The sequence below is a fragment of the Streptomyces sp. GESEQ-4 genome (assembly GCF_017948455.1).
Classification (GTDB): domain Bacteria; phylum Actinomycetota; class Actinomycetes; order Streptomycetales; family Streptomycetaceae; genus Streptomyces.
Genome location: NZ_JAFFSU010000002.1, coordinates 108,709 through 163,466 on the forward strand (window position 1 = coordinate 108,709; position 54,758 = coordinate 163,466).

57 protein-coding genes, 1 pseudogene and 1 riboswitch (2 of these 59 only partly in view) are annotated in these 54,758 nt (G+C 71.6%); of the genes and pseudogenes, 24 read left to right on the forward strand and 34 right to left on the reverse strand.

What is annotated here, in order from left to right:
- On the reverse strand, positions 1-799 hold the 5' portion of the coding sequence (locus tag KCH48_RS05890) for a formylglycine-generating enzyme family protein (protein ID WP_210571057.1). It extends 155 nt beyond the left edge of the window; only the first 799 of its 954 coding nucleotides appear in the window; it begins with the start codon at positions 797-799; the stop codon falls past the left edge of the window.
- A gap of 44 nt (positions 800-843) precedes the next feature.
- The gene (locus tag KCH48_RS05895; RefSeq protein ID WP_210571058.1) at positions 844-1,269 is read right to left on the reverse strand and encodes a CoA-binding protein; all 426 of its coding nucleotides are present in this window, start codon (positions 1,267-1,269) and stop codon (positions 844-846) included.
- Between the two features lie 149 nt (positions 1,270-1,418).
- Between KCH48_RS05895 and KCH48_RS05900 the strand changes: the two genes are divergently transcribed.
- The 3 genes from KCH48_RS05900 to KCH48_RS05910 all read left to right on the forward strand — a co-directional run bounded on the left by KCH48_RS05900 (position 1,419) and on the right by KCH48_RS05910 (position 3,380).
- The gene (locus tag KCH48_RS05900) at positions 1,419-2,135 is read left to right on the forward strand and encodes a hypothetical protein (RefSeq protein WP_210571059.1); all 717 of its coding nucleotides are present in this window, start codon (positions 1,419-1,421) and stop codon (positions 2,133-2,135) included.
- Entirely contained in the window at positions 2,132-2,671 is a 540-nt protein-coding gene (locus tag KCH48_RS05905; protein ID WP_210571060.1) for a histidine phosphatase family protein, read from the forward strand. The genes KCH48_RS05900 and KCH48_RS05905 overlap by 4 nt, the downstream gene beginning before the upstream one ends.
- Before the next feature lie 82 nt (positions 2,672-2,753).
- The gene (locus tag KCH48_RS05910) at positions 2,754-3,380 is read left to right on the forward strand and encodes a YigZ family protein (protein ID WP_210571061.1); all 627 of its coding nucleotides are present in this window, start codon (positions 2,754-2,756) and stop codon (positions 3,378-3,380) included.
- A gap of 63 nt (positions 3,381-3,443) precedes the next feature.
- On the opposite strand, the gene KCH48_RS43155 is transcribed toward KCH48_RS05910, so the two are convergent.
- From KCH48_RS43155 to KCH48_RS05925, 3 genes are all read right to left on the reverse strand, one after another.
- Positions 3,444-4,673, reverse strand: coding sequence for a vanadium-dependent haloperoxidase (locus KCH48_RS43155; protein ID WP_210571062.1), 1,230 nt, complete (start codon positions 4,671-4,673; stop codon positions 3,444-3,446).
- Between the two features lie 304 nt (positions 4,674-4,977).
- On the reverse strand, positions 4,978-6,270 hold the full coding sequence (locus KCH48_RS43160; protein WP_210571063.1) for a vanadium-dependent haloperoxidase: 1,293 nt from the start codon (positions 6,268-6,270) through the stop codon (positions 4,978-4,980).
- A gap of 119 nt (positions 6,271-6,389) precedes the next feature.
- Complete coding sequence (locus tag KCH48_RS05925; RefSeq protein ID WP_210571064.1) at positions 6,390-7,058, reverse strand: peptidase E; 669 nt, start codon at positions 7,056-7,058, stop codon at positions 6,390-6,392.
- 272 nt (positions 7,059-7,330) lie between these two features.
- Here KCH48_RS05925 and KCH48_RS05930 point away from each other — a divergent pair, with 272 nt between their 5' ends.
- Together KCH48_RS05930 and KCH48_RS05935 are read left to right on the forward strand one after the other, a co-directional pair.
- Positions 7,331-8,494 (forward strand): exonuclease SbcCD subunit D, encoded by a 1,164-nt coding sequence (locus KCH48_RS05930; protein ID WP_210571065.1) that lies wholly within the window; start codon positions 7,331-7,333, stop codon positions 8,492-8,494.
- The gene (locus tag KCH48_RS05935; protein WP_210571066.1) at positions 8,491-11,475 is read left to right on the forward strand and encodes an AAA family ATPase; all 2,985 of its coding nucleotides are present in this window, start codon (positions 8,491-8,493) and stop codon (positions 11,473-11,475) included. The genes KCH48_RS05930 and KCH48_RS05935 overlap by 4 nt, the downstream gene beginning before the upstream one ends.
- A 1-nt stretch (position 11,476) precedes the next feature.
- On the opposite strand, the gene KCH48_RS05940 is transcribed toward KCH48_RS05935, so the two are convergent.
- A complete protein-coding gene (locus tag KCH48_RS05940; RefSeq protein WP_210571067.1) occupies positions 11,477-11,923 on the reverse strand; it encodes an Lrp/AsnC family transcriptional regulator in 447 nt (148 codons plus the stop codon).
- 94 nt (positions 11,924-12,017) lie between these two features.
- On the opposite strand from KCH48_RS05940, the gene KCH48_RS05945 reads away from it, so the two are divergent.
- The 3 genes from KCH48_RS05945 (at position 12,018) to KCH48_RS05955 (ending at position 13,975) form a co-directional block, all read left to right on the forward strand.
- Positions 12,018-12,494 carry a rhodanese-like domain-containing protein gene (locus tag KCH48_RS05945; protein ID WP_210571068.1) on the forward strand — a complete coding sequence of 159 codons (477 nt, stop codon included), beginning with the start codon at positions 12,018-12,020 and terminating at the stop codon, positions 12,492-12,494.
- 46 nt (positions 12,495-12,540) lie between these two features.
- Entirely contained in the window at positions 12,541-13,056 is a 516-nt protein-coding gene (locus KCH48_RS05950) for an immunity 21 family protein (protein ID WP_210571069.1), read from the forward strand.
- 85 nt (positions 13,057-13,141) lie between these two features.
- Complete coding sequence (locus KCH48_RS05955) at positions 13,142-13,975, forward strand: SDR family oxidoreductase (RefSeq protein WP_210571070.1); 834 nt, start codon at positions 13,142-13,144, stop codon at positions 13,973-13,975.
- 15 nt (positions 13,976-13,990) lie between these two features.
- Here KCH48_RS05955 and KCH48_RS05960 read toward each other — a convergent pair whose 3' ends face one another.
- The gene (locus KCH48_RS05960; RefSeq protein ID WP_210571071.1) at positions 13,991-15,682 is read right to left on the reverse strand and encodes a DUF885 domain-containing protein; all 1,692 of its coding nucleotides are present in this window, start codon (positions 15,680-15,682) and stop codon (positions 13,991-13,993) included.
- Between the two features lie 32 nt (positions 15,683-15,714).
- Complete coding sequence (locus KCH48_RS05965; RefSeq protein WP_210571072.1) at positions 15,715-16,206, reverse strand: Lrp/AsnC family transcriptional regulator; 492 nt, start codon at positions 16,204-16,206, stop codon at positions 15,715-15,717.
- Positions 16,207-16,265: 59 nt separating this feature from the next.
- Between KCH48_RS05965 and KCH48_RS05970 the strand changes: the two genes are divergently transcribed.
- Positions 16,266-17,462, forward strand: a complete 1,197-nt coding sequence (locus KCH48_RS05970) for a PLP-dependent aspartate aminotransferase family protein (protein ID WP_210571073.1) — start codon at positions 16,266-16,268, stop codon at positions 17,460-17,462.
- 13 nt (positions 17,463-17,475) lie between these two features.
- Here KCH48_RS05970 and KCH48_RS05975 read toward each other — a convergent pair whose 3' ends face one another.
- From KCH48_RS05975 to KCH48_RS05985, 3 genes are all read right to left on the reverse strand, one after another.
- Positions 17,476-18,741, reverse strand: coding sequence for a GNAT family N-acetyltransferase (locus KCH48_RS05975; RefSeq protein WP_210571074.1), 1,266 nt, complete (start codon positions 18,739-18,741; stop codon positions 17,476-17,478).
- A gap of 146 nt (positions 18,742-18,887) precedes the next feature.
- Complete coding sequence (locus KCH48_RS05980) at positions 18,888-20,462, reverse strand: alkaline phosphatase (RefSeq protein WP_210571075.1); 1,575 nt, start codon at positions 20,460-20,462, stop codon at positions 18,888-18,890.
- Positions 20,463-20,603: 141 nt separating this feature from the next.
- The gene (locus KCH48_RS05985; RefSeq protein ID WP_210571076.1) at positions 20,604-22,085 is read right to left on the reverse strand and encodes a PLP-dependent aminotransferase family protein; all 1,482 of its coding nucleotides are present in this window, start codon (positions 22,083-22,085) and stop codon (positions 20,604-20,606) included.
- Positions 22,086-22,132: 47 nt separating this feature from the next.
- Here KCH48_RS05985 and KCH48_RS05990 point away from each other — a divergent pair.
- A pseudogene (locus KCH48_RS05990) lies at positions 22,133-22,921 on the forward strand (DMT family transporter); the annotation flags it as partial.
- Between the two features lie 117 nt (positions 22,922-23,038).
- On the opposite strand, the gene KCH48_RS05995 reads toward KCH48_RS05990, so the two are convergent.
- Entirely contained in the window at positions 23,039-23,869 is an 831-nt protein-coding gene (locus tag KCH48_RS05995) for an alpha/beta fold hydrolase (RefSeq protein ID WP_210571077.1), read from the reverse strand.
- Between the two features lie 142 nt (positions 23,870-24,011).
- Here KCH48_RS05995 and sigJ point away from each other — a divergent pair, with 142 nt between their 5' ends.
- Together sigJ and KCH48_RS06005 are read left to right on the forward strand one after the other, a co-directional pair.
- Positions 24,012-24,899 carry an RNA polymerase sigma factor SigJ gene (gene sigJ, locus KCH48_RS06000; RefSeq protein ID WP_210571078.1) on the forward strand — a complete coding sequence of 296 codons (888 nt, stop codon included), beginning with the start codon at positions 24,012-24,014 and terminating at the stop codon, positions 24,897-24,899.
- 120 nt (positions 24,900-25,019) lie between these two features.
- Positions 25,020-25,781: a GntR family transcriptional regulator gene (locus KCH48_RS06005; protein WP_210571079.1), complete on the forward strand. Its 762-nt coding sequence runs from the start codon at positions 25,020-25,022 to the stop codon at positions 25,779-25,781.
- Positions 25,782-25,854: 73 nt separating this feature from the next.
- Here KCH48_RS06005 and KCH48_RS06010 read toward each other — a convergent pair whose 3' ends face one another.
- From KCH48_RS06010 to KCH48_RS06020, 3 genes are all read right to left on the reverse strand, one after another.
- Entirely contained in the window at positions 25,855-27,012 is a 1,158-nt protein-coding gene (locus tag KCH48_RS06010; protein WP_210571080.1) for an ROK family transcriptional regulator, read from the reverse strand.
- Positions 27,013-27,201: 189 nt separating this feature from the next.
- Positions 27,202-27,864: a response regulator transcription factor gene (locus KCH48_RS06015; RefSeq protein ID WP_210571081.1), complete on the reverse strand. Its 663-nt coding sequence runs from the start codon at positions 27,862-27,864 to the stop codon at positions 27,202-27,204.
- Between the two features lie 14 nt (positions 27,865-27,878).
- Positions 27,879-29,048: a sensor histidine kinase gene (locus tag KCH48_RS06020; protein ID WP_210571082.1), complete on the reverse strand. Its 1,170-nt coding sequence runs from the start codon at positions 29,046-29,048 to the stop codon at positions 27,879-27,881.
- A gap of 108 nt (positions 29,049-29,156) precedes the next feature.
- On the opposite strand from KCH48_RS06020, the gene KCH48_RS06025 reads away from it, so the two are divergent.
- Genes KCH48_RS06025 through KCH48_RS06035 form a run of 3 tightly spaced genes read left to right on the forward strand, consistent with a single transcriptional unit; the run spans position 29,157 to position 31,273 of the window.
- The gene (locus tag KCH48_RS06025; protein ID WP_210571083.1) at positions 29,157-30,074 is read left to right on the forward strand and encodes an ATP-binding cassette domain-containing protein; all 918 of its coding nucleotides are present in this window, start codon (positions 29,157-29,159) and stop codon (positions 30,072-30,074) included.
- 1 nt (position 30,075) lies between these two features.
- Positions 30,076-30,801, forward strand: a complete 726-nt coding sequence (locus tag KCH48_RS06030; RefSeq protein ID WP_210571084.1) for an ABC transporter permease — start codon at positions 30,076-30,078, stop codon at positions 30,799-30,801.
- Between the two features lie 58 nt (positions 30,802-30,859).
- On the forward strand, positions 30,860-31,273 hold the full coding sequence (locus KCH48_RS06035) for a hypothetical protein (RefSeq protein WP_210571085.1): 414 nt from the start codon (positions 30,860-30,862) through the stop codon (positions 31,271-31,273).
- On the opposite strand, the gene mug is transcribed toward KCH48_RS06035, so the two are convergent.
- The 9 genes from mug to KCH48_RS06080 form a co-directional block, all read right to left on the reverse strand.
- Positions 31,251-31,823, reverse strand: a complete 573-nt coding sequence (mug, locus tag KCH48_RS06040; RefSeq protein WP_210571478.1) for a G/U mismatch-specific DNA glycosylase — start codon at positions 31,821-31,823, stop codon at positions 31,251-31,253. The two genes, KCH48_RS06035 and mug, sit on opposite strands and share 23 nt — an antisense overlap.
- On the reverse strand, positions 31,820-33,262 hold the full coding sequence (gene purB, locus KCH48_RS06045) for an adenylosuccinate lyase (RefSeq protein ID WP_210571086.1): 1,443 nt from the start codon (positions 33,260-33,262) through the stop codon (positions 31,820-31,822). Before purB ends, mug begins: the two co-directional genes overlap by 4 nt.
- A gap of 104 nt (positions 33,263-33,366) precedes the next feature.
- Positions 33,367-34,149, reverse strand: coding sequence for an SGNH/GDSL hydrolase family protein (locus KCH48_RS06050; protein WP_210571087.1), 783 nt, complete (start codon positions 34,147-34,149; stop codon positions 33,367-33,369).
- Positions 34,150-34,214: 65 nt separating this feature from the next.
- Positions 34,215-35,228: a hemolysin family protein gene (locus tag KCH48_RS06055; RefSeq protein ID WP_210571088.1), complete on the reverse strand. Its 1,014-nt coding sequence runs from the start codon at positions 35,226-35,228 to the stop codon at positions 34,215-34,217.
- On the reverse strand, positions 35,225-36,559 hold the full coding sequence (locus tag KCH48_RS06060; RefSeq protein WP_210571089.1) for a hemolysin family protein: 1,335 nt from the start codon (positions 36,557-36,559) through the stop codon (positions 35,225-35,227). Before KCH48_RS06060 ends, KCH48_RS06055 begins: the two co-directional genes overlap by 4 nt.
- Before the next feature lie 174 nt (positions 36,560-36,733).
- Positions 36,734-37,159, reverse strand: coding sequence for a GNAT family N-acetyltransferase (locus KCH48_RS06065; RefSeq protein ID WP_210571090.1), 426 nt, complete (start codon positions 37,157-37,159; stop codon positions 36,734-36,736).
- A 61-nt stretch (positions 37,160-37,220) separates the two neighbouring features.
- On the reverse strand, positions 37,221-38,084 hold the full coding sequence (locus KCH48_RS06070) for an LLM class F420-dependent oxidoreductase (RefSeq protein WP_210571091.1): 864 nt from the start codon (positions 38,082-38,084) through the stop codon (positions 37,221-37,223).
- A 46-nt stretch (positions 38,085-38,130) separates the two neighbouring features.
- Complete coding sequence (locus KCH48_RS06075) at positions 38,131-40,728, reverse strand: ABC transporter permease (RefSeq protein ID WP_210571092.1); 2,598 nt, start codon at positions 40,726-40,728, stop codon at positions 38,131-38,133.
- A gap of 4 nt (positions 40,729-40,732) precedes the next feature.
- The gene (locus KCH48_RS06080) at positions 40,733-41,557 is read right to left on the reverse strand and encodes an ABC transporter ATP-binding protein (RefSeq protein ID WP_210571093.1); all 825 of its coding nucleotides are present in this window, start codon (positions 41,555-41,557) and stop codon (positions 40,733-40,735) included.
- A 154-nt stretch (positions 41,558-41,711) separates the two neighbouring features.
- Here KCH48_RS06080 and KCH48_RS06085 point away from each other — a divergent pair, with 154 nt between their 5' ends.
- Entirely contained in the window at positions 41,712-41,975 is a 264-nt protein-coding gene (locus KCH48_RS06085; protein WP_210571094.1) for a toxin-antitoxin system HicB family antitoxin, read from the forward strand.
- A gap of 4 nt (positions 41,976-41,979) precedes the next feature.
- Entirely contained in the window at positions 41,980-42,354 is a 375-nt protein-coding gene (locus tag KCH48_RS06090; RefSeq protein ID WP_210571095.1) for a fic family toxin-antitoxin system, toxin component, read from the forward strand.
- Here KCH48_RS06090 and KCH48_RS06095 read toward each other — a convergent pair.
- The 4 genes from KCH48_RS06095 to bioB form a co-directional block, all read right to left on the reverse strand.
- Positions 42,349-43,038: a class I SAM-dependent methyltransferase gene (locus KCH48_RS06095; RefSeq protein WP_210571096.1), complete on the reverse strand. Its 690-nt coding sequence runs from the start codon at positions 43,036-43,038 to the stop codon at positions 42,349-42,351. The genes KCH48_RS06090 and KCH48_RS06095 overlap by 6 nt on opposite strands.
- A 99-nt stretch (positions 43,039-43,137) precedes the next feature.
- A complete protein-coding gene (gene bioD / locus KCH48_RS06100; protein ID WP_210571097.1) occupies positions 43,138-43,854 on the reverse strand; it encodes a dethiobiotin synthase in 717 nt (238 codons plus the stop codon).
- A 1-nt stretch (position 43,855) separates the two neighbouring features.
- Positions 43,856-45,145, reverse strand: coding sequence for an adenosylmethionine--8-amino-7-oxononanoate transaminase (locus tag KCH48_RS06105; protein WP_210571098.1), 1,290 nt, complete (start codon positions 45,143-45,145; stop codon positions 43,856-43,858).
- Positions 45,138-46,274, reverse strand: coding sequence for a biotin synthase BioB (gene bioB, locus KCH48_RS06110; RefSeq protein ID WP_210571099.1), 1,137 nt, complete (start codon positions 46,272-46,274; stop codon positions 45,138-45,140). The genes KCH48_RS06105 and bioB overlap by 8 nt, the downstream gene beginning before the upstream one ends.
- A 147-nt stretch (positions 46,275-46,421) precedes the next feature.
- Here bioB and KCH48_RS06115 point away from each other — a divergent pair, with 147 nt between their 5' ends.
- The gene (locus KCH48_RS06115) at positions 46,422-47,549 is read left to right on the forward strand and encodes an 8-amino-7-oxononanoate synthase (protein ID WP_210571100.1); all 1,128 of its coding nucleotides are present in this window, start codon (positions 46,422-46,424) and stop codon (positions 47,547-47,549) included.
- 62 nt (positions 47,550-47,611) lie between these two features.
- Here the strand turns inward: KCH48_RS06115 and KCH48_RS06120 are convergent, their stop codons facing one another.
- Both KCH48_RS06120 and KCH48_RS06125 read right to left on the reverse strand, forming a co-directional pair.
- Positions 47,612-47,836, reverse strand: coding sequence for a DUF397 domain-containing protein (locus tag KCH48_RS06120; RefSeq protein WP_210571101.1), 225 nt, complete (start codon positions 47,834-47,836; stop codon positions 47,612-47,614).
- Positions 47,837-47,845: 9 nt separating this feature from the next.
- Positions 47,846-48,715 (reverse strand): helix-turn-helix transcriptional regulator, encoded by an 870-nt coding sequence (locus KCH48_RS06125; RefSeq protein ID WP_210571102.1) that lies wholly within the window; start codon positions 48,713-48,715, stop codon positions 47,846-47,848.
- A gap of 213 nt (positions 48,716-48,928) precedes the next feature.
- Between KCH48_RS06125 and KCH48_RS06130 the strand changes: the two genes are divergently transcribed.
- Positions 48,929-49,390, forward strand: a complete 462-nt coding sequence (locus tag KCH48_RS06130) for an ATP-binding protein (RefSeq protein WP_210571103.1) — start codon at positions 48,929-48,931, stop codon at positions 49,388-49,390.
- Between the two features lie 66 nt (positions 49,391-49,456).
- Here KCH48_RS06130 and KCH48_RS06135 read toward each other — a convergent pair whose 3' ends face one another.
- The 3 genes from KCH48_RS06135 to KCH48_RS06145 form a co-directional block, all read right to left on the reverse strand.
- Positions 49,457-49,930, reverse strand: coding sequence for a C40 family peptidase (locus tag KCH48_RS06135; protein ID WP_210571104.1), 474 nt, complete (start codon positions 49,928-49,930; stop codon positions 49,457-49,459).
- 3 nt (positions 49,931-49,933) lie between these two features.
- Positions 49,934-50,145, reverse strand: a riboswitch (cyclic di-AMP (ydaO/yuaA leader).
- 303 nt (positions 50,146-50,448) lie between these two features.
- Positions 50,449-50,757, reverse strand: a complete 309-nt coding sequence (locus tag KCH48_RS06140; protein WP_210571105.1) for a hypothetical protein — start codon at positions 50,755-50,757, stop codon at positions 50,449-50,451.
- A 7-nt stretch (positions 50,758-50,764) separates the two neighbouring features.
- Complete coding sequence (locus tag KCH48_RS06145) at positions 50,765-51,400, reverse strand: ATP-dependent Clp protease proteolytic subunit (protein ID WP_210571106.1); 636 nt, start codon at positions 51,398-51,400, stop codon at positions 50,765-50,767.
- 88 nt (positions 51,401-51,488) lie between these two features.
- Here KCH48_RS06145 and KCH48_RS06150 point away from each other — a divergent pair, with 88 nt between their 5' ends.
- Positions 51,489-51,773 carry a type II toxin-antitoxin system Phd/YefM family antitoxin gene (locus KCH48_RS06150; RefSeq protein WP_210571107.1) on the forward strand — a complete coding sequence of 95 codons (285 nt, stop codon included), beginning with the start codon at positions 51,489-51,491 and terminating at the stop codon, positions 51,771-51,773.
- 65 nt (positions 51,774-51,838) lie between these two features.
- On the opposite strand, the gene KCH48_RS06155 is transcribed toward KCH48_RS06150, so the two are convergent.
- Positions 51,839-52,834, reverse strand: coding sequence for an ABC transporter permease (locus KCH48_RS06155; RefSeq protein ID WP_210571108.1), 996 nt, complete (start codon positions 52,832-52,834; stop codon positions 51,839-51,841).
- 125 nt (positions 52,835-52,959) lie between these two features.
- On the opposite strand from KCH48_RS06155, the gene KCH48_RS06160 reads away from it, so the two are divergent.
- The 4 genes from KCH48_RS06160 to KCH48_RS06175 all read left to right on the forward strand — a co-directional run.
- The gene (locus tag KCH48_RS06160; RefSeq protein WP_210571109.1) at positions 52,960-53,589 is read left to right on the forward strand and encodes a TetR/AcrR family transcriptional regulator; all 630 of its coding nucleotides are present in this window, start codon (positions 52,960-52,962) and stop codon (positions 53,587-53,589) included.
- A gap of 151 nt (positions 53,590-53,740) precedes the next feature.
- The gene (locus KCH48_RS06165) at positions 53,741-54,043 is read left to right on the forward strand and encodes an urease subunit gamma (protein ID WP_210571110.1); all 303 of its coding nucleotides are present in this window, start codon (positions 53,741-53,743) and stop codon (positions 54,041-54,043) included.
- 49 nt (positions 54,044-54,092) lie between these two features.
- On the forward strand, positions 54,093-54,404 hold the full coding sequence (locus KCH48_RS06170; RefSeq protein WP_210571111.1) for an urease subunit beta: 312 nt from the start codon (positions 54,093-54,095) through the stop codon (positions 54,402-54,404).
- Positions 54,397-54,758 carry the 5' portion of an urease subunit alpha gene (locus KCH48_RS06175; RefSeq protein WP_210571112.1) on the forward strand. Its footprint extends 1,360 nt past the window's final position, so 362 of the gene's 1,722 nt are visible here — the first part of the coding sequence; the start codon lies at positions 54,397-54,399; the stop codon falls past the right edge of the window. The genes KCH48_RS06170 and KCH48_RS06175 overlap by 8 nt, the downstream gene beginning before the upstream one ends.

A 54,758-nucleotide genomic window follows, 5' to 3' on the forward strand; every position in this document is an offset into this window, starting at 1 on the left:
GGCCGGTGGGGTTGGTGCGGTGCGCGGTCGTGTGGTCGGTGGCCCACCAGTCGGCGCACCACTCCCAGACGTTCCCGGAGACGTTGTGCAGGCCGAAGCCGTTGGGGTCGAAGGCGTCCACGGGCGCGGTGCCGCGGTAGCCGTCGTCGGCGGTGTTCTTCGTCGGGAAGGTGCCGCGCCAGATGTTGCAGCGGAACTCGCCGCCCGGGTTGAGCTCGTCGCCCCAGGGATAGCGCCGCTGCTCCAGTCCGCCGCGGGCCGCGTACTCCCACTCGGCTTCCGTGGGCAGCCGCTTGCCCGCCCAGGCCGCGTACGCCGCCGCGTCCTGCCACGACACATGCACCACCGGATGGTCGCCGCGGTCCTCCACCGTGCTGCCGGGCCCCTCCGGACGCTGCCAGGTCGCGCCCTCGATCCCGCACCACCAGGGCGCCTGCTCCGGACGCGGGGCACCACGGCGCAGGGCGCCGGGCAGGAAACCCGCGAAGACGTACGACCAGCCGAAGCGCTCGGCGTCGGTGGTGTGCCCGGTGTCGTCGACGAAGGCCGCGAACTGCTCGTTGGTCACCGCGCAGGCGTCGATACGGAACGCGTCCAGCCGCACCGCCCGCACCGGGCCCTCACCGTCGGCCGGGAACCCCTCGCTGTCCTCCGCGCCCATCAGGAACTCGCCGCCCGGCAGCGGCACCATGCCTTCCGCGGAGCCACCACTTGTCACCGTCGGCGGCGGCGCGGACAGCGCCACAGGCTGCGTCTGCCCGCGTCCCGACGGCGAGCAGCAGGGAGGAGACTCGTGCATCTGTGTTCCTCGCGGTGAAGTGCGCCTTGGTACGCGTCCGGACCCTAACCCAGCCGGGGTATCTCGATCGCCGGGCACCGGTCCATCACCATCTCCAGGCCTGCCGCCCGGGTGCGGTCGTACGCCGCCTCGTCGATGACGCCGAGCTGGAACCAGACCGCCTGGGCGCCCTTCGCGACCGCCTCGTCGGCGATGGCACCGGCGAGATCGCTGTTGACGAAGACGTCGACGACGTCGACCGGGAAGGGGATCGCTTCCAGGGACGGGTATCCCTGCTCCCCGTGGACCGTCTCGGCCTTCGGGTGGACGGGCACGATCCGCTTGCCGAAGCGCTGCAGTACGTCGGCGACGCCGTAGGCCGCGCGCCCCTGGTTGTTCGACAGGCCCACCACGGCCCAGGTGTCGCCGAGCTCGGTGAGGATCTTGCGGACCGTCGCTGCGTCGCCGTACACCGCTGGCCTCCTGGGCATTGAAGAAGAGCTGTCGTAGCGCACAACGGGTGAGGCGGCGCCGTGATTCCCGTTCCCGGCCGACTCACGCGCCCCCTTGATTGCCGCCATAGGGTCCGGATTTCGCGCCGGACCCTGCGCACGGCCCTCCGTCCGCCTACGCTCACCCCGTGCTGCGCATCACCGACGCCCGTACCGGCGACTTTGTCGCCGCCGCTCCCGTCCGGCGAGGGCTGACCCGTGTCGAGGCCCATCCGCCGGGCGTCGGCATGACGGGTCTGCGGGTGCTGCTCGCCGCGGATCTGCTCGTCCGTGCCCTGGAACTCGGCGGCACACCCGTCTGGGCGCTGCTGAGCTGCGAGCGGGAGCCCGCCGAACTGGTGGCGGGCGCTGCGGCACTCGGCATCCGGCCCTTCGAACACAGCCGGGACGCCGAGCCGGGCCTGGGCGAGGCACAGGTCATCCATGTGGTGACCGAGGGCGGCAGCGCGCCCGACGGCGTCCGGGTCGCCGTAGCCCCTGTCGAGTCGGAAGCTCCCGAAGGCGCCGACCCCGCCGCGCTGCGGCTGGCCCTGCTGTCCCGTCCGCGCGCCGCGTCGGTGCGGCTCGACGAGGCCGCCCTCGACGAGGCAGCCGAGACGCTCCGTCGTTGGCGGAGTGCCGTCGCCGCCTGGGCGCACCGGCCGTCGCGGCCGGTCCCCGACGAGGTGCGCGGACGGCTCCGTACCGCATGGGAGGACGATCTCGACGTTCCCGAGGTGCTGGCGACCCTGCGGTGGGCGGAGACCGAGCCCGGCCTCCCCGACGGCGCGCGCTTCGAGACGTACGCCTACGCCGACCGGCTCCTAGGTCTCGACCTCACCCGCGATCTGGGGGCCCCGGCATGAACGCCCGCTACGGGACCGGCCCCCTGCGCCGCCTGGTCATCCTGCGGCACGCCAAGTCCGCCTGGCCGGACGGCGTCCCCGACCACGACCGCCCGCTGGCTCCGCGAGGCCGCCGGGACGCGCCCGCCGCGGGCATCGCGCTCGCCGAGGCCGACTGTCTGCCGGACCTGGCGCTGTGCTCCACCGCCGTCCGCGCCCGGCAGACCTGGGAGCTGGCCTCCGACCAGTGGGGCACCCCGCCGCCGGTGAACCACGACCCGCGGCTGTACGGGGCCGACGTCCCCGACCTGTTGTCGGTCGTGCACGACGTGTCCGCCGAGGTCGAGACCCTGCTGCTGGTCGGGCACAACCCCGGCCTGGAGGAACTGGTCCTCGCGCTCGCCGGCGACAGTCTCGACGACGCGCTGGAGAGAGTCCGCGTGAAGTTCCCGACGTCGGCGATCGCCATCCTGGCCTGGTACGGCACGTCGTGGCGGGGTCTCGCTCCGGGCGGGGCCCTGCTGACGTCGATGATGGTGCCGCGAGGGAAGAAGTAACGGCAGGAAGTAGTAGCGGCAGGAAGTAGTAGCGTCGGAAGCAGCTGTCCACGCGCGCGTGCCCTGCGCATAGGCTGGCCCGATGCAGGACGAGTACCGCACAGTGGCCCGCACGGGCGTGCACGAGACCGAGGTCAACCGCTCCCGCTTCCTGTGCACCCTCGCCCCGGCCGCCACGGAGCAGGAGGCGCAGGACTTCGTCGCGGCCGTCCGCAAGGAGCACGCGGACGCCACCCACAACTGCTACGCGTACGTCATCGGCGCCGACGCCGCGATCCAGAAGGCGAGCGACGACGGCGAACCCGGTGGCACCGCGGGTGTCCCCATGCTCCAGATGCTGCTCCGTCGCGACATGCGGTACGTCGTCGCCGTCGTCACCCGCCACTACGGCGGCGTCAAGCTCGGCGCGGGCGGCCTCATCAGGGCGTACGGCGGTGCTGTGGGCGAGGCCCTGGACACCCTCGGCACGATCACCCGCAGGCGCTTCCGCCTCGCCACGGTGACCGTCGACCATCTACGTGCGGGCAAGGTCCAGAACGACCTGCGCGCCACCGGCCGCGAGGTGCGGGACGTGCGGTACGGAGAGGCCGTCACGATCGACATCGGGCTGCCGGACGCCGACGTGGAGGCGTTCCGGGCGTGGCTGGCCGACGCCACCGCGGGGACGGCCGGGTTCGAACTGGGCGGAGAGGCGTACGGGGACGCCTGACGCGAGCGTCGCCGACGCCGACGTCGGCTATCGGCCCGTGTGCCTTCTGCTGTGGGGGAGGTGTCACCGGCCGGCGGGCTGGAAGTAGTGCCACAGCGCCCAGCGGGAGACCGCGCGACCCAGGTGGTTGCCGTCGGTCGTCGCCTTGCGGAAGTGGATGCCCAGCCAGACCCGGGCGTTCTTCGTCTCCTGATTCAGCGCGTCCGCGGTGGCGTAGTGCCGGGTCGTGCCGGTGACGGCGGAGTCCACCGTCAGGTCGATGTGCCGGGCCCCGAACAGGTGGCTGAGGCCGGCCGTGGTGGCGCCGGTGAGGCAGGCGTGTCCGCTCGGGTAGTCCGGGTAGGGCGGGTTCGGGACCAGCGGACTCCACGCCGGGTCGGGTGTGGTGGCCGGGTTGGAGTCGGTGTCGGCGAGCTGGATCGCGGTGCTCGGACGCCAGTAGGCGTGGTCGTACTTGCCGCGCCAGCAGGCGATGGCCGCGTCCGCGGCGGTCGCGTTGAGGACGGCGAACATCCGCGCGCTGTCGGCGATATTCAGATGGCGACGGGTGGCCTGGTCACGGAACGCGGTCTGGAACTGGCGGGGCAGGTTGTCGTTCCAGAACCGGGCGGTCTCGGTCTGTGCCGGCGTACGACTGCCGCTGGACGCCACGCCGACTGCCTTCACCTCGTTGAAGTCCCGGGTGTAGGCGGTGCTGTTCAGTGCGTCAGGGCCGGCCAGGGGTATCTGGGTCGGGGACTTGAGCAGCAGCGGCCGGACGAACCCCAGCCAGGGAAAGGCCATCGGCGCGAACGCGGGCGGCGTCGGCCGCCACACCCCCGGCGCGGGAGTCACGTCCAGCGTCACGTCGGCGCCGCGGCCATCCTCTGTACGCAGCCGCACCATGGCGGCAGCGGCCGCCTTACCCGCCCGGATGCCGTGCGTCTTGCCGGCACCCTCGCGGACCTTCGCGAGCGACGCGGCGTAATCGGAGCCCAACGCCTGCGCGGACGCCGGGAAGTAGTGGCTGAGCACCTGGTACGCCGCCGTCGCCGCGGCGGCCTGCGAGGAGGCGTGCGGGCGGGGGCGCGGTTGCTTGGCGTATGGCGCGTACCGGCCGTCGATGGCCGCTACCGCGTCGTACACGGCGGTCGAGACGAAACCCAGGTACAACTGCGCCACCGGCGGGGGCTGTTGCCCCTCGGTGAAGATCGTTCGTACGGCAATGGCGTTCCAGTCCGTGATCACCGCCGGGTCCGGGGTGGTGCGCGGGGATGCCTGCGCGGTGCTCATCAGCCCCGTTGAGGCTGCCACCGCCATTGCCGTGGTGAACCCGGCGGCCAACCGCAAGAACGTCCTGACAGGCACGATTCCCCCAACCGGAGCCGGTCGGCGGGACCAGGAGGCGGAGTCCGCCCGCGCCGCCGTCGGCCCGGTCCCGCCAATCTCCTCGCACCGCCGACCCTCGTCAAGGTCCCTGACGCTCCGGTGGCGGAGCAAGGAGCGACCTGGCACGGGTTCGCGTGCCACGCTCCCTGCTGCGCCAACTGTCAGCAAACATCTTTGAGTTGCCTGTCAGAAGCCGCCCGCCTGCCCTTTGTCGAGAGGGACGGCCGCGTCAGCGCCGCTGGAAGGCGTGGTTCAGGACGTCGCGGGTGACCGCCAGCCCGACCCGGTGCCCGTGCTCGGAGGCGAAGCGGTAATGCACGCCTGCCCAGACGCGCGCCTGAAGGAGTTCGGCTGTCGCCGCCCGAAGGCTGTCGTAGTGCCGGGTCGTGCCGGAGGCGGGGCTGTACGCGGCGAACGTGAGGTCGTCACGGCCGAAGAACGAACCCAGGGCCGTCATGACCGCCGTGGTGAAGCAGGCGTGGCCCGACGGGTACTCCGGCGACGGGGCGGTGACCCGCAGCGGCGTCCAGTCCGGGTCGGGATCGGTGGCCGGGTTGCCGTCGGTACCGGCGAGCGGAATGGCCGTCACGGGGCGCCAGAAGTTCCAGTGCGCCTTGGCCTTGTAGCAGGCGATCAGGGTGTCGGTGGAGGCCACGTACACCATGGCGAGCAGCCGGGCCGTCCGGAGGGGGCTGAGGTGGTGCGTGCCGGCGAGTTGGCGGGTGATCGACCATTCGACCATCTGTGGGTCGTCCCACCAGATCGCCGCCTCGGTCTGGTCCTCGGTGCGGACGGTGCTGGCGGCCGCGCCGAGGCTCTTGACCTCGTTCAGGGCGCGGGCCCAGGCGGCGCCGGTCAGGGCCGGCGGGGGCTTGACCCGGTAGGCGCCGGCGTCGGGGACGACGAACGGCTTCAGGTTCGGCACCCAGGCGCCGACGCCGACGTAGCCGGGCGGGGTGGGCCGGTATTCGCCCGGCTCGGTGCCGACCGTCCACGGCGCGGTGGGATCGAAGCCGTCGTCACGGCGGCTCTCGGTCATCGCCGCGGCGGCGGCCCTGCCGACGGCCACCCCGCCGTCCTCGGCGCGGCCGTCGGGGATCGCGGCCAGCGCCTCGTCGTACCGCGCGTTCAGCGACTCGGCCTGCCCGGGGAAGAGCCACAGCAACGTGTCGTGGGCAGCCGCGGCGACCGCCGCGGCGGTGGAGTCCCCGGGGCGGCTGCGGGGCGCGCTGACCAGGGGCTCGTACGGACGGCCGGCGACGGCGTTGACCGCGTCGTACACGGCGCCCTGCACGATGGCGAAGCTGCGGTTGCCGGCGGTGGGCGACTGCTTGGCGGTGTCGTAGATGGCGGTCTGGGCGTGGATGTTCCAGGCGATGACGGGATTGCCCGGGGCGGCCTCCACACCGCTGTGTGCCTCGGCGGTGGTGGCCGCCGCCAGTGGGACGGTCAGGGCGAGTGCGGTGAGGACCGCGATACGGCGTAACCCTCTGCATGATCCGGCGAGCGGACGGTGTGTCACGAGACCCCCATGGGCTTGTCGGTGACAGATCGTCCGAGCCTATCGACGGGGAGTCAGTTTTATCGTTACATCGACAATCATCGACCATCCGACGGGGTTTCTCCCCATCACGCGTTGAGTCACGGATGGAACCGCCAGCGGCCTTCAGAAATGACATCCACCTTGGCATCCCTGACGCGAACGGCCGTCTCGTCGTCGATGAAGTAGATCGGGAAGTCGGCGCGCGCGGTGATGCGGTCAGCCCAGGCGTCGTCCCGCTCGGGGAAATGCGGCGAGTACAGGTGGGGCTTGAGATACCAGTCGAAGAGGCCGAACGGCGGCTCCACGGCCGTCGCGCCGAGCACGTGGAGGTCCGCGGTGTCCCCGATGACGTCGGCGGAGTGTGCGGTGAGATTCCGGCTGAAGATCATTGATCCGGCGCTGACCCCCACATAGACCCGGCTCTCCAGCGCCTCCAGGAAGCCGTCGGCCAGGCCGTTGCCGGTGATGCTGCGCGCGAGGTGGTAGTGGCTGCCGCCCTCGACATAGATGACGTCGGCGTGGAGCAGCCGGTCCAGCACCATCTGCCGGGGCAGGCCGTTCAGCTCCAGGACGTCGAACTCCCGCCAGCCGAGGCCGTGCAGCCGGTTCATGTCCTCGACGAACCACCCGTGGTCCCCGGGCTCGGCGACTGACGCTGTGGGTACGAACACGATGTTCGCCGATCCGAACGGCTTTCCCAGCATGTCCCGCAGCGCATCCCGCAATGTCTCGTTGCGCAGGCCACTCGCCGTCAATAGAAGGTTCATCGGACGAGCCCATCACGGCTGACGTGGACGCGCAACGCACCCCGGATCCACTCCTTTCCTCGAAGGATCGCGGTGGCTTGGTCACGCGACTATCCAGATAACTGCGGACATTTACGGTCATCTGACGCCGGATGCGGGTGGCAGATTGAGGTCTGTGATGGATCAGGTGCCGGCAGGCGTTAGCGTGGTCGGTGCTGTCGGCGAGGGCCGTGCTGGTTCGGTGCTGGGTTCCGGGGCGGAGTAGGGGAAAACATGCAGGTCGGAGCGGCGTCTTGAGAATTCTGCACACTTCCGACTGGCACCTGGGCCGGGCATTCCACCGCGTGAACATGCTCGACGCCCAGGCCGAGTTCATCGCCCACCTCGTCACGACCGTGCGTGAGCGCGAGGTGGACGCGGTGGTCGTGTCGGGAGATGTGTACGACCGGGCGGTCCCGCCGCTCGCCGCGGTCGAGCTGTTCGACGACGCCCTGCACCGGCTCGCAGAGCTCGGTGTGCCGACGGTGATGATCTCCGGGAACCATGACTCGGCGCGCCGGCTCGGCGTCGGCGCCGGGCTGATGGAGCACGCGGGCATCTTCCTGTGCACCGATGCCTCGTCGGCGGGGACGCCGGTGATCTTGGAGGACGAGCACGGTTACGTGGTGTTCTACGGCCTGCCCTACTTCGAACCTGCCCTGGTCAAGGGCGAGTTCGGGGTGGAGAAGCCGGGACACGAGGCCGTCCTCGCCGCCGCCATGGACCGCGTCCGCGCCGACCTCGACACACACCTCCCCGGCACCCGCTCCGTCGTTCTCGCGCACGCCTTCGTCACCGGCGGTGAGGCCAGCGACAGCGAACGGGACATCACGGTCGGCGGGGTGGCCTCGGTCCCCGCCGGGGTGTTCGACGGCGTCGACTATGTGGCGCTCGGGCATCTGCACGGCTGCCAGACCATCACCGAGCGCGTGCGCTACTCCGGTTCCCCGCTGCCGTACTCCTTCTCGGAGGCCGCCCACCGCAAGAGCATGTGGCTCGTCGACCTGGCCGCCGACGGGTCGGTGACCGCCGAGCGCGTCGACTGCCCGGTGCCCCGTGCGCTGGCCCGGATCCGCGGCACCCTGGAGGAACTGCTCGCCGACCCCGGCCTGGCCCGGCACGAGGAGGCGTGGGTGGAGGCCACGCTCACCGACCCGGTCCGCCCGGCCGACCCGATGGCCCGGCTCACCGAGCGCTTCCCGCACACGCTGAGCCTGGTCTTCGACCCCGAGCGGGCGCCGGAGGACCCGGACGTGTCGTATGCGAGGCGGCTCGCCGGACGCAGCGACCAGCAGATCGCCGAGGACTTCGTGGCCCATGTGCGCGGCGCCGGGCCCGATGAAGACGAGCGGACCGTGCTGCGGGACGCCTTCGACGCGGTGCGCTCGGACGGGGCTGTCCGGGAGGTGGCGCGATGAGGCTGCACCGGCTGGACATGACCGCCTTCGGGCCCTTCGGCGGGTCCCAGTCCGTCGACTTCGACGAGTTGTCGGCGGCCGGCCTCTTTCTCCTGCACGGACCGACCGGCGCCGGCAAGACGTCCGTCCTGGATGCCGTGTGTTACGCGCTGTACGGCTCGGTGCCCGGTGCCCGCCAGGGCGGTTCGCTGCGCAGCGACCATGCGCCGGCCGGTACCCGTACCGAGGTGACCCTCGAACTCACCGTCGCCGGACGCCGGTTGGAGCTGACCCGGCAGCCGGCCTGGGAGCGGCCGAAGAAGCGCGGTGCGGGGACGACGCTCGACAAGGCCCAGAGCTGGTTGCGCGAGTACGACGCCGCCACCGGCGCCTGGAAGGACCTCAGCCGCTCCCACCAGGAGATCGGCGAGGAGATCACCCAACTCCTCGGCATGAGCCGCGAGCAGTTCTGCCAGGTCGTGCTGTTGCCGCAGGGCGACTTCGCACGGTTCCTGCGCGCGGACGCCGAGGCACGCGGCAGACTGCTGGGCCGCCTCTTCGAGACGCACCGCTTCGCGGAGGTCGAGAAGAGCCTGGCCGAGCGTCGGCGCGCCACCGAGGCCCGGGTGCGCGACCAGGACACCGCTCTGCTGGCCGACGCGCACCGTATGCAGCAGGCGGCGGGCGACGCCATGGACCTGGCGGAGCTGGCGCCGGGCGACCCCGGACTGGCCGACGCCGTCATGAGCGCCGCCGCCGTCGCCCGCAGCACCGCCCGCGAACAGCTGACGATCGCCCGCTGCAGCCTCACGGCCGCCGAGTCCGGGCAGGCCGCGGCCGACCGCGCCCTGGCCGACGTACGCGAACTGGCGCGGCTGCAACAGCGGTTCGCTCAGGCACGCGAGCGTGCGGCGCTGATGGAGGAGCGCGTCGACGCCTACAGAGAGGCGCAGGCGCGCATGGAGCGGGCGCGCAAGGCGGAGGTGGTGGCGCCCGCGCTGGAGCTGCGGGAGGCCGCGGACGCCGAACACCGGCGTGCGGCGGCGGCACAGGCACGCGCGCGTGCCCTGCTGCCGGAGGCCTTCGCCGACGCGGGCGCGGGCGGACTCGCCGCCGCCGCACGCCGGGCCGCCGAGGAGCTGGGCGGCCTGGAATCGGCCCGGCGCGCCGAACACCGGCTGACCGAACTCATCGACGAGCGGGCCCACTTGGACCGTCAGGAGCGCGCCGACGAGGACGTCCTCCAGGACGCGGATGCCTGGCTCGCCGAGTGGGAGGCGACCCGCGCCGCGCTCCAGGCCCGCATCGACGCCGCCCAGCAGGCCGCGACCCGGGCCGAGCAGCTCGCCGTACAGCGCGAACCCGCCCAGCGGCGGCTCGGGGCGGCCCGGCAGCGGGACCAGTTCGCCGGCGACACCGAAGCCGCACAGCAGCAGGCGCTCGCCTCGGCCGAGCGTGCGGTCGAGGCCCGCGCCCACTGGCTGGACCTCAAGGAACAGCGCCTGAACGGCATCGCCGCCGAACTCGCCGCGCACCTCACCGACGGCGAGCCCTGCGCCGTCTGCGGAGCCACCGAACACCCCGCTCCCGCACGGAAGATCGACGGACACGTCGACCGGGAGGCGGAGGAGCGCGCACTCGCCGCCTACCAGCGCGCCGACGAACAGCGCGCCGAGGACGAGCGGCGCTTGGGCCTCGTACGGGAGGCCCTGGCCGCCGCCACCGCGGAGGCCGGAGACGCGCCTACGGGCCAACTCGCCCAAGAAGCGGAGGAGTTGGAGGGGCTGTACCAGCAGGCACGCCGGGACGCCTCCGGGCTGCACTCCGGGCAGGAGGAGCTGCGCCGGGCCGAGCAGGAGCACGAGCGGCGCACCACCGTACGGCAGGAGGCGGCCGTACGAGCTGCCTCGCGGGTGGGGCAGCGAGAGCGCCTGGAGCTGGAGAAGGCCGCGCTGGAGGAGGAGTTGGCGCAGGCCCGGGGCGCCTCGGCGAGCGTGGCCGCGCGGTCGGCGCAGCTGGAGCAGCAGGTCGCCCTGCTCTCCGACGCCGCCGACGCCGCGCGGGCCGCCGACGAGAGCGCCGAGCGGCTCAAGGCCACGGACGGCAGGCTCGCCGAGTCCGCCTTCCGCGCCGGGTTCGACACCCCGCAGGCCGCGGCGTCCGCCCTGCTCGACGACGCGGCCCACCGCGAGCTGCAACGGCGGCTGGACGCCTGGCAGTCCGAGGAGGCCGCCGTCCGCGCGGTCCTCGCCGAGGCCGACACCGCTGCCGCCGCCCAGCAGCCGCCCGCCGACCTCGAAGCCGCCGAGCGGGCCGCGTCCGCCGCGGCCCAGCGGCTGCGCGACGCCGCGTCCGCCCGCGACGCGGCGGCCCGACGCTGCGCCGAGCTCGACCGGCTCTCCGCGCGAGCGGCGGAGGGCGTACGACGGCTGGCGCCGCTGCGCGAGGAGTACGACCGGGTGGCCCGTCTCGCCGGACTCAGCGCGGGCACCTCGGCGGACAACGAACGCAGGATGCGCCTGGAGACGTATGTGCTGGCCGCCCGCCTGGAACAGGTGGCCGCCGCCGCGACCGTACAGCTGCGGCGCATGTCCTCCGGCCGTTACACCCTCGTCCACTCCGACGACCGCGCCGGCCGCGGACGCAGCGGCCTCGGGCTGCATGTCGTCGACGCGTGGACCGGGCGCGAGCGGGACACGGCGACCCTCTCGGGCGGCGAGACGTTCTTCGCCTCGCTCGCCCTCGCCCTCGGCCTGGCGGATGTCGTCACGGACGAGGCGGGCGGCGTCCGGCTGGACACCCTCTTCATCGACGAGGGCTTCGGCAGCCTCGACGAGCAGACCCTCGACGAGGTACTCGACGTCCTCGACTCGCTGCGCGAGCGCGACCGCAGCGTCGGCATCGTCAGTCACGTCGCCGACCTGCGCAGACGTATTCACGCGCAGCTGGAGGTCGTCAAGGGCAGAGCGGGCTCCGAACTGCGGCAGCGGGGCGTCGGCTGAGTCAGCGGCCGAGCGGGCGCCGGGGCAGGGGCGATGAGTACACGACGCTCGTGGTGACCGAACCCAGGGCGCCGATCTTCCCGGAGACCTCCTCCAGGTGGCGCATCGAGCGGGCGGTGACCTTGATGACGAAGCAGTCGTCGCCCGTGACGTGGTGGGCCTCCAGGATCTCGGGGGTCGCGGCGACAAGGTCGTGGAAAGGCTTGTAGTTTCCGGTCGGGTAGCGCAGTCGGACGAACGCCAGGATCGGCAGCCCGAGCCGCTCCGGATCGACGACCGCCGCATAGCCCTGGATGACGCCCGCCTCCTCCAGCCGCCGCACCCGTTCGGTGACCGCGCTCGGCGACATGGAGACGGCACGGGCCAGCTCAGCGAAGCTGGCCCGGCCCTCCCGCTGGAGGACGTCGAGGATGCGCCAGTCGGTGGCGTCCGGGGAATACGTGGTCATGAGCGATGAATAGCAGGGGAATCCCCGGCCGATCAAGAGGAGTGCCGGGGATCGCCACTTCAGAGCGCGGCTCGACGACCGTAGGTTTTTGCCCATGACGACCACCACCGTGAACCCCGTCCTCCGCGTCGCCCCCGCCACCCCGGCCGAGGCCGCCGCCCACTTCCGCGCCAGCCTCGTCTTCCACGCCGACGTCTCCGACGTGGCCGCCGCGCTCGCGGCCGACGGCGACCCGGGCTTCGTCGTGCTGGACTCCCGTTCCACCGAGTCCTGGGACCAGGGCCGCATCCCGGGCGCCGTCCACCTCCCGACCGCGCTCATCCCCGAACAGGCCGGGCAACTCCTCGACAAGTCCGTGCCCGTCGTGACGTACTGCTGGGGCCCCGGCTGCAACGGCGCGACCCGGGCCGCACTCGCCCTCGCCGAACTCGGCTACCAGGTCAAGAAGATGCTCGGCGGCTTCGAGTACTGGGTGCGCGAGGGCTTCGAGTTCGAGACCTGGCACGGCCGCGAACGCCGCGCCTCCGACCCTCTGACGGCGCCCATGGACGCGGAGGACTGCGGCTGTTGAAACCACCGTGACGTGCGAGGCCCCTGTGCGTGTAGGTTTCTGCGCCATGGTGCGATACGCGGAAACGGGCGTCGTGGAGTGGGTCGAGTCGGGCGGCGGGCCGCTCATAGCGGTGCCGGAGACGGTGCTGCCGTTCTGGGCGGGCGCCGACGGCGACGAGACCGCCTCGGACTACGACCGGGCCTGCGAGGTCGACGGCTTCGTCGGGCTGCTCCCGGTCGGGGACTCCGCGGCCCTGGTCCTGGGCGACGAGCCGGCCTTGACCACCTTCCTGCCGGCCCACGACACCTTCGTACGGTGGTGCGCGGCCGACTCCGAGGACGAACTGCTGGCCCATGTCCCCGAGGCCCTCACCACCGCGGTCTGGGCGGACGAGGTGCGCTGGCACGTGCCCGGCCCGGTGCTGCTGTTCGACTCGGCCTGGCCCGGAGGGGATTGCGAGCGGGCAGGGCACCTGAGGATCGCCCTGGAGCCGGGGCCGTACGCGGTCCGGGCGGCGCAGGTGCAGCCCGGGCCGGAGACCTGGCTGGGGCTGGTGCAGTTGCGGCCGCTGGGGGACTGACCTTCGCGTCAGGTGCTGGAGGTCGGGGCGGCTCGCCTGGGAAATCAGATGCGCCCCGCGCACGCGTTCCCCATCATGGTCGACCATGCCCCGATTCCCGCACCCCGCCCCCGAAGCCCTGCGCCGTGACCCCCTGCCCCTGCGTGGCCGCACCGCTCTCGTGACCGGTGCCAGCCGGCGCGGCGGTATCGGTCATGCGGTGGCCCGACGGCTCGCCGCGTACGGCGCGAGCGTCTATCTGCATCACCATGTGCCGCACGACGCGGCCATGCCCTGGGGCGCCGACCGCCCCGAGGACGTGACCGCGTCCGTGCGCGCGGCACTCGGTGATCCCGGCGCCAGTGTCGTCGCCGGTCCCGGCGATCTCTCCGATCCGGCCGCACCCGCGCACCTGATCGCCACAGCCACCTCGGCACTCGGCGGACGGCTCGACATCCTCGTCGCCAACCACGCTCTGAGCGGCTCCGACGGAACGCTCGACGAGATCGACGCGACGATGCTCGACGCGCACTGGGCGGTCGACACTCGCTCGGTACTGCTGCTGATCCAGGCCTATGCCCGGCAGCCGGAGCGGCCCCGTGGCGGGCGCGTGATGATGATGACCTCCGGCCAGGACATCGCGGGCGGTATGCCCGGCGAGATCGCCTACGCCCTCCAGAAGGGCGCCCTGGCCTCCATCACCCGCTCCCTGGCCACCACGCTCGCCGAGCACGCGGTCACCGTGAACACGGTCAACCCCGGCCCCGTGGACACGGATTACCTGACAGGCGACGCCTACGAGGCCGTCGCCGCCCGCTTCCCCGCCGGCCAGTGGGGCATGCCCGACGACCCCGCCCGTCTCATCGCCTGGCTGGCGACGGACGAGGCGGAGTGGGTCACCGGTCAGGTCATCGACTCGGAGGGCGGGTTCCGGCGCTGACCACAAGGTGGACGGTCAGAGCGCGGACAGCTCGTCCACCAGATCGTCCAGCCCCAGCGAGCCCTGCGAGAGAGCCGCCATGTGCCAGGCCTTGGGATCGAAGGCGTCACCGAGCCGCTTGCGGGCGTTCTCCCGGCCCAGCAGCCAGGCCCGCTCGCCGAGCTTGTAGCCGATGGCCTGGCCCGGCATCGACAGGTAGCGGGTCAGCTCGCTCTCCACGAAGTCCCCCGGGCGGCTGCTGTGGGAGCCGAAGAACTCCTGTGCCAGTTCAGGCGTCCAGCGCTCCCCGGGGTGGAAGGGGGAGTCGTCCGGGATCATCAGCTCCAGGTGCATGCCGATGTCGATGATCACGCGCACCGCGCGCATCATCTGCGCGTCCAGATAACCGAGCCGGCGCTCGGCGTCCGTCAGGAAGCCCAGCTCGTCCATCAGCCGCTCCGCGTACAGCGCCCAGCCCTCGGCGTTGGCGCTCACCATGCCGACGCTCGCCTGGTAGCGGGAGAGGTTCTGCGCCACGTGCTTCCACTGGGCCAGCTGGAGGTGATGGCCGGGCACGCCCTCGTGGTACCAGGTCGACACGAGGTCGTAGACCGGGAAGCGGTCCTTGCCCATCGTCGGCAGCCAAGTGCAGCCCGGGCGCGAGAAGTCGTCCGACGGCGGCGTGTAGTACGGCGCCGCGGCGCTGCCCGGAGGGGCGATGCGCGACTCCACCCGCCGCACCCGCTCGGCCAGGTCGAAGTGGGTCCCGTCGAGCGCGTCGATCGCCTCGTCCATCAGGGACTGCAGCCAGCGCTGCACCTCGTCGACACCCTCGATGTGCGTGCCGTGCTCGTCGAGGTGCGCCAGCGCCACCCACGGCGTGGCCGCGCCCGGCAGGATCTTGTCGGCCTCGGTCTTCATCTCGCCGAGGAGGCGGTGGTACTCGGACCAGCCGTACGCGTACGCCTCGTCCAGGTCGAGGTCGGTCCCGTTGAAGTAGCGCACCCAGCGGGCGTACCGCTCACGGCCCACGACGTCCGGCGCGCCCTCGATCGCCGGTGCGTACACGTCCCGCATCCAGTCGCGCAGCGTCACGATGGAGGCGGTGGCCGAGCGGGCCGCCGCGTCCAGCTCGGAGCGCAGCGCCTCGGGACCGGCCGCCGCGAACTGCTCGAACCACCCGTGGCCCTGACCGTCCGTGTCGGCCCACTCGCCGAGCTGCTCGACGAAGGTGGCGGTGGCGCGCGGACCCGCGTACAGCTTCCGCTCCAGGCCGAGCGCCAGGGACTCCCGGTAGCCCTCCAGCGCGGCGGGGACGGCGCCCAGCCGCTCGGCGATGGCGGCCCAGTCCTCCTCCGTCTGCATCGGCGTCACGGTGAACACCTGGCGCACCGCGTGCGCGACGGAACTCAGGTTGCTGACGGAACGCAGGCTCTCCTCGGCCTCGTACACGCCGAGTTCGGCGCTGAGCCGCTCGCGCAGCAGGCGCGCGCACCGGCGCTCGATGTCACTGTCCGCGCCGGGCAGGCGCTCCGACTCGTCCAGCCGGGCCAGCGTGCGGCGCGCCAGCTCGGCGAGCGCCTCCTGGCCGGCGGGCGAGGTGTCGGGCAGCCTGCTCGAACTCTCCTTCACGCCGAGGAAGGTGCCGGTGATCGGGTCGAGGGCGATGAGCTCGTCGACGTAGGCGTCGGCGACCTCGCGGGGCAGCGGGCTCTTGGTCTCTGACATGCGGACATCCTCGTACGAGGGGACGCCCCCCGTCACGTGGATTGGGCCGGGGGAGAGGGCGGCAGCAGCGGGCCGCAGTCCCACTTCTGGAAGATCAACCGTGTCTCCACCCGGGCCACTTCCCGGCGGGAGGTGAACTCGTCCAGGACCAGTCGCTGCAGATCCGTCATGTCCGCGACCGCGACATGCACGAGGTAGTCGTCCGGGCCGGTGAGATGGAAGACGGTCAGCGACTCGGGCAGCGCCCGGATGCGCTCCACGAACGGCCCCACCAACTCCCGCCGATGCGGCCTCACCTGAACCGACAGCAACGCCTCCAGCCCTCGCCCCAGCTTGGCCGGATCCAGCCGCAGCCGATGCCCGAGAATGACGCCCGCGCGGCGCAGCCTGGTCACCCGGTCCAGGCAGGTCGACGGCGCCACGCCGATCTGCGCGGCGAGGTCGCGGTACGTCGTCCGGGCGTCGTTCTGCAGCAGCCGCAGCAGCTGGAGATCCACTGGGTCCAGTACGACAGATTCGGCCATCGACCGAACGTAACACGGCATTCGGATGCGCTGACCCGGTCGGCGTTCACTCTTCCCTCATGGACACGCCCACCGCATCGAGAGCCCTCGCCACCGAGGCCGTGCACGCCGGCCGCGACGACCTCGCCCGCCAGGGCCTGCACGCCCCTCCGATCGACCTGTCCACCACGTATCCCTCGTACGACAGCCAAGGCGAGGCGGCCCGCATCGACGCCTTCGCCACCACCGGCGCCATACCGGACGGCCCGCCGGTCTACGGACGGCTGGGCAACCCCACCGTCGCCCGCTTCGAGACCGCCCTGGCCCGCCTCGAAGGCACCGAGTCCGCCGTCGCCTTCGCCAGCGGAATGGCGGCACTGAGCGCGGTGCTTCTCGTACGGGGCTCGCTCGGCCTGCGCCATGTCGTCGCCGTACGTCCCCTGTACGGCTGCAGCGACCATCTGCTCACCGCCGGTCTGCTGGGCTCGGAGGTGACCTGGACCGACCCGGCCGGGATCGGGGCGGCGCTGCGCCCGGACACGGGACTGGTCATGGTCGAGTCCCCGGCGAACCCCACGCTGGCCGAAATCGATCTGCGCGCCGTCGCCCACGCCTGCGGCTCCGTACCGCTTCTCGCCGACAACACCTTCGCCACACCGGTGCTGCAACGCCCCGCCGAACACGGCGCCCGGCTCGTCCTGCACAGCGCCACCAAGTACCTCGGCGGGCACGGTGACGTGATGGCGGGCGTGGTCGCCTGCGACGAGGAGTTCGCCGGACAACTGCGGCAGGTCCGCTTCGCGACGGGCGGCGTGCTGCACCCGCTGGCCGGCTACCTGCTGCTACGCGGCCTCGCGACACTGCCGGTGCGCGTCCGCGCGGCATCCGCGAACGCCGCCGAACTCGCCCACCGCCTCGCCGCCGACCCGCGCGTGGCCCGCGTCCACTACCCACGCATCGGCGGCGCCATGATCGCCTTCGAGGTCCACGGCGACCCCCACCAGGTCATCGCCGACGTCCGCCTGATCACCCCCGCCGTGAGCCTGGGCAGCGTAGACACCCTCATCCAGCACCCGGCATCCATCAGCCACCGCATAGTGGAAGCGACGGACCGAAAGGACGCCGGGGTGAGCGACAAACTGCTGCGCTTGTCGGTGGGTTTGGAGGACGTGGAGGACCTGTGGCGAGACATAGACGGCGCGCTGGGGCGCCCCTTTAGGGGCGCGGGGAACTGCGCGACAAGCCACAACGAGCCTGCAGCCGCCAGCGCCCCTTAAGACCCTAAGGCGACTAGGCCCTCGTCACCCCCACCGTGCCCTCTGCCGCTCCCAGCGGAGAATCCAGCCGAGCCGTGATCACCAGAGTCCCCTCCTCGATCTGATAGTCGAGGGGCAGCCCCAGACCACGCATCGCAGCAACCATTCCGGTGTTGGACGACTGCGTCACCGCGTACACGTTCTCGCAGCCCGCCTCGACCGCCATCGCGACCAGTCTGCGGAGCAACCCCCCGCCGATACCCCGCCCCTGCCACTCGTCCTCGACCAGCAGCGCGACCTCCGTCTCGTCCCCGTCCCACAGCAGATGCCCGAGCCCCACAATGCGCCCGGACGCGGTCTGCACCGCGAGGGTGCGGCCGAAGCGCGGGCTCAGCAGATGGTGCAGGTAACGATGCGCGTCAGCGACAGGCCCGTGGTACCGCAGGGACAGCGTCCGCGCCGAGCACCGCTCGTGCATCGCCGTCGCCGCCTCCAGATCGTCCGTGCCGGCGCGGCGGACGGTGATCGCGTTGCCCTCGGGGAGCGTGAGGACGTCCTGGCCACGCGGAACGCGCGGGCCGAGCCGGGCGTCCAGCTCCACCAGCGCCCGCGCCCGGGCGAACTCGGTCGGGGTGAACGGCAGATACGGCCGCTCCACGGTGATCACTCCGCCTTCCGGTGCCCGCAGCCGCATCACGGTGTCCTCCAACGCCCCTTCCACCGGGACCCCTTCAGGCGCCCGGCCGCCGCCGGGCGGGGTGGCGGGGAGTGAGCGGATGGTGCAGCGGCCCAGCAACTGGCGCAGCGCGAGCGGGAGTTCCGCCGCGTCCAGGGCGGTGCGGGTGGCGAGGCCGAGCACCCGGGTCGGCGCGTCGACGAGGTCGTGGGCGTCGGCCCGCTCGATCCACGTGCCGGTACCCCCGGCCTGGTCGATCGCCCGCGTGATGTCGTCCGCCGCGAGCTCACCGGGAGCCCGCAGCAGGAACTCGTCCACCGTGCCTTCGGCCAGCGGATGCGTCTGGAGGCTGAGGATGTCGACCTGCTGCCCGGCGAGGGCGATGCACAGCGCGGCCAGGGACCCCGGTTCGTCCTTCACCGTCGTCCGCATCCGCCACAGGGCACGCTCCCGGACCCCGGCCTGCTCCGTGGGGAGCGGCCGGGTGCTCGTATCAGTCGTCGGCGGGGCGTGACCGTGGCGTCGTGTCCACCATGTGTGGAACGCCGCCATGATGTCCCGCCGCCAGTGGTGCACCGTACGACCGTGCTGCGCACGCGTCACATCAGATATGTCTCGACTCATGCAGCCACTGTGAAGGAAAGGTGTTGCGTGATCACGAACGCACTGTGACTGACGGGTAAAGCAGCCGTCTGTCGCTTTTGTGAAACGTCAGTGCCGCGCACCAGGGGATGACGCCGGTACGCGGCACTGATACGAGGTTACGGGACCTACTGGCCGACGCGTCCCGGCTGCAGCACCTGCGTGAAGAGCACCGTGCCGTCCGACTCGCGCAGCCGCACCGTCAGTTCCCCGCTGTGGCCGTCGATGTCGACCTCGCCGAAGAACTGGTAGCCGCCGGCCGGGGAGACGTTCGCGGTGGTCGGCGCCTTGAGGAACACCCGGTCCGGACCGAAGGTGTTGTCGAGCGTGTTCGCGGGGAAGGCACCGGCGTTGAGCGGGCCCGAGACGAACTCCCAGAACGGCTCGAAGTCGGTGAACGCGGCCCGGGACGGCAGGTAGTGCTGGGCCGAGGTGTAGTGCACATCGGCGGTCAGCCACACCGTGCCCGTGATCCGGCGGTGCTTGATGAACCGCAGCAGCTCGGCGATCTGCAGCTCACGCCCGAGCGGCGCGCCGGGGTCACCCTGCGCGACCGCCTCGATGTTGGGCTTGCCGTCGCCGGTGTCCGGTACGACGAGGCCGAGCGGCATGTCGGAGGCGATCACCTTCCACACCGCCCGGGATCGGGACAGCTCGCGCTTGAGCCACTCCAGTTGCTCGCTGCCCAGGATGCCCACCGGGTCGGTGGTCTGGGTGTCCGGCGAGTTGGCGTTGCGGTAGGTGCGCATGTCCAGGACGAAGACGTCGAGCAGCGGGCCGTGGTGCTGGACCCGGTAGACCCGGCCGTCGGGGCGGCGCAGCGTCGAGATCGGGTAGTACTCCGAGAACGCCTGCCGGGCGCGCTCGGCGAGCACGTCGACGTTCTTCTCGGTGTACCGGGTGTCGGTGAGGATCTCGCCCGGGTACCAGTTGTTGGTGACCTCGTGGTCGTCCCACTGGATGATGGAGGGGACCTGGGCGTTGAAGGCCCGCAGGTTCTCGTCCAGCAGGTTGTAGCGGAAGTTGCCGCGGAACTCCGCCAGCGTCTCGGCGACCTTGGACTTCTCCTCGGTGGTGATGTTCCGCCAGGTGCTGCCGTCGGGCAGGGCCACGGTCTCGGCGATCGGGCCGTCGGCGTAGATGTTGTCACCGCTGCAGATGAAGAAGTCGGGGTCGAGCTTCGCCATCGCGTCGTAGATCCGGTAGCCCCCGAACTCCTGGTTGATGCCCCAGCCCTGCCCTGCCAGGTCGCCGGACCAGACGAACCGCACGCCGTCGCGCCGCTTGCCGGACGCCGTACGGAAGGTGCCGGTGACCGGCTCGCCGGTGCGGCGCGGGTCGTCGGGGTCGGCCAGCAGGACGCGGTAGTGGATCTGCTCGCCGGAGGGGAGTCCGCGCAGCCGGGTCGTGCCGGTGAAGTCGGTGCCGGCGCCGAGCAGTGGGCCGTGCCATCGGCGCGGGTTGCGGAACGACTCGGTCGCCGACGTCTCGACGATCATCCGGGCGGGACGGTCGGAACGCACCCACACCAGACCGGAGTCGCAGGTCACGTCTCCCGTCTGTACGCCCCAGCCGGCCTTGGGACGCCCGGACAGCGCGAGGGCCGGTGCCGCGCCCAGCGCGGGCGGCAGGGTCAGGGCCGCCGACGCGGCGAGGGAGCCGCGCAGGACGCTGCGACGGCCGGGGAAGGGACGGTGCGACATGGATGCGCCTCCGGGACGGGATCCGGTCAGTGTGCGATGCCACAACTACTGGTGCGCCGCTGCGCACACGCAAACCACAAGTGAACAACCGACCGCGGGAACAAGGGAACCGGCTGGTCGCTCATGCGGGGCGCACCCTTGTCAGCCCCTGACGGCCTCTGCCATCAGCCGTACGCCCGCCCGGATCCGCGCCGGGGACAGGTGGGCGTAGCCCAGCACCAGCCGTACGTCCTCGCCGGCGCCGATGTCCGCCATCTCGTGTGCGTAATCCCTCAGCGGGCGCACGGTGACACCGGCGTCGGCTACGCGCGCGAGGAAGTGCTTCTCGGGCCCGTACCGGCGCGGGAGGGTGGCGATGACGTGCAGGCCCGCCGCGATCCCGGACACCGCCGAGCCGGGGAAGTGGTCCTCCAGAGCGGCCACCAGCGTGTCGCGCCGCTCGCGGTACGCGCGTTGGCAGCGGCGCAGCTGACGGTCGTAGTCGCCGCGCTCCACGAACCGGGCGAACAGCGCCTGGTCGAGGGTGGGATGACCGAGATCCATGGTGCGCTTGCGCTCGATCACCTCATCGGCGAGCGCCTCCGGTACGAGCAGCCAGCCGAGGCGGAGCCCCGGTGCGAGGGACTTGCTGACCGACCCCGCGTAGGCGACGCGTTCCGGATCGAGTCCTTGGAGCGCGCCGACGGGAGCGCGGTCGTAGCGGAAGTCGCCGTCGTAGTCGTCCTCCAGGACGAAGCCGTCCACGGACCGTGCCCAGTCGAGCAGTTCGGCCCGGCGGCGTGCGGAGTAGGCGATCCCGGTGGGGAACTGGTGCGCCGGCGTCACCACGACCGACCGTACGCCCGAGTCCCGCAGTGGGCCGATGGCCAGGCCTTCGTCGTCCAGTGGCACCGGAACGGTGGTGACGCCGGCCGCGGCGTACAGGGCGTCGTGCTGCGGGCTGCCCGGGTTCTCGACGGCGACGGATGTCATCCCGCGCGCGTGCAGCGCGAATCCGAGCAGAGTCGTCGCCTGGGCCACGCCGGAGACGACCAGGATGCGTTCCGGGTCCGCGACCACGCCGCGGCGGCGGGCGAGCAGTTCGGCCAGCGCCGTACGCAGCCGGGGCAGGCCGCGCGGATCGGGATAGCCGAGGTCGTGGTGCGGCAGCTCGGCCAGCACACCGCGCTGCGCCGCCGCCCACGCGGCACGCGGGAACAGCGACAGGTCCGGCGTCCCGGGCACGAAGTCGGCCCGGGCGCCCGGCGGGCGGGGAGCGAGGTCACGCGCGCGTGGCCGCGCCGCCCGTACGGCACCGCCCACCCAGGTCCCCGCACCCCGCCCGCTGCGCAGATAGCCCTCCGCGGTCAGCTGCTCGTACGCCTCCGTGATCAGCCCGCGCGACACGCCGAGGTCGGCGGCCAGATCACGGCTCGACGGCAGCCGGGTCCCCGGCGCGAGCCGGCCCGCCCGCACCGCCTCCCGCAGCGCCGCCTGCAACGAACGCCCACGCGCGCGTGCCGGCGCGGAAGCGGCCGGCAGGAGCAGCTCCCAGGCCGGGGAACCCGGACCGGCGCCCGAGGGCGGCGCCTCGCCCTTGGCCTCAGCCGGCTCCGCGCCCCGATTGGTCTCCGATGGCCTCATGAAAGTGGACCTTAAACCGGACCGCCGCGGTTCCTAGCGTCGTGTCCATGAACGCCACCACCACGCGGGGAGCCCTGCTCGCCGCGCTCGCCTGTGTCCTCGTCGGAGGGTCCTTCACCGCCAACAGCGTCCTCGGTGAATACCCGTACGCCGGCGGCCAGTTCCTCCGCTACGGCCTCGCCTTCCTGCTGCTCGTCCCGCTGGCCGGCCGGGACGCCACGGCCCGGCTGCGGACGCTCACGCCCCGCCTCTGGGCCCGCCTCGCGCTGCTCGCGGGCGTGGGCATGGTCGGCTTCAACCTGGCGGTCCTCGCGGCGGAGCGCACCGCCGAACCGGCCGTTCCGGGTGTCTTCGTCGGCTGCGCGCCCGTGATGGTGGCGGTCCTCGTCCCCCTCCTGGACGGACGCCGACCCCAACGTGTCGTCCTGTACGGCGCGTTGCTCGTCGCCGTCGGCGCCTTCACGGTCCAGGGCTGGGGACGTACGGACGGCGCCGGCATCGCGTTCTCGGTGTGCGCGCTCGCCGGTGAGGTCGGGTTCGCGGTGCTCGCCGTGCCCGTACTGCGGCCCCTGGGCCCGCGGCTGCTGTCCGCCACGGTGTGCGGCGTCGCCGCGCTCGAGTCCCTGGCGGCCGGGCTCCTGCTGGACGGCGGCGCATGGCTGCGGCGACCCGACGGCACGGAGGCCGCCGCGCTGCTGTGGCAGGCGGCGATCGTCACCGTCATCGGATTCGTGTGCTGGTACATGGGCATGCAGCGGATCGGCGCGGAGCGCGCCACGCTGTTCTCCGGCCTGATCCCGGTCGCGGCGGCCGCCACCGCGCCCCTTGTCGGAACGGGCTCCTACGGGCCCGCGCAGGCCGTCGGCAGTGCCCTCGTCGGCGCCGGAGTCGCCCTCGGATCGGGCGCGTTGGCCCGGCGGCGGTCAGCGACTGCCGTCTCGGCGACCGCCGTCTCAGCGGCTGCCGTCGAGGATCACGCGGGCGACCAGCGCCGGGTCGTCGTTCATGGGGACGTGACCGCAGCCGGGCAGCCGCACCAGCCGGGCCCGCGGAATGATCTGCTTGGCCCGGACCCCCTGCCGGCGCACCAGGAGCCGGTCCCTGGAGCCCCAGGCCACGGTGACCGGGATGCCCTGGATGTCGTCGGTCCACTGGACGTCGGAGCCGGCCCGGAGCGTCTCGGAGAAGGCCGAGGCGTTCACCAGCGCGAGGGTCTCGGCGACCACGGCCTCGGGTGAACGGCGGGCTGGGCGGGCGTAGATGCTGCTCGTCAGGACCGTACGGCCGGCCGCCGAACGGGACATCCGCTCGACCAGCGGCAGGGGCATCCGCGTCGCGATCTGCCGCATCCCCACCAGGACACCGAAGGCGTAGCGCCGTTCGGCCGGTGTCCAGAACCCGGCCGGGGACAGGGCGGTCACGGACCGTACGAGCTTCTCGCGGCCGAGTGCCAGGGCCAGCAGGCCGCCGAGTGAATTGCCCGCGACATGCGGCCGTTCGACCTCCAGCGCCGCGCACAGCGCGCCGAGCGCGGCGTTCATCGTGGACAGGTCGTGCGCGAGGCCTTCCGGAAGGGCCGGGGACGCGCCGAACCCGGGCAGATCGACGGCGATCACGTCGCGCTCGGTCGCGAGGATGTCCACCACCGGGTCCCAGGCCTGCCGGTGGTGGCCTATGCCGTGCAGCAGGAGGAGCGGTTCGCCCGTGCCCACGCGCGCGTAGGAGAGGGTCGCGGTCCGCGGGCCGCTGGCGGAGGGGACCTTGAAGGAGACGGTGGCCGACATGAACTGCTCCTCGTCGGGTTCGCTGGCGGGCTGGTCGTAGACAGCTTGTCAGCAGTTGCTACCGACGGGTAGCCCCTTAAGGTCTCCGCGGCTCACGGTTATCGCCTGGACAGGTCCGGATGTGTCGGTTGGGATGGAATGCGTGACCACCGACACCGAGACCGACGTCTTCGAAGAGCACCGTCCCGTCCTCCTGGGAGTCGCCTACCGCATGCTCGGGCGGGTGGCCGACGCGGAGGACGTGGTCCAGGAAGCCTGGCTGCGCTGGTCCGGCGCGGACCGGAGCGAGGTGCGCGAACCGCGCGGCTACCTGGTGCGCATCACCACCCGCCTCGCCATCGACCGGCTGCGCCAGGTCAAGGCGCGCGGCGAGACCTACGTCGGCCCGTGGCTGCCGGAGCCGTACGTCACCGACTTCGGCGACACCGTCCCGGACGCCGCGGAGCGGGCCGTGCTCGCCGACTCCGTCTCCCTCGCCGTCCTCGTCGTCCTGGAGTCGCTGTCGCCGCTGGAGCGGGCGGTCTTCGTCCTGAGGGAGGCGTTCGGCTACCCGTACGCCGACATCGCCACGATGCTCGACCGCAGCGAGTCGGCGGTACGGCAACTCGGCGGGCGCGCCCGCAAGCATGTCGAGGAACGACGGCCGCGCTACGACGTCGACCCGGCCCAGCGTCGTGATCTCACCGAGCGTTTCCTCGCCGCCTCGATGGACGGGGACATCGAAGGGCTCATGTCCCTGCTCGCCCCGGACGTCCGCCTCGTGGGCGACAGCGGCGGCAAGGCCAAGGCGCCGGTGCGCGTGCTGGAGACCGCCGACAAGGTGGGCCGCTTCATCACCGGCGTGGCAGGCAAGGGCGGCGGCGTGCCGGACCTGTCCTTCCGGTTCCTGGAGGTCAACGGCGGTCCCGCGGTGCTCATGATGTCCGGGGACAAGCCGGACAGCGTCCTCCAGTTGGAGGTACTGGACGGGCGCATCCAGTCCGTCTACATCATCCGCAACCCCGACAAGCTCCGGTCGCTCGCCGGATAGTCGCCCTGATTGGTCTTGACCAAGGGTGGGGGCCGCCCTATGGTCGCAGATAAGTGCAACAACCTTTAATAAACAAGGGCGTTAAAACGCCGCCGGACCACGGCGATCGCGGAGGACAGGGTGGGGACCACGCAGCTGGAATCGGTGCCGGAACCGAAGTACTGGCATCTCAAGACCGTGCTCAGTGAGGCACTGGACTCCGAGTTCTCCGTGGGCGAGATCCTGCCCAACGAGCGCGACCTCGCCGCCCGCTTCGGCGTCGCCAGGGCCACGCTCCGCCAGGCCCTGGAACAGCTCGAACTCGAAGGCAGGCTGCAGCGCCGCCGCGGCGTCGGTACGACGGTCGCCCCGCCGCGCGTCGGCGTCGCCCTCGGCACCGAGCCGCACACCTGGCCGGGCGCCGCCGGCGACGCCTGGCAGCCCGTCGACTGCACGACCGCGGTGCCGCCCGCGGCGGTCGCCACCGCCCTGGAGACGGGCGCGCAGGAGCCGGTGCACATCGTGCACCGCTCCCGTCGGACGCACGGCCAGCCCGTCGCCGCCGAGCTGCTCTACGTCCCGGAGTCGGCGGTGCCCGACCTCTCCGCCATAGACGCCCCGTCGGGACCGGCACGCGCGCGTGCCGTGCTGCGCGAGCTGCAGCGGCTGGAGCTCGAGGGCCAGGAGAGCGCCGTCGAGCTGGGTTCGGCCCGTGCGGACGACGCCAAGCAGTTGGACCGGCTGCCCGGAGCGCCGGTCCTCGTCGTCACCACCCGCTTCAACGCGGAGGGCCGCACCGCCGCGCTCTCCGTCGCCACGTACCGCGCTGACACGTGTCGGCTGACCTTCGGGGACTCGGGCGGCGTGGAGGTCCATCAGGGGCCGGAACGCCAGGCCTCCTGATAGCCGGATGGCTACCTCATGAGCGCGCCCCGGAGGTTCTCCGGGGCGCGACGCGCTTTTGGGCCCGCGCGGATCAGCGGCGGGCCGTCACCGTGCCCTCCACCGCGAAGAGCTGCTCCTCCACATGGTCGAGGGCGAGCCGCAGCGCACCCATCGTGACGGCCGCCTCGCCGAGGAGGGACAGCGTCACCTTCGGGGGCCGCAGACAGTACCGCTCCAGCTCGCGCCGCAGCGGCTCCAGTACGCCGTCCAGCCCGGCCGCCCAGCCGCCGATGACGACCAGTTCGGGGTCGAGGGCGAGGACGAGCGCGGCCACGTCGTGGACGAGGCGCTGGATGAAGCGGTCTACGGCCGCACGGGCCCGCTGGTCGCCCTCGCGGGCCTGCGCGAACACCTCGGCCACCGCCTGCTCGTCCAGCGGATGCAGCGGCTCGTCCGTCGTCGACAGCAGGGTCTCCGGAGTCACCTCACGGCCGAGCAGATGCAGGGCGCCGATCTCGCCGGCCGCCCCGCCGTACCCGCGGTGCAGCCGTCCGCCGATCAGCGACCCCGCGCCCGGGCTGAGCCCGGCCAGTACGAACACGACGTCGTCCGACTCGGTGGCGGCGCCCTTCCAGTGCTCGGCGACCGCGGCGGCGTTGGCGTCGTTCTCGACCAGCACCGGGCACTTGAAGGAACGGCTCAGCCGCTCGCCCAGGTGCAGCCCCGTCCACTCCGGCAGCGCGGTGCCCAGGCGTACGGTGCCGTCCGCCTCGACGATCCCGGGCGTGGCGACGCCGACGGCCCGCAGGGAGTTGCGTGCGACGCCGGCCCGGCGCAGCAGGTCGGCCACCGCGGTGCGCAGCCGCTCCAGGCGCTCGTCCGCTGCGGCCGTCTCGTCGACGTCCTTGGCGATGGCGCCCAGCACCCGTCCGTCGAGGTCGGCCAGGAGCGCGGCGACCCTGTGCGGACCGATCTCCAGGCCCAGCAGATGACCGGCCTCGGCCCGGAACCGGAAGCGCCGTGCCGGCCGCCCCTGGCGCCGGGCGACACTCTCGTCGGCGGCCTTCTCGACGACGAGTCCGGCCTCGATGAGCCCCTCGACGACGCCCTCGACCGTCGGCCGGGACAGTCCGGTCACCCGGGTGATCTCGGTCAGTGTGGCGCAGTCCGTGGCGCGCAGCGCATGCAGCACCACCGCGGAATTGATCCTTCGCAGCAGCGAGGGATCCCCGCCGGTCAGCTGCCCCAACGTCCGTCCTCCCAGCTCGTGCGCGTGTTGGCGGGATCGTACTCGGCGCACCGGACCGCGGCGAGTGCCTGAGCGCTCCGCTGGGTATGCGGTTCGCTCGCCGCGGGCCGGTGGGGGCTGGTCGCGCAGTTCCCCGCGCCCCTTCGGGGCGCGGTCCCGCACCCGACTTTCCCAACTTTCCCAGACCGCTCAGCCCGGCGCGACGAACCCCGACTCGTACGCCGCGATCACCGCCTGCGTGCGATCGCGGGCCCCCAACTTGGCCAGCACGGCGCTGACATGCGACTTGACCGTCTCCGTGCCGACGATCAGCCGGGCGGCGATCTCCGCGTTCGACAGCCCACCGGCCATCAGCCGCAGCACCTCGGCCTCCCGCTCGGTCAACTGGGCCCGCTCCATCACGGCCCGGGCCGCGCGGTTCCCGCCGCCGTCCGCGTACTCGGCGGCGAGCTGCCGCACCGAGGCCGGGAACAGCAGCGACTCGCCCTCGGCGACCAGCCGCACCGCGTGCACGATCTCGGCGGGCCGGGCCCGCTTCAGCAGGAACCCGTCGGCACCGGCCCGCAGCGCCTCGTACACGTACTCGTCGTTCTCGAAGGTCGTCACCACGAGGATCTTCGGCGGATCGTCCACCGTCCGCAGCACCGCGCGCGTGGCCTCGATGCCGTCAAGCAGCGGCATCCGTACGTCCATGGCGACCACGTCCGGCCGCAACTGCCGCACCAGCGGGATCACCGCCGCCCCGTCGGCCGCCTCGCCGACCACCTCGATGTCGGGCTGTGCCTCCAGCACGGCCCGCAGACCCGCGCGGACAAGGGGCTCGTCGTCGACGAGGAGAACGGTGACCGGCATCCGGCCAGCGTAGATCAGCGCAGGGGCAGCTCGACATGGACCTGCCAGTCACCTCGGTCCGGGCCGGTGCGTGCGCTCCCGCCGAGCAGCGCCGCGCGCTCGCGTATGCCGCGCAGACCGCTGCCCCGGCCCGGGCCGGGTATGTCGGCGGTCAGCGGATTGCGGACCTCCAGACCGAGCGTGCCGTCCGCGACGGCGATGCGGACCCGGACGGGAACGGCGCCCGCGTGCCGCAGCACATTGGTCAGCGACTCCTGGAGGATGCGATAGCCCTCACGCGAGACCGGGCCCGGCAGCGTGTCCACGGCACCGGTCAGTTCGGCGTCGACCTTCGCCCCGGAGGCGCGCGCGGACTCCAGCAACCGGTCGGCGTCGGTGAGGGTCGGCCTGCTGCTCACCGGCCGCTCCGACTCGCGCAGCACGCCGAGGACACGCTCCAGGTCCTCCAGGGCGGCCCGGCCTGTCTCCTCGATGGCGTCCAGGGCCCGGTCGGTGAACGCCGGGTCGCCCGCCGCGCGCGCGGCACCCGCCTGTACGACGGCGACGGTCAGGGCATGGCCGATGGAGTCGTGCAACTCGCGGGCGATACGGGTGCGTTCGAGCAGCTGGTCGGTGCGTTCCTCGAGGGCGGCGAGGCGCTCGGCGGGGGAGGGGCCGAGGAGACGGAGGGCGATCGCGGTGATGAGACGGCCCGAGCCGACCACCGTCGCCGCCAGCGTGGCCAACGCCAGGGGCACCAGCAGGACGTGCCACCACTGATGGCCGTCGAGGAGGAACAGCACTCCCTCCTCGACTTCACCGCCGAACGCCGCCGACACCAAGTCCACCGAGGCGATGAGCAGTTGCACGGTGAACAACGAGGTCACACAGCCGATCAGCAGCCGCGCCTCCAGCCACACCACCAGGCGGCCCCGGTCTCTCCAGGAGGAGGACGGCGCGACGACGATGTCGGTGCCCGGGCTGTCGTGCCCGTGACCGGTCAGCAACAGCCTGGCCTGCAGCCCCTCGACCGTGCGCATCGCGGGCACCAGACCCACGGGGGCGAGCGTGGCCGCCGCGACCACCCAGGTCCACCAGGCTTCCTCGATGAACAGCCACATGGACGGCCACACGATGGCGACGAACAGATGCAGCAACCGTGTGTATGTCACCGCCCGGCCGAACGGGCGCAGCAAGCGGACCATTCCGTCATCGTGCCAGCCGCCACTGACAACGAGCCTCCCCCGCCCGGGGGAGACGATCTCCACGCGCGGGGGAGGCCCCGCACCCGCGCCACCGGCCAGGCTGCTGCCATGACCAGCATCGAAGTCCAAGCCCTCACCAAGGAGTTCGGCACCCGGCGAGCCGTGGACCGCCTCACCTTCCGCGTCCTCCCCGGCCGCGTCACCGGCTTCCTCGGCCCCAACGGCGCCGGAAAGTCCACCACAATGCGCCTCGTACTCGGCCTCGACCGGCCGACCTCCGGGACGGCGACCGTCGGCGGCCGTGCCTACGCCACCTTCCGCGAACCCCTGCGCCACGTGGGTGCCCTGCTCGACGCGCAGGCCGCGCACGGCTCCCGTACCGGCCGCGACCATCTGCGCACCCTGGCGGCTAGCAACCGCATCCCGTCCCGCCGGGTCGACGAGATGCTGGAGGAGACGGGGCTCGCCTCGGTAGCGCGTCGCCGGATGAGGACGTACTCCCTCGGTATGCGCCAGCGCCTGGGCATCGCCGCCGCGCTGCTCGGCGACCCCGAGGTCGTCATGCTCGACGAGCCCTCGAACGGCCTCGACCCCGAAGGCATCATCTGGATCCGGCAGTTGCTGCGCCGGCTTGCCAGGGAAGGGCGCACGGTCCTGGTCTCCAGCCATCTGATGAACGAGACCGCTTCCTTCGCCGACCATCTCGTGGTCCTCGGCCGGGGCCGCCTGCTGGCCGACACCCCGATGCGGGAGTTCATCCACGCGCGCGTGCGGCCCAGTGTGCGGATCCGCACGACGGACGCCACCGCGCTCAAGGATGTCCTCGCCCGGCACGGCCACGACGCCGTGGAACAGGACGGGCACTGGACGGTGCCCCACGCGCGCGTGGACGACATCGGCCGCCTCACCTCGGCCGCGGGCGTACCGATCCTCGAACTGAGCACGGAGGAAGGCACGTTGGAGCAGGCCTATCTCGATCTCACCGCTTCGGAGACCGAGTTCACCGCACAACCGCAGGAGGCCTGAGATGTCGTTCGCACCCGTACTCCACTCCGAGTGGCTGAAGATCCGTACGCTCCGCTCGCTCCTCGGCGCCCTCCTGGCACTGTTCGCGGCGACCACGCTGTTCTCCGCGATCGCCGGCGTCTCCGAAACGTCCGACCCGGAGTTCGACCCGCTGTTCATGGCGCTGTCCGGTATCGCCCCCGGTCAGATCGCCGCCATCGCCTTCGGGGCCATGGCCGTGTCGTCGGAGTTCCACGGAGGCGGTCTCCGGCTGTCGCTGGCGGCGGTGCCGCAGCGCGGGCGGTGGTTCGCGGGGAAGCTGGCGGTGATCGCCGTACCGACTCTGGTCGTGGGGCTGGTGACCGCGTTCACCGCCCTGCTGGCCGGGCGCGCGGGCCTGGGCGCGGCGGCGAGCGGGCTGACGGTGGGGGAGCAGGTGCGGGGCGTCGTGGGCGCCGGAATCTATCTCACGCTCATGGCGTTGCTCGCTGCCGGGCTCACGGCCCTGCTGCGCAGCGGGGTGGGCGCCCTGTCGCTGCTGATCCCGTTCGTCCTCGTCGTATCCTTCGTGATCGGCGACGCGGCCGGCGGCCTCACCGACTACCTGCCCGACAGAGCTGGGCAGATCGTGCTGTACGAGACCCACGACGGAACGCCGGGACCGTGGACGGGCCTCGCGGTCACCGCGCTGTGGACGGCCGCCGTGGTCGTGGCGGGAGCGTGGAGCGTACGACGTCGGGACGCGTGAGCGCAGGAGTCGTCTGACGCCACGCCAATTGTCAGAGGCAGGCGCTTTACTGGATCACATGGACATCGTGAAGGACCTGGCCCTCGTCGACCTGCTGTGCGCCCGGGAGTTTCCCGCGGAGCACGGCAGGACGGAGGAGGGCATGGGCGGGCCCGGTTACTTCATAGCCCGGTTAGGGCCGGGTGAGTGGCCGAGCCCGGAGGACTGCTACGCCTATGAGACGGCGATGACAGGCCGGTTCACCACGCGTTGGGGAACACCGTTGCGGTCGGGGACCGTGACGCTCGGCGAGCGCATCGCACGAGGTGAGGACCTGTCCGAGCCGTGGACGACCCTCAACGCCCTCGGGCAGGACGTGCGTACGTGGGAGGCGACCGGCACCGGGCGCACGGTCGTGCTGGCGGTCGCCGACCAGGACGAGGAGACCGAACCTCAGCTGTTCGTCGTCGTCACGGATCTGGACTGGCCGTGATCTGCTGACCCTCCGCCGCCACCCGCAACCGCGCGAACTCCTCCGCCATCGTCGCGGCCGTCCAGTGCGCGTTCAGCCCGCTCGGATTGGGCAGCACCCATACCCGCGTGTCACCGATCGTCCGTTCCTGCGGACCCACCTGGGCCCTGCGATCCTCGAAGGCCGCCCGGTAGGCGGTGACGCCCACCACGGCCAGCCAGCGTGGCCGTAGTTCCGCCACCTTCGTCGCCAGCAGCCGCCCACCCGTGCGGTACTCGTCCGCGCTCAGCTCGTCGGCCCGAGCCGTGGCCCGCGCGACGACGTTCGTGATGCCGAGGCCGTAGGACAGCAACTGGCTCTGCTCAGACGGTTTCATGAGCCGGGGAGTGAAGCCGGACAGGTGCAGCACCGGCCAGAAGCGGTTGCCGGGGCGGGCGAAGTGGTGGCCCGTCGCCGCCGTCATCAGGCCGGGGTTGATGCCGCAGAACAGGACGCGGAGGCCGGCCGCGATCACGTCCGGTACGAGACGGTCGCGGGCGGCCTCCAGCTCCTCCGCGGTGAAGCGCGTCAGAGGATCGCTCCCGGGGTGTAGCCCGCGGCGTCCGGGCGCTGCTTCACGATCTCTTCGACACGGCCGACGACGGCGGCGACCTGGTCGGCCGCGGCGCCGGTGAAGGACAGCTTGTCGGCCATCAGCTCGTCGAGCTGGGCACGGCTCAGCGGGATGCGCTCGTCCGCGGCGAGCTTGTCGAGGAGTTCGTTGCGCTCGGCGCCCTGCTCGCGCATCGCCAGCGCCGACGCCACCGCGTTCTCCTTGATCGCTTCGTGCGCGACCTCACGGCCGACGCCCGCGCGCACCGCGCCCATCAGCACCTTGGTGGTGGCGAGGAAGGGGAGGTAGCGGTCCAGCTCACGGGCGACCACGGCCGGGAACGCGCCGAACTCGTCCAGCACGGTCAGGAACGTCTCCAGCAGGCCGTCCAGGGCGAAGAACGCGTCCGGCAGCGCGACCCGGCGCACCACCGAGCAGGACACATCGCCCTCGTTCCACTGGTCGCCCGCCAGCTCGCCGGTCATCGAGGCGTAGCCGCGCAGGACGACCATCAGGCCGTTGACGCGCTCGCACGACCGCGTGTTCATCTTGTGCGGCATCGCCGACGAACCGACCTGGCCCGGCTTGAAGCCCTCGGTCACCAGCTCGTGCCCGGCCATCAGCCGGACCGTCTTCGCCAGCGAGGACGGCGCCGCCGCGAGCTGCACCAGCGCGGTCACGACCTCGTAGTCCAGCGAGCGCGGGTACACCTGGCCGACCGAGGTGAAGGCCGTCGAGAAGCCCAGGTGCCCGGCGATCCGCTGCTCCAGCTCCGCCAGCTTGGCGCCGTCCCCGCCCAGCAGGTCCAGCATGTCCTGCGCCGTACCGACCGGGCCCTTGATGCCGCGCAGCGGATAACGGCCGAGCAGTTCCTCGACCCGGCCGTACGCGACGAGCAGCTCGTCTGTGGCCGTCGCGAACCGCTTGCCCAGCGTCGTGGCCTGCGCGGCGACGTTGTGGGAGCGGCCGGCCATGACCAGCTCGCCGTACTCACCGGCCAGCTTGCCCAGCCGCGCCAGCACGGCCACCGTACGGTCGCGCATCAGCTCCAGGGAGAGCCGGATCTGCAGCTGCTCGACGTTCTCGGTGAGGTCGCGGGACGTCATGCCCTTGTGCACGTGCTCATGCCCGGCGAGGTCGTTGAACTCCTCGATCCGCGCCTTCACATCGTGCCGCGTGACCTTCTCACGTTCGGCGATGGACGCCAGGTCGACGGTGTCGAGGACGCGCTCGTAGTCGGCGATCGCCGCGTCCGGCACCTCGATCCCGAGGTCCTTCTGGGCCCGCAGCACGGCGAGCCAGAGCTGACGCTCCAGCTTCACCTTCTGCTCGGGGGACCAGAGCGTGGCGAGCTCGGCGGAGGCGTAGCGTCCGGCGAGGACGTTCGGGATGCGGGGCTTGGCGGGAGCAGAAGTCACGTAACCGGATTCTACTGGCGCTTAGTGCAGGCCAGCGCCACGGCTGCCGTTGGCGGAACCTACGAGACCTGTGTCACGCCAAGCCGCCTCCCGGAGCTCCGGACTTAAGTTGCCGGACCCTCGTACGGCAGCAGTTCGGGCCGTTTCGGCGGCATCCCGTCGCCCGAGGACCGGCCGGTCAGCCGACGGCCGATCCACGGGAGCAGGTGCTGCCTGGCGAATCGGACGTCGGTGACTCGGCGCGTGGCCCAGCCAGGAGGCGCCGTGGCCGGCGGTGGGGTGCGCCACTCGGTGTCCTCGGGCTCGTAGCCGAGCCTCTGCCACACCGCCTCCGCGACCCGCCGGTGCCCGTCGGCCGTCAGGTGCAGCCGGTCCACGTCCCACAGGCGCGGGTCGCTCAGCGAGGGGGCCCCGTACAGGTCGACGACGACCGCGCCGTGCCGGGCGGCGAGGTCGTCGACGCAGAGGAACAGCTCCTCCATGCGGGGCCGGAACCGGTCGAGGACCGGGCCCTGACGGCCGGGGCTGCGCATCAGCACCAGTTGCTTGCAGGCGGGCGCCAGCCGTTCCACGGCCTCCGTCAGGAGCCCGCGCACCTGCCCCATGTCGCACTTGGGGCGGAGCGTGTCGTTGAGCCCGCCCACCAGCGTGATCACGTCGGCTTCCATGGCCGCCGCCACGTCCACCTGCTCGTCGACGATCTGCCGGATCAGCTTGCCGCGCACCGCGAGGTTCGCGTACCGGAAACCGGGCGCGCGGCCGGCCATCCGCGCGGCGAGGAGATCGGCCCAGCCCCGGTAGGTGCCGTCCGGCAGCAGGTCCGACATGCCCTCGGTGAACGAGTCGCCGATCGCGACCAGGCTGGTGAAAGTGGGGTTCTTCTGCATGGCGACAGAGATGGTATCCCGCGTCCATACCCGGCGGTCGGTCGACCCGTTCCACCGGACACCGGTCAGGTCCGCTGCCCGAACAACTCCCGCAGCACGTCCTCCATCGTCACCAGCCCTGCCAGCCTCCCGTCGTCGCCCAGCACCGCGGCGAGATGCGTACGGCTGCGCCGCATCGCGGTGAGTACGTCGTCCAGGGGCGTGCCGGCCCGCACGCGCGCGATGGACCGCATCTCCCGCACCTCGAACGGCAGGTCACGCGGCATCTTGTCCAGCGCGTCCTTCACGTGGAGATACCCGACGATGCGCCGCCCCTCGTCCACGACGGGGAAGCGGGAGAACCCGGACTCGGCTGACAGCCCCTCCAACTGCTCGGGCGTGACGCCCACGCGCGCGTAGACGACGCGCTCCAGCGGAAGCACGACGTCGTGCACGGGCCGTCGGCCCAGTTCCAGTGCGTCGTGCAGTCGCTCCCGCGCCCGCTCGTCGATGAGGCCGGCCTCACCGGAGTCGCGGACCAGACGGGCCAGCTCGGCGTCCGAGAAGGTCGCGGTCACCTCGTCCTTGGTCTCCACGCGCATCAGCTTCAGCAGGCCGTTCGCGAAGGCGTTGATCGTGAAGATCACCGGGCGCAGCGTCCGCGACAGGGCGACCAGCGGCGGTCCGAGGACCAGCGCGCTGCGCACCGGCTCGGCCAGCGCGATGTTCTTCGGCACCATCTCGCCGAGCAGCATGTGCAGATACGTCGCCAGGGCCAGCGCGATCGCGAAGGACACCACATGGCCCGCGCCTTCCGGCACACCGAGCGCGTGGAACACCGGCTCCAGCAGATGCTCGATCGCCGGCTCCGCGACGACACCCAGGACCAGCGTGCACAGCGTGATCCCGAGCTGGGCCGCGGCCATCAGCGCGGACACGTGCTCCAGACCCCACAGCACGCTCTTCGCCCGCCGGTCGCCCTGCTCGGCGTGCGGCTCGATCTGGCTGCGGCGCACCGAGATCAGCGCGAACTCGGCGCCCACGAAGAAGGCGTTGACGACCAGGGTCGCGAAACCGATCAGCAGCTGTACGGCGGTCATCGCTCGCCCTCCGAGTCGTGTGCGTCGTCCAGCGGCCCGTGCAGCAGCACGCGCGCGGCCCTGCGGCCCGAGGCGTCGACCACGTCGAGTCGCCAGCCCACGACCTCGACACAGTCACCGACGGCCGGTATGCGGCCGAGCTCGTGCGCCACGAGACCGGCCAGCGTCTCGTACGGTCCCTCGGGCGCCCTCAGTCCGACGCGCGCGAGCTGGTCCATGCGGGCGGCGCCGTCCGCCGAGAACAGGGCGCGGCCGTCGTCGTCGCTGCCCGCGACGGCCAGGTCCGGCGTCTCGTGCGGGTCGTGCTCGTCCCGCACCTCGCCGACGACCTCCTCGACGATGTCCTCCAGCGTGGCCACGCCCGCCGTGCCGCCGTACTCGTCGATGACGACGGCCATCGTGCGCTTGCCGGAGAGCCGGTCGAGCAGCCGGTCGACGGTCAGCGACTCGGGCACGAGCAGCGGCTCGCGCATGAGTTCCGCGACCCGTACGCGCGTCCGGTGCTCCGCTGGCACCGCCAGCACGTCCTTGATGTGCGCGGTGCCCACGACCGAGTCGAGGTTGCCGCGGAAGACGGGGAACCGGGACAGGCCCGTGGCCCGGGTCGCGTTCGCCACGTCCTCGCAGGTCGCCTGGACGTCGAGGGCGAAGACCTGCACGCGGGGCGTCATCACGTTCTCCGCGGTCAGGTCGGCGAGGTTCAGGGTCCGGACGAACAGTTCGGCGGTGTCCGCCTCCAAGGCGCCCTCCCGGGCCGAGTGCCGGGCGAGCGCGGCCAGTTCCTGCGGTCCGCGCGCGGAGGCGAGCTCCTCGGCGGGCTCCACGCCGAAGAGGCGCACGATCCGGTTCGCCGTGTTGTTGAGGTGCGTGATGAAGGGCCGGAAGGCGGCGCTGAACCAGCGCTGGGCGTTGCCCACCCGTTTGGCGACGGCCAGCGGCGACGAGATCGCCCAGTTCTTCGGCACCAGCTCGCCGACGACCATCAGCACCACGGTCGACAGGGCCGTACCCAGCACCAGGGCGAGCGAGGACGCGGTGGAGCGCGAGATACCCATCGACTCCAGCGGGCCCGCGATCAGCGCGGCGATCGACGGCTCCGCGAGCATGCCGACGACCAGATTGGTCACGGTGATGCCGAGCTGCGCCCCGGAGAGCTGGAAGGTCAGATTCCGTACGGCCTTCAACGCCCCCGCGGCGCCCCGCTCGCCGCGCTCCGCGGCCCGTTCGAGTTCGCCGCGTTCGACCGTGGTGAGCGAGAACTCCGCCGCGACGAAGGCACCGCAGGCCAGCGACAGCAGGATCGCCACCAGGAGGAGGAGCACTTCGGTCATCGGTTCACCCCCGTCCCATGATCGGGCAGAGCGGGGAGGATCGCGCGATGTCGTCTACTGGGAGGCTCGCCCATGGGCGGACGCTCACACCTTTCCGTGGAAACCGAAGGAGAACCGAAGTGGTCCGAAGTGGTCCTCCAAGAGTAAAGGACGAGCAAAGATGCCCTGGCGGCCCTACCCCCCGAAGGGCTTGACCCAGCGCCGCCACTGCTCCTGAGGCGCGTACCCCGCCGCGCGCCAGGCATGGTGGGCGGTTTCGTTGTGCTCCAGCACCATCGCGTCCCCGCGGCGCCCGCCGAGCCGTACGAACCGCTCCTCCGCGGCGGCCAGCAGCGCCGCACCGATCCCCTGACGCCGACGGTCCGGATGCACCGCCAGCCGGTACAGATGGCAGCGCCAGCCGTCGAATCCAGCGATCACCGTGCCCACCAGCTCGCCGTCCCGCTCGGCGATGATCAGCGCCTCCGGGTCCCGGCCGACCAGCCGCTCCACGCCGTTCCGGTCGTCGCTGATGCTCGTGCCTTCGGCTGCCGTCTTCCAGAAGGCCAGCACGGTGTCGAGGTCATCGGGGCCGGCGGCCCGTATCCGCAGATCAGTCATGGCGTGATCACATCACAGCCGAATCCCGCGGCATGTGACATTCCACTGTTCGGACGGGCGGCTACGCGCCCCGCAACGCCCCGATCACCGGCGCGAACGCCTCCATGTACGGCTCCAGTACCGTCAGATACGAGAACCCGTACCGCTCCCGCTGCGCCCGCACCTGCGCGGTGATCTGCTCCAGGGCGCCGACGAGAAGGAGGGGCAGGTCGAGTGCCTGCTCCAGTGTCAGGTCCGGCACCCGGTCGATGAGCGGCCGCACGACCTCCGCGCGGTCCTCCGTCACGGCCACCATCTGGATCAACAGATTCAGCTCGGCCGGTTCCTTGCGGCCCTCGGCCAGCCGCCGGTACAGGGCGATGCGCCCGTCGAGTTCCTCGGGAGAGATCGGCAGCAGTTGCCCCGTCGTACTCCCCGGCACCGCACGTGCCGCGGTGAAGGCCGCGATGTCCGCGTGCTCGGCGGTCATGCGCATCATGCGGTCGCCGTTGCCGCCGATCATCAATGGCACCCGCTCGTCCGCGTCGAGCAGCCGGTCCAATTCCTCGACCGTGTGCTGAAGATGGTCCACGCGCGCGCGGGGCGTTCCGTACGGCAGTCCGGCCGCCTCGTGCTCCGCCTGTACGTAGCCGGTGCCGAGCCCGAGTTCGAGGCGTCCGCCGGTCAGCGCGTTCGTCGTCGCCACCTCGCGGGCGAGCAGCGTCGGGTTCCAGAAACCGGCGTTGAGCACGAAGGTGCCGAGCCGTGGCCGCTCGGTCGCTTCGGCGGCGGCGACCAGCGCTGGGAAGGGCGCGACCATGCCGAGGTGGTCCGGGACCAGGATCACGTCGTAGCCGAGCTCCTCGGCCCGGCGGCACTTGGCCCGCCACTCTGCGGCGGGGGCAGGAGTGATCAAACTGACGCCGAAGCGGAACGGGCGCGGCATGAACTCTCCTCGACTTGAAGCGACTTGAGTACGTACTGCGATTCCATCACTCGTGCGCGATGGCCGCCAGCACATTCATGCGGGATGCACGCAACGCGGGCAGCAGAGCCGCCACCACGCCCACCACCGCCGAGCCGATCACCACCGCGATGATCGTGGTCCACGGGATCGCGAACGCCTGCATGCCCTGCAGCGCCAGCACCTGCTGGATGCACACGCCCCACACCAGTCCCAGCGCGAGCCCCAGCACCGCGCCGAACACCGCGATCACCACCGACTCCAGCCGGATCATGCGGCGCAGCTGGCGCCGGGCGAGTCCGATGGCCCGCAGCAGGCCGATCTCCCGGGTCCGCTCGACGACCGACAGGGCAAGGGTGTTGACGACGCCGAGCACCGCGATGATGATCGCGAGCCCGAGCAGCGCGTACACGAGGTAGAGCAGGACCGCGATCTGGTCGCGGACCAGCTCCTTGTAGTCGGCGATGTCCCGGACGTCCACCTGCGGATACGGGTCGAGGGTGCCCTCCAGGTTCGCGCGCAGGTCGTCGGCGCTCGTGCCGGGGGAGGCGTTCACGTAGACAGCCGAGTCCTGCCCGCCCGGCGCGTAGCGCTCGAGCGTGCTCATGCCGAAGTACAGCCCGCCCTGTGCCCCGAACCCTTCGGCGGCGTCCTGGTCGGTCAGCGCGCCCACCGTCAGATCGGCGGTACGTCCGCCCTGGAACTCGACCGGGACCGTGCTGCCGACGCGCACGCCGTGGTCCCGCGCGAAGTCCAGGTCCATGGCGAGACGCCCGTTGGCCAGCGCGGCCGTCGAGTCCCCCTGCGCGTACGTGATGTTGGCGACGTCGTCGAGCTTCGGGTCGTAGGCCGCGGCGGTCGTCTCGACGCGGTCGCCGTCCGGGAGGGTGGCCGCGATCGGCGTGAGCCGTGTCCGCACGACCAGGCCCACTCCCTCCGTGCCGCGCACCGCGTCGGTGACCTCCTCGGGGAAGGGCACGAAATTGGCGTTCTGTACGACGAAGTCGGCGCCCAGCGTCTTGTCGATCTGCTCGTCGAAGGACTTGGTCATCGAGGCGCTCGCCACCGACATCCCGCCGACCAGCGCCAGCCCGACCATCAGGGCCGCAGCGGTCGCGCCGGTACGGCGGGGATTGCGCAGTGCGTTGCGCTGGCTCATCCGGCCGACCGAACCGTACAGCGCCGGGAAGGCCCCGCCGAGGACCCGGATCACCGGGCGCACCAGCAGCGGGCCCGCGATGACCGTCGCGATGAGCGTCAGGACTATGCCGAGGCCGAGCAGGGAGGCCGCCGACGACGTCTCCGTCGCCGTGGCACAGCCCACCAGCGCCGCCGCACCCAGCGCCCCGACGACCGCGCCCACCACGGCCCGCACCCGCAGCGGCTTGCCCACGTCGGCGATCTCGGCGTCCGCGAGTGCCGCCATCGGCGACACGCCCGCCGCGCGCCTGGCCGGGAGATACGCCGCCACGAAGGTGACGCCGAGGCCGACGACGTACGCCGAGACGGGTGTCGCCACCCCGATGACCATGTCGGCGGACCTGATGTTCATGCCGAGCAGGCCCATCAGCTCGATGAGCCCGACGGCGAGCCCGATGCCGGTGGCCAGGCCCAGTGTGGAGCCGACGAGGCCCAGCAGCAGCGCCTCTGTGAGGACCGAGCGGCGGACCTGGCGGCGGTCCGCGCCGAGCGCCCGCAGCAGACCGAGCTCGCGGGTGCGCTGGGCGATCAGCATCGAGAAGGTGTTGACGATGAGGAACACACCGACCAGGACGGCGATCCCGGCGAATCCGAGCATCACGTACTTGATGACGTCGAGGAAGCCGCCCAGCTGCTCGACGTCCGACTCGGCCTGTTCGTCGGCGGTGCGCACGTCGTAGGGATCGTTGGGGGTGACCTCGTCGGGGTCGGTGTCGATGCCGAGCACGTCCGCCACGCGCTGCTGGAGCTGCGCGTCGCTGACGCCCTCGGCCGCGTCGAGCGAGATGCTCGTGGCCGTCTGCGGTTCGCCCAGGAGCTTGGTCTGCGCGGTCTCCGTGTCGAAGAAGACCAGCGCGGCACCGGGGTTGGTGGTGGTGAACGTGGCGATGCCGACCACCTCGGCCTTGAACGAGCCGGGCGCGGCGATGATGGTGAGCGTGTCCCCGATCGCCACGTCCTTGGTGTCGGCGGTGTCCGCGTCGATCAGGACCTGATCCGGCCCCTCAGGGGCGTGACCGGAGGTCAGCTCGACGGGGCTGCGCTCGGTCGGGTTCCAGGCGGTGCCGATCGTCGGGGCGCCGGTGGTCGGACCCACCGACTCGTTGTCCTCGTCGGCGACGGTGATGCCGTCCACGTCCACTTCCGGACGCGCCGCCGCGACGCCGTCGACCTCGGCGAGGCGGTCGACGAGCGAGGTCGGCAGGGTCGGGGTCCGTCCCGAGGGGATGGCCTCGTCGAGGTTCTCCTTCGGGCTGACGGTGACGTCGGCCGCGGTGGAGGCGAAGAGCCGGTCGAAGGTACGGCTGACGGTGTCCGAGAAGATCAGGCTGCCCGCGACGAACGCCACGGACAGGATCACGGCCAGCGCGGACAGCAGCAGCCGTCCCTTGTGGGCGAGAAAGCTCCGGAGCGTCGCCTTGAGCACGGGGTCAGTCCTCCTGGGAGGGCGGGGCGTCGTCGTACTGACCGCGGATCACGTCGAACCGCTTCATCCGTTCCAGGACCGCTTCCGCCGTCGGCCGCTCCATCTCGTCGACGATCCGTCCGTCACCGAGGAACAGCACCAGGTCGGAGTGGGCGGCGGCGCCCGGGTCGTGGGTGACCATGACGACCGTCTGCCCGAGGCTGTCGACCGCGTCGCGCAGAAAGCCGAGTACCTCGAGCCCGGACCGCGAGTCGAGGTTGCCGGTCGGCTCATCGGCGAAGATCAGCTCGGGGCGGGAGGCGAGCGCGCGGGCGCAGGCGACGCGCTGCTGCTGGCCGCCGGACAGCTGCGACGGCCGGTGTGTCAGCCGGTCCCGCAGTCCGAGTGTGTCGATGACCTGGTCCAGCCACTTCTCGTCGGGCTTCCTGCCCGCGATGTCCATGGGCAGCGTGATGTTCTCGGCCGCGTTCAGCGTCGGGATGAGGTTGAACGACTGGAACATGAACCCGATCCGGTCCCGCCGCAGCCGGGTCAGCTCCCGCTCCCTGAGTCCCGTGATCTCGGTGTCGCCGAGCCACACCTGGCCGGCCGAGACGGTGTCCAGCCCCGCCAGACAGTGCATCAGCGTGGACTTCCCGGAGCCCGACGGCCCCATCACCGCCGTGAACCGGCCGCGCGTGATGTCCACGTCCACCGAGTCGAGGGCGAGGACCGTCGTCTCACCCGAGCCGTACGCCTTCGTCAGACCGCGGGCGCGGGCCGCGATCCCGTCGGCCGAGGCCTGCTCCACAGCAGAAGCGGACAAGGCTGCCTCCTCGATTCGGGACATCGCGACTTCCTTGCCAGGGCCGAGCGTAATGTGATCCGGCACACACTCGTATCCCCCTTGGGTCCTGTTGAGCCCTGGTCGGCCTCCTCCCATGGGATGAGCCCCTCGGGGTGAGCCCTTGCCGCCGCTAGCGTTTCGGCGCTAGCTTTGAGGCATGGCGAAGACCCAGCTGAACGTACGCGTGGACGAAGGCACCGCCCGCGCGGCTCGCGAACGTGCCCTGGCCCGCGGCATGAGCGTCAACCGCTACATCGAAGAGCTGGTCAGACAGGACACCGGGGAGGTCGGCCACACGTTCGTGGAGGCCGCCGCCGACTTCATGAAGCAGTACGAGTCCGTGTTCGCCGAAGAATTCGGACCGGACCGTGAAGGCACCCGTGAAAGCCGTCCCGCAGGCACACGCGAAGGTCGCCGCTGATCCGTTGAGCCATCTCAGAATCGACCTCGCCTGGCTGCTCATGCTCGCCGAACAGAACACTCCCGGAGACCCCCAGGTCACCGACTGGGGCGCGCTCGTCGCCGCCGTCGCACGCCATGAGGCCGAGATATTCGACGTCCCTGTCTACGACACCCCGCAGGCCCGAGCCGCCTCGCTGCTGCAACTGCTGATCCACGTGCCCGCGCTGGAGCGCTCCAACGCCCTGTTCGCCTCCGCCGTCGCGTATGCCTACCTCGTCGCCAGCGGCCTGAAGGTCGTCACCTCCCCGGAGCAGGTCCGCGACCTGGCCCGGCTGGTCAAGAGCGGTGAGGCCACGGTGCACGACATCGCGCAGGAACTGCGCCAGTGGAGCCTATGAGGTGACCGCCGGCCGCCACGCCGTGCCCAGGACGCAGTACGAGGTCGGCAGCGTCGGCCCGTTCTCCGGCATCAGCACCCGCCGGTACGGGCCGAGTTCGAACCCGGCGGCCCGCAGTCCGGCGATCGGGTCCCGGGCCACATGGCAGCCGCCGTTCAGCCGCGGCCACACCGTGCTGTCCAGCGCGCGCTGAGTGAAGCGCATCATCCGGCCACCGCCCCTGCCGTGCTCGAAGAACCGCACGGCACCGCCGGGCCGCAGCACCCGCCGTACCTCGCCGAGCGCCCGCGAGACGTCCCGCACACTGCACAGCACCAGCGACAGCACCACCGCGTCGAAGGCCTCGCTCTTGACCGGCAGCGCCTCCGCCGCCCCCGGCACCACATCCACCGGCACCTCGGCGCGCAGCGCGGACTCCACCGCCAACTGCCGCAGCAGGCGCTCCGGTTCGATGGCGACGACCTCCGAGACCGCGCTCGGATAGTGCGCGAAGTTCAGGCCGTTGCCCGCGCCGATCTCGATCACCCGCCCGGAGAGCCCGGTCAGCATGCGGTCGCGGACGGCGCCCATCCCCATGCGGGACTCGGCGGCGACGCTGACACGGGCGTAGTACCGGGCGAACAGCGGATGGTGCACGGGATCCCGTGACACCTTGCCGGAGCCGGTGGCGGGCCGTAGCGGCATGGCGACCTCCTGGGCGGATGGAGTGCCCTACCGCGATTGTCCCCCGTACACGCCCCGCGCACCCCCCACCGTTCGCGGGTCGCGGTCAGGAGACGCGGGTCACGGTGCCTCGCGCACCCGGAACGCCTCCGCGTCCCACACGCCCTCCAGCCACGGGGCCAGCCAAGTCGGCGCCGCCGCACGGAAGCCGGTCGGCTCGAGGGACCCGGCACCGGCGGGCAGCGCGCCCAGCAGCGGGGCGTCGGCGACGATCGGCAGGTCCGCGAGATTGCAACGGGACGCCAGGTCGGGCGCCTTGGGCCAGCTGCCGATCACGATTCCCGCCAAGTCGAGCTCACGGGACCGGATTTCGCGCGCCGTCAGTTCCGTCGTGTTCAGCGTGCCCAGCCCCGCCGCCGCCACGACCAGTACCGGCGCCGCCAGCAGCCGCGCCGCGTCCGCCAGCGTGCCGCCCGCCGGGTCGAACCGTACGAGAAGCCCGCCCGCTCCCTCCACCAGCACCAGATCGTGCTCGGCGGCCAGCTTGGCGGCTGCCTCGGCGATGTCGTGCGGGTGGACCGGCGCACATCCGGCGCGTCGAGCGGCCGTCGCCGGTGCCAACGGGTCGGGATACCGGGCGAGTTCGACCGCCGTCACGGCACCCGCGAGCCGCGCGACCTCGTCGGCGTCCCCGCGCTCGTCCGGTCGTACGCCCGTCTGCGCGGCCTTCAGGACGGCTACCGACCGTCCGGCGGCGAGCGCGACGGCGGCGACGGCGGCCGTCGTGACGGTCTTGCCGACCTCCGTGCCCGTACCCGTGATCACCAGGACCGGCATGTCATCCCTCCCGCGCCGCCGCGCACACCGCGCGCGCGATCCGTGCCACGTCCGTGTCGGCCGTGACATACGGCGGCATCGTGTAGACGAGGTCGCGGAACGGCCGCAGCCACACACCCTCGCGCACGGCCGCCGCCGTGGCCGCCCGCATGGCCGCCTCGTCGAGGGGGCGGCCGAGCTGGACGACCCCGATGGCGCCGAGGACGCGGACATCGCGGACACCCGGGAGCGCCGCGGCCTCGGCCAGCCCTTCCCGCAGTCCCGCCTCGATCCGCTTGACCTCCGCGAGCCAGTCCTGGCCGAGCAGCAGCTCGATCGAGGCGCAGGCCACCGACGCGGCCAGCGGATTGCCCATGAACGTCGGGCCGTGCGCCAGCACCGGCACCTCGCCGCGCGAGATGCCCTCGGCCACCCGGGATGTGCACAGGGTGGCGGCCATCGTCATATAGCCGCCGGTCAGCGCCTTGCCGACGCACATCACATCGGGTGTCACCGCCGCGTGCTCGGCCGCGAACAGCGCGCCCGTCCGCCCGAACCCGGTCGCGATCTCGTCGAACACCAGCAGCACGCCGTACGCGTCGCACGCCTCACGCAGCACCCGCAGATACGCGGGGGAGTGGAACCGCATCCCGCCCGCGCCCTGCACGACCGGCTCGACGATCACCGCGGCCAGGTCGTCGGCGTGCCGCTCGATGAGCGCGCGCAGGTGGTCGGCGTACACCTCGTCGTACTCCGTCGGCGGCGCGTCGGCGAACACCTGGCGCGGGAGCACGCCGGTCCACAGGTCGTGCATCCCGCCCTCGGGGTCGCACACCGACATCGGCTGCCAGGTGTCGCCGTGATAGCCGCCGCGCCAGGTCAGCAGGCGCTGCTTCGCGGGGCGGCCCAGCGAACGCCAGTACTGGAGGCACATCTTGACCGCGACCTCGACCGACACCGAACCGGAGTCGGCGAGGAAGACATGCTCCAGGCCGTCGGGCGACATGTCGACAAGGTGCTTCGCGAGCCGTACGGCGGGCTCGTGGGTGAGCCCGCCGAACATCACATGGCTCATCCGGCCGAGCTGCTCGCGCGCGGCCTCGTCGAGCACGGGGTGGCGGTAACCGTGGATCGCCGACCACCAGGACGACATGCCGTCGATCAACTCGCCCGCGTCGTCCGCGAGCCTCAGCCGGACCCCGCTCGCCGACTCCACGACGAGCGGCTCCACCACGCCTGGCATGGGCCCGTACGGATGCCAGACGTGCCGTCGGTCGAGGTCCAGCAGCTCGGCGACGGTCGGGTCAGGCATTGGGCGCGAGGTCCGTTCCGGCCCCCCGGCGGCGTACGGCGACTAGGTCCGTACGGGCCTCGTTGACCTGAGGTCCGTCGGTTGCGGAAGCACACCCTCCGCCGCCCTCGTGGCACCCGCCGGCCGCCCGGTGCTCCGGCAGCGTCACCTGGTCCGAACCCTCGACCTCGAACCCGGCGTCCGCGATCATCTCCAGGTCCGCCTTGCCCGCCTGGCCCTCGGTGGTCAGATAGTCGCCGAGGAAGATCGAGTTGGCCAGGTGCAGGGCGAGGGGCTGCATCGTGCGCAGATGGACCTCACGGCCGCCCGCGATCCGCACCTCGACGTCCGGGCAGACGAACCGCACCATCGCGAGAATGCGCAGACAGCGCTGCGGGGTGAGGTGCCACTCCTTGGCGAGCGGGGTGCCCTCGACCGGGATCAGGAAGTTGACCGGAACCGAGTCAGGGTCCAGCTCACGCAGCGAGTGGACGACGTCGACCAGGTCCTCGTCCGACTCGCCCATGCCCGCGATCAGGCCCGAGCAGGCGGACAGCCCGGCCGCGTGCGCCTTCTGCACGGTGTCGACGCGGTCGGCGTAGGTGTGGGTGGTGGTGATGTCACCGTACGTCGCCTCGGAGGTGTTGAGGTTGTGGTTGTAGGCGTCGGCGCCGGCCTCGCGCAGCCGCTCGGCCTGGCCGTCGGAGAGCAGACCGAGACAGGCGCACACCTCGACGCCCTCGTTCTGGTCCTTGATCGCCTTGATGGTGCCCGCGACCCGGTCCACGTCACGGTCGGTGGGACCGCGTCCGGACGCCACCAGACAGACCCGCTTGGCACCTCCGGCCAGCCCGGCCGCCGCCGCCTGGGAGGCCTGGTCGGGCTTGAGCCAGGTGTACTTCAGGATCCCGGTCGTCGAGCCCAGCCGCTGGGAGCAGTACGAGCAGTCTTCCGGACACAAGCCGGACTTGAGGTTGACGAGGTAGTTCAGTTTCACCCGTCGGCCGAACCAGTGCCGGCGCACCTTGCCGGCCGCGGCCACCACATCGAGCAGGTCGTCGTCGGAGGTGGCGAGGACGGCCAGCGCCTCCTCGCGGGTCGGCAGCTCGCGCCGAAGCCCCTTGTCCACCAGCGTGTTCAGCAGGTCCATGAGGTCCGATCCTGTCCTACGGAACCGCCCCCGGCCAAGGAGAGATCGGACAACAGAGGCGGTTCGACGTGTGGGTATTGCCACATCCTGGGCGGCTGGCCCGACGACTACTGTCTGTGCACTGCCTACAAAAGCCCCGGAGGAGTCATGGCGTTCGGCTGGATCGACGAACAGGCGGAGCTGCGCCGCCGAGCCGGACTGGTACGGACCCTGCGCCCCCGCCCCGCCGACTCGCCGCTGCTCGACCTCGCGAGCAACGACTACCTGGGCCTGGCCCGCCACCCCGAGGTCGTCGAGGGGGCCGCCTCCGCGGCCCGCACCTGGGGCGGCGGCGCCACCGGCTCCCGCCTGGTCACCGGCACGACCGCGCTCCACACCGAGCTGGAACGCGAGCTGGCGGACTTCTGCGGCTTCGAGGCGGCCCTGGTGTTCTCCTCCGGCTACGCGGCCAACCTCGCCGCGGTCACCGCGCTGGCCCCGCACGGCTCACTGATCGTCTCCGACGCCGGCAACCACGCCTCGCTGATCGACGGCTGCCGGCTGGCCCGCGGCACCACCCAGGTCGTCGCACACGCCGACGCGGACGGCGTACGCAAGGCACTGCGGACCCATGACGGGCCCGCCGTCGCCGTGTCCGACACGGTCTTCTCGGTCGACGGCGACGCCGCCCCGCTGACGGAACTGGCGACGGCATGCCGGGAGCACGGCGCCGGTCTGGTCGTCGACGACGCCCACGGTCTCGGCGTCCTCGGCGACGGCGGGCGCGGCGCCCCGCACGCGGCGGGACTCGCGGGCGCGGACGACGTCGTGGTGACGATCACGCTGTCCAAGTCGCTCGGCAGCCAGGGCGGCGCCGTACTCGGACCCGCCCGGGTCATCGCGCACTTGGTCAACGCGGCCCGCACGTTCATCTTCGACACCGGCCTGGCCCCCGCCGCGTCGGGGGCGGCCCTGGCGGCGCTCAGGCTGCTGCGCCGTGAGCCGGCCCTGGCGGCGCGGGCGCGTGCGGTGGCACGCGAACTCCACGCACGCCTGACCGCCGCGGGTCTGGAAGCGGTACGTCCGGACGCCGCGGTCGTCTCCGTGCGCGCGCCGTCCCCGGAGGGCGCCGTGCGGTGGGCGGCCGACTGCCGTACGGCAGGCCTGGCCGTGGGCTGCTTCCGTCCTCCTTCCGTGCCCGACGGCATCTCACGGCTGAGGCTCACCGCCCGGGCGGACCTCTCCGAGGACCAGATCGAGCGCGCGGTGGGAGTGATCGGCGAGACGCGACCATGAGTCGGCGTGACATGGCCGTGCGTCGCGCGAACTGATTCAGAGGGGTCGCGAGGTGCGGATGATCACCGGAGCGCGGCCGTGAATCCCGCCCAGCTCTCGGGGGAGAAGAGCAGCGCGGGTCCGGCCGGGTCCTTGGAGTCGCGTACGGCCAGCAGCCCCGCTCCGGGGCCGGAGAGCGGCCGGGCCGTCTCGACGCAGTTGTTCGCTCCGGTGCTGTAGCTGCTGCGCAGCCACTGCACACCGTGCAGTTGAGTACTGGAAGTCAGGTTCCGAGGCAGTGCAGACATGGTGCCTCCTTACACGCCGGCACCTATCCCGGCGATGTAGTCCAACGAGTCCTCGGGCGAAAGGGCGTGGAACTGAAGGGTGTTGAAGGCCTCGGTGTAGGCCTGGAGGTCTTCTTTCCGCTCGAGGTAGAGGCTACTCGTCAAGTGGTCGAGAACAACCACGTCCAGATCAGAAGTGCTCGAAAATGAGAAAATAACGAAAGGCCCGGTGATGCCGATGTGGGCACCGGCCGCGAACGGCAGGACCTGAAGCCGCACTTGGGGGTAGCGCGCCGCCTCGATCAGCCGCTCCAACTGCCGTGCCATCACGTCCGGCCCGCCGATCTCCCGGTGCAGCACCGCCTCGTCGAGCACCGCGCTCAGCGCCAGGGGCGGCCGCGAGCGCAGCACGTCCTGCCTGGCCAGGCGCACTTCCACCAGCGCGTCCAGCCGGTCGTCGGCGTCCTCGTCCAGCCCGCCCACCGCGGCCCGGGTCACCGCCCGCGCGTACTCCGGCGTCTGCAACAGCCCCGGGACGACGGAGGTCTCCAGCGTGCGCATCGCGCTGGCCTGGGATTCCAGGCTGATGAAATCCCGGTACGTCGGCGGCAGCACGCCCCGGTACGCATGCCACCAGTGGTGCCGGCCGGCGCTGTCGTCCTGTCCCGCCAACACCAGGAGCAACTCCCGTAGTTGAGGGTCCGCCACTCCGTAGGCGTCGAGGAGTAACCGCACATCGGCCGGTTTCACCCCGCTCGCGCCGGTCTCGATGCGGCTCACCTTCGACTGGTGCCAGCCCACGAGCCGGGCCGCCTCGCCGCTCGTGAGCCCGGCGCCGGTGCGCAGCGTGCGCAATTCGGCGCCCAGTTTTCGGCGGCGTACCGCGGGACCGTGCTGCATGGGCTCCTCCTTACTCCTTCCGGGCCGCCCAAATACGGTCTGCCGTCGCAGAGTTCACCGCTTCGAGCGACAGATATATGCATATCTTGGTGGATCGCACCCCGTGACCGGCCCGGTGATGGCAGTCTGGCGACGAAGCACCAGTCCGGGACCGTACTCGAACCCTCCGCTCCATGTCGGACTGCGGTCCCGTGGGAAAGGGACGACGTCGCCATGGCAGACCATCTGGAAGCATCCGTCACTCTGCCGAGCGATCCCGCCTCGGTCTCCGCAGCCCGCACCTACGTGGTCGGCACCCTGGCGGAATGGGGACTGCCGGCCGACACGGAACTGGCCGACACCATCCGCCTCATCGTCTCGGAACTCGCCACCAACGCCGTACAGCACACGTTCGGGCAGTCACCCACCTTCACGGTGGACCTCGAACTCGACCGTGACGAGCAACTGCGCGTCGGAGTCACCGACAGCCACCCGCGCTTCCCCAAACGACTGCCCGCGGCCGTCCAGCAGGACAACGGCCGCGGGCTTGTGATCATCCGTTGGCTGACCGCCGAGTTCGGCGGCAAGCTGAGAATCCGGCCCACCAGAGAGGGCGGCAAGACGGTCTCCATCGAACTGCCGTGGACGGTGCCGGCGCGGCCCGTGACGACGACAGCGGTGCAGCAGGACCCTTAGAAATCAAGTGTGGTGTGGGATGACGCGGTGGCGGCGCGTCAGGGCGCCGCCACCGCGTCGCTCAGGTCACTTGACCCGGCCGTACCAGACGCTCCTGGTCCAGATCTTCTGCAGCCTCACGACGTCCCCGGTCTTCGGGGAGTGCCAGATCTTTCCCTTCCCGGCGTAGATGCCGACGTGGTACACGTTCGAGCCCGAGTGGAAGAACACGAGGTCTCCGGCCTTGCGGCTCTTGGCCGAGATGTGGCGCGTCTTGTTGTACTGCTGAGCGGCCGTCCGCGGCAGGCTCTTGCCCGCCTTCTTGTACGAGTACAGCGTCAGCCCCGAGCAGTCGAACCGGCGCGGCCCCGTGGCGCCGTACTTGTACGGTGCGCCCTTCTTGGAAGCCGCGACCTGGAGCGCCTTCGTCGCCGGAGTCGCTGCCGCGGCATCCGAGGAGAGACCCGGCACCACGACGGAGCCGCCCACGGCGGCCAGAGTGAGGGCCGAGGCCGTACCGGCTCGGGCCATCAGCGACGGGACACGATTGAGCGCAGTCATGCGCAACCCTTCGTCAGCCGCCTGTGAAGGATGACCTGTCGGATTCGGGCTGGCGAAGTTGCCCGGCCGCTGACGCGGCTTCACCCCAAGGGCTGCTCGACCCGGTCATGGCGTGACCGTTCCGGCGACCCGTCGTGCTTGGGTCCTCCACTCCTGCCGATCCACTTCTGTCGACCGGTCATCCGGACGGCGGCAGGATTAGGCGTCCGCCCGGACCGCCCCGCCGCTGCGGCGGGGGCTTGTCGTCAGACACGGATCTTCACTCACTCGTGAGTGAAATACCCAATGGAATCGGCGATTTGTGGGGTTACTCACCACTCACCCGTTCGGGTGGACACCCCTGTGTTCGGGTGGGTGTCGAGGGCTCCACGGGCCCCCGGACCAGCGCGAAAACCACTCGCCCTGCCGGGAGGCCGACGGGCTGCGCAACCCCGGCGGTCCCAAAAAACGACAAACATCTACTCCGAACAGGGGTACGTCATTTGGTCCGTTTGAGTCCCGGTCCGGTCGACTGTGCGTCAACTGTCGGAGCGCGGCGGCACGATGACGCGCGCCGTCCGGCGCTCGCCGTCCAGCACGCGCAGCGCCCGCGTGAGCGTCGGGGCATGCAGCTCGGTCTCGCCCCGCTGGTGCATCAGCGCCAGCGCGTCGCGCAGCTCGGTCGCCTTGGCCACCAACGCCTGGGCGGCGCGCAGTCCGCGGTAGGTGTCCCCGTGGTGCGCCGGGTTGATCCGGCCCAGCAGGTCGACCACATCGAGGTAACGGTCGATCAACTCGCCCTCGGCGCGCGTGAGGGCGGGCAGCGGCGGGAGTTCGGGTGGGAGCACGGGCGCGTCACTTCCCGGTGGGCGGAGCCATGGTGGCCTTGCGGCTCGGGATGATCCGGTCCACCAGCCCGTACTCCAGGGCCTGCTGCGCCGTGAGGATCTTGTCCCGCTCGATGTCCGCGCTCACCTGCTCGCGCGTGCGCCCGGTGTGCCGTACGAGCATCTCCTCCAGGCGGGCCCTGATCCGCGTCAACTCCTCGGCGTGGATGGCCAGGTCGCTGGCCTGCCCCTCGATCGGCTCGGGCAGCCCCGGCTGATGGATCACCATGCGCGCGCCCGGCAGCGCGAACCGCTTGCCCGGTGCGCCCGCGGCCAGCAGCACGGCGGCGGACGCGCCCGCCTGGCCCAGACAGATCGTCTCCACGTCGCAGGATACGTACTGCAGCGTGTCGTAGATCGCCGACATCGCGCTGAAGGAGCCGCCGGGGGAGTTGATGTAGAGCGAGATGTCCCGGTCGGGGTCCTGGTACTCGAGGTGCATGAACTGCGCCATCACGTCGTTCGCCGAGGTGTCGTCGATCTGGGTGCCGAGAAAGACGATCCGCTCCTCCAGCAGCTTCGAGTACGGGTCCATCGTCTTCTGTCCGGAGCTGGTGCGCTCCGTGAACTCGGGCAGGACATAGCGGGCGGACGGTCGGGTCATGGCGAACCCCTCCTCGACGGTGCTGTCTCTGTAAAAAATGTACAGGACGTACGTAGCGAGCGGGAGGGGGTCCCCGTAAGCTGGTGGCATGGCCTACGAGATTCCGGTGACGCAAGCCAGGGCTGAGCTCGCCGACCTGATCAACAAGGTGGTGTACGGCGGTGAGCGCGTCGTCGTGACACGGCACGGCAAGCCCCTCGTCGCCCTTGTCTCCGCCGTCGACCTCGAACGACTCGAGGGGCTCCCGGACCTTCAGGAGCCCGCTGACGAGCAGGTGATCAGCTCGGTCTCCGCCGTCCGTGAACTTGCCTCGCCTCCCCGGGAACGGCAGCGGTTCGGGATCGCTGCGGAGCATCGGGGTGATCAGCGGTAGCGTTTGCTGGCTGCGGGCCGGTGGGGGCTGGTCGCGCAGTTCTCCGCGCCCCTTAAGGGGCGCTTTCAGCTGACCGGCGATAGCTCGCGCGCCCCCTTCGGTGCGTCCCTTTTCGTGCGCCCCTTGAGCGCGTTCCCCAGCAGTACCGCGCCCAAGCCCAGCGTCGCCCACCAGGTCAGTGTCAGTGCGGGGCCGGTCGCTGCCGCGCCGTCGAAGAAGGACACCGAGCGCAGCAGGGTCGTTCCCGCGCCGGGCGGCAGCCACTGGCCGATCGTCCCGGCGGGATCCGGCAGCATCTGCGGGGCCGAGGCCGCCGCGGACCACGGGTTGCCGAAGAGCATCACCACACCGGCGGCGAGTCCCGTTCCGGCGTGACCGATGAGTGCGCTGAGTCCGGCGACGGCGGCGCTCACGGCCAAGGTGGCCAGGCCGAGCGAGCCGGCCTCCGCCCACCAGGCACCGGTCAGGACGTTCAGCCAGTTGTCCGCGACCGCGGTCGCCGTGATGCCGACCAGACCGGCGGCGCCGATCAGTGCGGCCACGGCGCGCAGTCCGCGCAGCCCGAGGAAGGTCACCGCCCCGCCGGCCGCCATGCCGGCCAGCGCGAGCGGCAGCACGCTCGCGTTGAGGGCCGCGCCGCGTGGATCGTTCGCGGGGGCGGGTACGACGTCGACCGTCCTGACCGGGTTCATGTCGGCGGACGCCTGCTGCAGGAGTTGCGCGACGACCGGGCTCGAGGCCGTGGAGGTCAGCAGGGCGGGGCCTTCGGGGGTGACGACGATCGCGCCGTATACGGTCCGGTCCTCGATGGCGTCCCGGGCGGCGGCCTCGTCGGCGTAGCGACGGACGTCGAACGCGCCCTTCTTCTGTGCCAGTCGCTCCTCCACCTGCGTCGTCGCGGCGGCGGGCCCGGCCACGCCGAGCGGCAGGTCGTGCGGCGCGGTGCGGGCGGCGGGCCAGGCGAAGGCCCACAGCGCCAGGGCCGCGACGACCGGGACGAGCACGAGGATCGCGAGCACGCGGGGCGTGTGCGACGGGGCTGACGTGGTGACGGTGGACATGGGTTTCCCCTCGGATCGGCGAGGTGTGTGCTTAAAAAGAAGGATCGTTCGTTTTTGCTGTGTCACCACCGTCTTGCGCAGGCCGCGCCTTGTCAAGAAGGAATGTTCGTTTTACTTTTGGCGCCATGGCCCGCGTATCCCAGGCACACCTCGACGCCCGCCGCCGCCAGATCCTGGACGGCGCCGCCCGCTGCTTCGCCCGCAACGGCTTCCACGCCACGTCCATGCAGGATGTGCTGAAGGAGGCGGATCTCTCGGCCGGCGCGGTGTACCGCTACTTCAGCGGGAAGGACGAGCTGATCACCGCGATCTTCACCGAAGTGCTCGGGGAGGTGCGCATGTCCTTCGAGGCCGCCGCCGAGCAGGCCCCGCCCCCGCCGCCCGACGTCCTGATCGGCTCGGTGCTGGGCCGGACCTATGGCGCGCGGGCCCATCTGACCGTCGACGGCGAGCCGGTCCTGCCGCGGCTGATCATCCAGGTCTGGGCGGAGTCGCTGCGCAACAAGGACCTGGCCGCCGTCATGCGCGAGGGCTTCGGGGCGATTCGCCTGGCCTGGGGGCGGATTGTCGAGGGATATCAGGACGCCGGGATGATGCCGAAGGACGTGCCTCCGGACCATGTGGCGCGGACCATGATCGCCGCAGTGCAGGGGTTCGTCGCCCAGCAGACGTTGTTCGGGCCGGCCCCCGTCGAGGTTCTCCAGAGCGGCCTGCGGGCGTTGATGGGCGTACGGGACCCGCGGTCCGAAGCCTGATGGATCACAGCCCGGTTAACGTGCCCGAAACTCGTGACAACGTGCCTGAAACTCCTGCCAACTAGCCTGCCCATCCACGCCACCAGGCACTTTGCCCCGTGGCCGCGGCAACCGGACCCGCACGGTCCGGAGCGAGGATGAGAGGTGGGACGTGCAACTGACCCCGCACGAGCAGGAGAGGCTGCTCATCCACGTGGCGGCCGACGTGGCCGAGAAGCGCCGGGCCCGCGGCCTCAGGCTCAACCACCCCGAGGCGGTCGCCCTCATCACCGCGCACATCCTCGAAGGCGCCCGTGACGGCCGTACGGTCGCCGAGCTCATGGCCTCCGGACGCAAGCTGCTCACCCGGGACGACGTCATGGACGGCATCCCCGAGATGATCCACGACGTTCAGGTCGAGGCGACCTTCCCCGACGGCACCAAGCTCGTCACCGTCCACGACCCGATCGTCTGAGGGGCCGGCCGATGAATCCCGGAGCGCCCAAGAATCCCGGAGTGAGCCGATGATCCCCGGTGAGATCCTGTTCGCGGACGAGCCCGTTGTGTACAACGAGGGCCGCGAGGTCACCAGCCTGACCGTCCTGAACGCCGCCGACCGGCCCGTCCAGGTCGGCTCCCACTACCACTTCGCCGAGGCCAACCCCGGTCTGGACTTCGACCGCGCCGCCGCCCGCGGCAAGCGGCTCAACATCGCCGCCGGTACGGCCGTACGGTTCGAGCCCGGCATCCCCGTCGACGTCGAACTCGTCCCCCTCACCGGCGCCCGTGTCGTGCCCGGGCTGCGCGGGGAGACCGGAGGTGCCCTCGATGCCTGAGATCTCGCGTGCCGCGTACGCCGACCTGTTCGGCCCGACCACCGGCGACCGGATCCGGCTGGCCGACACCGATCTGCTGATCGAGATCGAGGAGGATCGTTCCGGCGGGCCCGGACTCGCCGGTGACGAGGCCGTGTTCGGCGGTGGCAAGGTCATCCGCGAGTCCATGGGCCAGTCGCGTGCTACGCGCGCAGACGGCACCCCGGACACGGTCATCACGGGCGCCGTGGTGATCGACCACTGGGGGATAGTCAAGGCCGACATCGGCATCCGCGACGGCCGGATCACCGGCATCGGCAAGGCCGGCAACCCCGACACGATGGACGGGGTGCACCCCGACCTCGTCATCGGCCC

Coding starts and splice junctions, on each gene's coding strand:
- KCH48_RS05895 (WP_210571058.1), bottom strand. CDS start 1,269: ATGCCCAGGAGGCCAGCGGTGTACGGCGACGCAGCGACGGTCCGCAAG.
- KCH48_RS05905 (WP_210571060.1), top strand. CDS start 2,132: ATGAACGCCCGCTACGGGACCGGCCCCCTGCGCCGCCTGGTCATCCTG.
- KCH48_RS05910 (WP_210571061.1), top strand. CDS start 2,754: ATGCAGGACGAGTACCGCACAGTGGCCCGCACGGGCGTGCACGAGACC.
- KCH48_RS05925 (WP_210571064.1), bottom strand. CDS start 7,058: ATGAACCTTCTATTGACGGCGAGTGGCCTGCGCAACGAGACATTGCGG.
- KCH48_RS05935 (WP_210571066.1), top strand. CDS start 8,491: ATGAGGCTGCACCGGCTGGACATGACCGCCTTCGGGCCCTTCGGCGGG.
- KCH48_RS05940 (WP_210571067.1), bottom strand. CDS start 11,923: ATGACCACGTATTCCCCGGACGCCACCGACTGGCGCATCCTCGACGTC.
- KCH48_RS05945 (WP_210571068.1), top strand. CDS start 12,018: ATGACGACCACCACCGTGAACCCCGTCCTCCGCGTCGCCCCCGCCACC.
- KCH48_RS05950 (WP_210571069.1), top strand. CDS start 12,541: ATGGTGCGATACGCGGAAACGGGCGTCGTGGAGTGGGTCGAGTCGGGC.
- KCH48_RS05955 (WP_210571070.1), top strand. CDS start 13,142: ATGCCCCGATTCCCGCACCCCGCCCCCGAAGCCCTGCGCCGTGACCCC.
- KCH48_RS05960 (WP_210571071.1), bottom strand. CDS start 15,682: ATGTCAGAGACCAAGAGCCCGCTGCCCCGCGAGGTCGCCGACGCCTAC.
- KCH48_RS05965 (WP_210571072.1), bottom strand. CDS start 16,206: ATGGCCGAATCTGTCGTACTGGACCCAGTGGATCTCCAGCTGCTGCGG.
- KCH48_RS05970 (WP_210571073.1), top strand. CDS start 16,266: ATGGACACGCCCACCGCATCGAGAGCCCTCGCCACCGAGGCCGTGCAC.
- KCH48_RS05975 (WP_210571074.1), bottom strand. CDS start 18,741: ATGAGTCGAGACATATCTGATGTGACGCGTGCGCAGCACGGTCGTACG.
- KCH48_RS05980 (WP_210571075.1), bottom strand. CDS start 20,462: ATGTCGCACCGTCCCTTCCCCGGCCGTCGCAGCGTCCTGCGCGGCTCC.
- KCH48_RS05985 (WP_210571076.1), bottom strand. CDS start 22,085: ATGAGGCCATCGGAGACCAATCGGGGCGCGGAGCCGGCTGAGGCCAAG.
- KCH48_RS05995 (WP_210571077.1), bottom strand. CDS start 23,869: ATGTCGGCCACCGTCTCCTTCAAGGTCCCCTCCGCCAGCGGCCCGCGG.
- KCH48_RS06015 (WP_210571081.1), bottom strand. CDS start 27,864: ATGCCGGTCACCGTTCTCCTCGTCGACGACGAGCCCCTTGTCCGCGCG.
- KCH48_RS06020 (WP_210571082.1), bottom strand. CDS start 29,048: ATGGTCCGCTTGCTGCGCCCGTTCGGCCGGGCGGTGACATACACACGG.
- KCH48_RS06025 (WP_210571083.1), top strand. CDS start 29,157: ATGACCAGCATCGAAGTCCAAGCCCTCACCAAGGAGTTCGGCACCCGG.
- KCH48_RS06030 (WP_210571084.1), top strand. CDS start 30,076: ATGTCGTTCGCACCCGTACTCCACTCCGAGTGGCTGAAGATCCGTACG.
- KCH48_RS06035 (WP_210571085.1), top strand. CDS start 30,860: ATGGACATCGTGAAGGACCTGGCCCTCGTCGACCTGCTGTGCGCCCGG.
- KCH48_RS06050 (WP_210571087.1), bottom strand. CDS start 34,149: ATGCAGAAGAACCCCACTTTCACCAGCCTGGTCGCGATCGGCGACTCG.
- KCH48_RS06055 (WP_210571088.1), bottom strand. CDS start 35,228: ATGACCGCCGTACAGCTGCTGATCGGTTTCGCGACCCTGGTCGTCAAC.
- KCH48_RS06060 (WP_210571089.1), bottom strand. CDS start 36,559: ATGACCGAAGTGCTCCTCCTCCTGGTGGCGATCCTGCTGTCGCTGGCC.
- KCH48_RS06065 (WP_210571090.1), bottom strand. CDS start 37,159: ATGACTGATCTGCGGATACGGGCCGCCGGCCCCGATGACCTCGACACC.
- KCH48_RS06070 (WP_210571091.1), bottom strand. CDS start 38,084: ATGCCGCGCCCGTTCCGCTTCGGCGTCAGTTTGATCACTCCTGCCCCC.
- KCH48_RS06080 (WP_210571093.1), bottom strand. CDS start 41,557: ATGTCCCGAATCGAGGAGGCAGCCTTGTCCGCTTCTGCTGTGGAGCAG.
- KCH48_RS06085 (WP_210571094.1), top strand. CDS start 41,712: ATGGCGAAGACCCAGCTGAACGTACGCGTGGACGAAGGCACCGCCCGC.
- KCH48_RS06095 (WP_210571096.1), bottom strand. CDS start 43,038: ATGCCGCTACGGCCCGCCACCGGCTCCGGCAAGGTGTCACGGGATCCC.
- bioD (WP_210571097.1), bottom strand. CDS start 43,854: ATGCCGGTCCTGGTGATCACGGGTACGGGCACGGAGGTCGGCAAGACC.
- KCH48_RS06105 (WP_210571098.1), bottom strand. CDS start 45,145: ATGCCTGACCCGACCGTCGCCGAGCTGCTGGACCTCGACCGACGGCAC.
- bioB (WP_210571099.1), bottom strand. CDS start 46,274: ATGGACCTGCTGAACACGCTGGTGGACAAGGGGCTTCGGCGCGAGCTG.
- KCH48_RS06115 (WP_210571100.1), top strand. CDS start 46,422: ATGGCGTTCGGCTGGATCGACGAACAGGCGGAGCTGCGCCGCCGAGCC.
- KCH48_RS06120 (WP_210571101.1), bottom strand. CDS start 47,836: ATGTCTGCACTGCCTCGGAACCTGACTTCCAGTACTCAACTGCACGGT.
- KCH48_RS06125 (WP_210571102.1), bottom strand. CDS start 48,715: ATGCAGCACGGTCCCGCGGTACGCCGCCGAAAACTGGGCGCCGAATTG.
- KCH48_RS06130 (WP_210571103.1), top strand. CDS start 48,929: ATGGCAGACCATCTGGAAGCATCCGTCACTCTGCCGAGCGATCCCGCC.
- KCH48_RS06135 (WP_210571104.1), bottom strand. CDS start 49,930: ATGACTGCGCTCAATCGTGTCCCGTCGCTGATGGCCCGAGCCGGTACG.
- KCH48_RS06145 (WP_210571106.1), bottom strand. CDS start 51,400: ATGACCCGACCGTCCGCCCGCTATGTCCTGCCCGAGTTCACGGAGCGC.
- KCH48_RS06150 (WP_210571107.1), top strand. CDS start 51,489: ATGGCCTACGAGATTCCGGTGACGCAAGCCAGGGCTGAGCTCGCCGAC.
- KCH48_RS06155 (WP_210571108.1), bottom strand. CDS start 52,834: ATGTCCACCGTCACCACGTCAGCCCCGTCGCACACGCCCCGCGTGCTC.
- KCH48_RS06160 (WP_210571109.1), top strand. CDS start 52,960: ATGGCCCGCGTATCCCAGGCACACCTCGACGCCCGCCGCCGCCAGATC.
- KCH48_RS06170 (WP_210571111.1), top strand. CDS start 54,093: ATGATCCCCGGTGAGATCCTGTTCGCGGACGAGCCCGTTGTGTACAAC.